Origin of the sequence: Methylobacterium tardum (assembly GCF_023546765.1) — a bacterium.
Classification (GTDB): Bacteria; Pseudomonadota; Alphaproteobacteria; order Rhizobiales; family Beijerinckiaceae; genus Methylobacterium; species Methylobacterium tardum.
In genome coordinates this window covers 5582240-5638274 of sequence record NZ_CP097484.1, presented here as the reverse complement: position 1 = coordinate 5638274, position 56035 = coordinate 5582240, and the positions used below count along the sequence as shown (strand labels likewise).

Genomic DNA, 56035 nt, shown 5'->3' with positions numbered 1-56035 from the left:
CCCGATGGTGAATTCGGTCCGGCGACGTCTGCCGCGCTTCACGCGCTCCAGAAGAAGCGCGCGCAGGGACGGTCGGACGGCATTTACACGCCCTCGCTCGATGTGGCGCTCGACTGGTCAATTCTCGGAGCTTAGAAATGGCGCAGGGTGTGACTGTGTCGCCCGATTCCACGGGTCTGATCTACCGCTCCGCAGACGATGGGCCGGGTCTGCATGCCCTACTCATTGGCATCAGCTCTTACAAGTTCCTCAAAGGAGGCGAAGAGGAGCAACAGAACAATTACGGTCTCGATCAGCTCGACTCGGCTGCTCGGACGGCAAGCGAAATTCAGCGGTGGCTACTTGAGCCGTCCGCCGAGCTCGCCTGGCCGGTGCGCACCATCCGCCTACTCGCGTCACCTAGCGAGGTCGAGGCCTACGAGCATCCGGTGCTTGCAAATTGTCTGCCGGCCACGTTGGCGAATTTGAAGCGGGCGGTCCGCGCCTGGCGCATCGACGCTTCGCAGGATCCAACCGGCGCGACGCTCTTCTACTATTCCGGTCACGGAATACAGCGGACGCGTGGGGACTCACTGCTTCTACTCGCAGATTTCCTCGACCCAAGTGAGTCACTTCTCGGCCGCGCTATTGACTTTATCGAGATCTACAACGGCATGGCCGAGCCGCCGTTCGAGTGCCGGGCGCGAACCCAATTCTATTTCGTCGATGCCTGTCGCACAGACGTCAGGGGTATCCAGGCGCTCGCCAACCCGGTGCCAGCGACGATTTGGGATATAAGCGAGGGAGGGCGAGACGATCGCGTCGCCCCGATCTTCTTCGGCGCCTCGGTCGGCCGACCCGCGTTCGGCTCGCTTCTCCCATGCGGTATTTCGGCTTTTGGAGCAGATGTGTTGGCGTGCTTGAGCGGGGGGGGAGCCGATCTCATCCGGGGGCCGAGCGGCGATCGATGGACGGTAACGATCGGCTCTATGGCAGAAGCCATGGCGCGGCTCGTTGACGAAGCCAATAACAAGCGCGGCCGCGACCTGCGCAGTCTTTCCTTCGATAAATGGACTAAGCTCGACATACCAATTGTCACGCTTAAAGAACCGCCAGAGGTCGACTGCCGGTTCACAATCAGCCCTTCCGACGCTGTGCCGCATACCTCGGTCGTGCTCGACGCGCTCCAAGACGCAGCCCCCTACACTTTCGGGCCGCCGTGTGAGACCGCACGAATGTACCGCGCGCGGGCCGGGGGATATGTGGTCAGCGCAAAGATTTTGCCGGAAGTTGCGGCGACTTATCGCGCATTCAGTAAGCAAATCATCACGATAAAGCCGCCATATTTCGATTTCGATCTCAGCTTCATTGCCGAACCTTCCGCATGAGGACCGAACGATTAAAAAACCGGCTGGGCGGCTTGCCTGCAGAAGTGCGAGACCAAAATTTCGCGCTACTCGCGCGCTCGACCGTTTCTGGACTCTCGCAGGCGATTACGGAAGCGGCCAAGACCGATCAGGTTGCCTACGTTTCGGTAGCGCTCCCGAACGGAACCACAGCTGCGACCGCGGTGGATATAACGGAAAAATCGGCAAGCTCAATGAAGGGCATTTACAAAAAGCTAGGTACGCTTCCCGCCGTCACCGCTTTTATCGACTCGGAGGTCACCTCGCGGGTAGCCGCGAGCGCCCATTTTCCCGCGGCGACGCGTGCTCAACTCATCCTAGGAAGCGGCAAGCGTCAGAACATCGCAAGCGCAGTCGAACTCGACACCGAGAGTTCTTCGATCCGAGTCTCCCGCGGTGCGAATGAGGGAGTCGCGACTGTCAGGTTGTGGCTTGAGAATGATTTGCTACTGTCGGTCGTAATCGCGTCGGGTGCAACTGTCGAGCTGACGCCAACGGCCACGACCATCTCTTGTACATTAGCGACCGGAGTTCCGATCGTGGACGACATGATGCGGTTCCGCGCAGCGGGTCAAGTACGTGAAGTTGCAGTCATTCTCGACAGTATGTCCGGAAAGGAGGTCCTCCGATATCTCGGCAATCATCCGGCCGCAAGTATGCTATTAGGTTATGGATTGCTGCGCAGTGGAGACATCGCGCAAATGTTTGGTCCGTTTGCGAGAGCGGCGAAGCTACGGCCAGATATCAGCGACGCCGCCGTATTGGCCGGGGAAGCCGCCGCGCGTCTTGGTCTGCACTCAGATGCCCTCGCCTTCTTCTCAGCGGCAGCAAAGGCAGGTCTGCCGGCGTTCAGTTTTGGCGTCAATTATTTGGTGGACCGGCTCCGCACCTATGGTCCTAGGCCAGGGGGCCCCTTCTCCGATGAAGCCGCGTTGAACTTGGCAAACAAAGCGCTTGCGCAGGTTCAGCCTTTTGCGCCGGCGATGTTGCATGGAGCCATCGCCACGACGTATAGAATGGAACGATGATCTGTCGTATATAATCTTCAGAAACGCATATACCGTCCTTGCGACTTTTTAATAGATGTGTAAGCGATTTATAGTTCCTGGGTTACGCATAAGACACAGCATTACCAGAATAACCTCACATTCCAACCTTCTTATAAGCCGCGGTTCTTGACGGCGCAGGGGTCGTTCCTTAGCGACCGGCTTTTCTTCCCAACTGACGCGCTCATGCGCCACGGCCCTGAGTTGGTGGCACTGGGGCCCGCTCATGGGTTCAGAGTTCTCGCCGGAGACGATCTTTATCTGTAACCGATCGGCTGGCACCACGCCCGGTCTGAGCGCGGCGTGCTAATCTGCTGGGATGGCGGTCGGCGAGGAACGCATCGGCGAGGCGGTGCTCGCCCTTTTGTGGCTGACGCTCCACGACGAGCGTCGGACCTGGAAAGGCTTCGACTGGGCTGCGCTGGGCCGTCTCCACGCCAAGGGGCTCATCGCCGACCCGGTCGGGCGCGCCAAGTCGGTGGTGCTGACCGACGAGGGCCTGCGCCAATCCGAGGCGCTGTTTCGGACCCTGTTCACACGATCCGTCTGACGCGCCAGGGTGGCGGCGTTCTCAGGCCACGGCTTGGAGCGTGGGTGTGCTCGGGTAGGCCCGGGGCAGAAGCTCGTCGAGGCGCCGCTGCGGATGCCCCTCGACGATGCGGGTCATGACGTCGGCCAGGTAGGTCTGCGGCTCGACGCCGTTGAGCTTGCAGGTCTCAATCAGCGAGGCGATCACCGCCCAATGCTCGCCCCCGCCGTCGGATCCGGCAAAGAGCGCATTCTTGCGATTGAGGGCCAGAGGTCGGATCGCCCGCTCGACGGTGTTGGAGTCGATCTCGACGCGCCCGTCGTCGAGGAACAGGCTCAGCCCCGCCCAGCGGCTCAGGGCGTAGCGGATCGCCTCGGCCAAGTTGCTCTTGCGGCTCAAGAGGCCGAGCTTCTCCCGCAACCATGCCTCCAGCGCCTCGACCACCGGCCGGCTTCGTTCCTGCCGGGCCGCCTGTCGTTCCTCGGCCGAGCGACCGCGGATCTCGGCCTCGATCCGGTAGAGCGCGGCGATGCGCGACAGCGTCTCCGTCGCGATCGGCGAGGCGGCGGCGAGATCATAGAATTGCCGGCGCACATGGCTCCAGCTTTAGGCCAGCCGCACTGCGCCGCCCTTGGCCAGGCTCTCGTAGGCCGCGTAGCCGTCGACCTGCAGCACGCCTGCAAACCCGCAGAGATGCGCGATCGGTCGTCCGGCTGTGCGATCGGGCGCGTACACGTAGGCGACGCCCGGCGGATCCGTCCCGCCCCAGGGCCGGTCGTCGCGCGCATACGCCCAAAGCTGGCCGGTCTTGGTGCGACCGCGGCCCGGATCGAGCACCGGTGCCGTGGTCTCGTCGGCAAACAGCTTGCCCGAGCGCTTGAGCGTCTCCAGCAGTCGCCCGTGCACGGGCCGAAGCAGGAAGGCGGCGCGCCCGACCCAGTCGGCCAGCGTCGAGCGGTCGAGGCTGACGCCCTGGCGGGCGAAGATCTGCGCCTGCCGGTAGAGCGGCAGTTGGTCGGCGTATTTGGAGACGAGGACCTGCGCGACCAGAGCGTCGGTGGGTAGACCGCCCTCGATCACCCGCGCCGGCGCGGGTGCCTGCACGACAGCGTCCCCGCAGGCCCGGCAGGCATAGCGTGGGCGGCGGATCACCAGCACTCGGAACTGCGCCGGCACCACATCGAGGCGCTCAGAGACGTCCTCGCCGATCCGGTGCAGGGCGCCCGAGCAGCATGGGCAGACGAGGTTGCCGATATCCACGACGGTTTCGACCCGCGGCAGATGGGCGGGCAGTGCACCACGGTTCGTGCGCCGCTTGACCCTCCGGGCCTCGTTCTTGGCGGGCTCCGTTTCCTCGGCGGCAAAGCGCGCAGCCTCGACCTGCTCGGCCTCCTCAAGCCCGAGCAGAAGCTGATCCTCGGGCAGGCTCTCGGCGCGACGTACGAAGCGGTGGCGCTGCATCGCCAGGATGATCTGGCGCAGCCGCTCGTTCTCGGCGCGCTCCTCGGCGAGCAGCGCCTTGAGCGTCTCGGGATCGTCGGACGAGGGCGAAGCAGGCGCGGCCACGAAGCGGATTAGAGCAGATCCGCCAGTGACTTACCACCGCGATGAAGCCCGTCCGCCAGTCTTTTTGCTCAGCCTGCAACCGCCGGCACGCTCACGGCACGCGCCGCATGGACGCGCTTCCAGTCCAAACCTTCGGCGAGCGCCGCGAGCTGCGCCGCGCTCAGCCGGACCACGCCGTCCTCGATCTTCGGCCAACAGAACTGGCCAGCCTCCAAACGCTTGACCGCGAGGATCAGTCCGCTTCCATCCCAAACCAGGAGGTTCACCCGGTCGGCGCGTTTTGACCGGAACACGTAGACCGTACCGGAGAACGGATCTCCACCCATCGCGTCCCGGACCAGAGCGGCCAGCCCGTCCATGCCCTTGCGGAAGTCCACCGGCCGGGTGGCCAGCATCACGCGCACCGCGCCGGAGGGCCCGATCATGGGCAAGCCTTCAGCGCCCGGATCACCGCGGTGATCTGCGCCTCGCTTGCGTCCGCGCCGATGCGCACCACGGCGCCGGCCATCTCCACCTCGATCCCGACAGCAGGCCTGCTCTGAGGACGGATGCCGGCCCGGGGCGACGATGCGGATGACGCAGAGGCAGGCTCATCGAGGAGAACCGGTACGAAGGCCGCTGCCCTTCCACTGACTGTCGGCGCCTTCCGCGCCTCGCGCAGCCAGGTAAACAGGTGCTGCGGGCTCATCCCGTTCCGGCGCGCGACCACCGACACGACGGCACCCGGTGCCATGACCTCAGCCAGGATCCGTCTGCGCTCGGACTGCGACCAGCGTCGCCGGCCGCTCGCGGTGGTGATCACCTCAAACCGCCGAACGGTTTGCGGCGGCTCGACCATATGCTCGACCATAGATACAAAACGATCCCATCCAGGGACCGTCAGCATCATCCTCTACGCCGGCCAGCGAAAGGTGGGCTCGAAACATCGCATACGATTCACCCGGCTCATGGCTAAGCTGTTTCACACGTGAGATGCCGATCAGGGCTGGCCACTGCCGCCCTTGCTGCACGAGTTCGTGCCGCTCGGGCAAATGGCGCACCTCGTGAGCGATGCGGTGCGGTAGGCGCTCGAGCGCTCGGCCATTTTCGCCACCTACACAGAGGAGCGCGGATACCCCGTGCTATCATCCCTACATGATGGTGGCCCTGCTGCTCTACGGCTATAGCTGCGGCCTGTACTCCCCGCGCCAACTCGCCCGTGCCTGCGAGGAGCGGGTCGACGTCATTGCCGTGACCGGCCCGAACCAATCGGATTTCCGCACCATTGCCGATTCAAGCGTGTCGCCCCTTCGCCGAACCCGGGTGGCCGGCCATCGGTGGCGCTGGAGGTACGAGAGGCACCGTGTGCCTACACGGCCGAGATGCTGGGCGTCTCGTGAACGTGGCGATGGATGATGGCGCCCCTGCGGCCGCCCATGTAGCAGCAGCAACCGCGGTGCTTGATCGCGGACACGGCAAGCCAACCGTAAGCGTTGATGCTAAAGTGGAGAAGGTCGATTCCTACCGCGCATTCCTTGAAGTCTTAATCGAGATCAATTCAGATTTATCAGTTATTAACGGCAACAGGGCACCCGCGAACGAAATGCAGCGCAGCTTATAGGCGGACAGTGTAGACCGCCGTAAGCGCCCACAGCTGTAGATCATATTTTGCTGTAATCGTGCTTCACCCTTCTCGTCATTCTGGTCATCACAACGGCCAGTTGACGACTCTGACAATCCGAGCGGAACGTGCATCAAGAGGCCTCCGCGCGTAATTTCACACTGGCCTCAAGTAAACATACTCAAGCTGAAAGATGCATTTGCGGCCTCAAAGAAACCTACCGGACAATTTGGAAGCCGGTAGATCGATTCAAATGGCTATTAAGATACTAAGCCTATTCGGTGGCTGCGGCGCCCGCCCGGACAGAGTCGACGGCGCGGCCGGGCACTACCTCAATACGGTAGACGGTATTGAGGAAAGCGATTACGAACAGGCAAGCGATCCCCAAAACTGTTATTCCAACTATAGAGCTCTGAATCTTAACACCTGAAGAGCTGAACTCCAAATTGGTCTTTGAATTTCTTAAATCTTCTGCTTCAGACTGCGCGAGGTCTCGAGCTGAACATCTCTGAGACCATAACAATTGATAAGCTGCAAGCGCAACGCCAGCACACGTCAGTAATACGACTAGCATCAGCACCACGTTGGACGCCATTATTTGCCATTGGAAGACCTTCACCCTGATTCCTGCCAGCTCGGCTTCCGCCTTGAATCTCGCTACGTTGTACGCGCGGCAACTCTCTGCGACGGCGGGCTCAAACGACTGGCAAATGCCCTGGGTCTGATCGGCGCGAGACTTCTGAGCAAGCGCCTCTATCCGTCGCCTTGCATCATCTTTTTCTGATGACTGCGCTGGGCATTCTGCCGGTAATGTTAGTGCCGTCAAGGTAAGTAAACAGGCGAGGCTTCGGGTTACCTCAATGGGCATGGACAGCTCTCTGGATAATCTCCGTATTTTCTGATGTATCTTACACATTCGTTGACCAATTGGTCCCGGGCCACCGCCGCCGACGCTTTCGGCAATGGTACATCTTCGGGGATTCCTATCCCCCCATCGCGCGTCAATAAGGCGATGACCTTGGTTCGGCACTGCTTTTCAAGCTTTGGAACTTGCGCCTCTCCACCGTTACTATAGCAGAGCAGCAGTCCAATAATGCTCAAACGTTTTAGATGCATACATCGCTCCTACTTGCTCGGATCGATGAACGTGATGGAGAGCACGACCTGATAGACCCCGCTCCTAGGCAATCTCCGCAAATGCAGTTCGATATCGTCATCGGTCTGTGAGTATGTATACCTCCGGGCGTTGTCGGACATATTCCCCTTCCTTGCATTTCCGGCCAGGCACACCTCCAAGCTCCGCGCCATCATCGAGAACACGGCCTTAGCATCCGGCGCCTCAGCAAACTCTTCTAGACATTCAAATTCCGCCTGCGCTTCGTCGCCTGAGATTTCGCAAGTAGATAGACGTCCCAGAGTTACCTTTGAGCCGTAGCTGTGCGTATTAAAGTCAAACCCAGACCTGATCGAGCTGAAGTGCGCCCCTGCTGACATAAGAGCTCGGTTCAGTCCAGAACAAAACTCGTCCGAGTGGGACGGTGTTGGCTCGACACACGCAAGCGCAAGCAATAATATTGGCCCCACAGCGAAACCACGGGGCACTACTGATAGGAAAATTGAATTTCCCATACCCGTGAGCCGTAGTCTATTTGTAATTTGAACTCGTGAGGTCCATCGGAAAAGGTGGCCCATCGATAGTCTCCGCTTTGATCAACGGAAGGAGAGTTGTCGCTGCAAGCCCTAAGATTTCTGAGAAAATCCTGGAAAAACGATGTCCCCTCATTAGCATTTTTGAAGTACCAGCTACATCGATATTCAGGCTCATCCTCGGAGAGTTCGTTGATGCGGCATTTGCCGCCTTCCATCGAGAACGACGTCGCCCGATATGAGCTTGACTCGAAGCGCTTCTTGCCGGAAATCTCCGCAAATCTATTCTTCGCATATGCTCTAATCGAGTTTATGGAGGAACAATCCGCTGACATGCACGGACAAAGGCAAGCTAAATATAGTGCACCACTGGCCACGACCTGGCGATGCAGTTTCGAGGTATTACAGCGTAGAAACATAGGAGTACCCGCGATTTGAGGCTGCGTTAACGTAAGATGAGGTGAATTGTGTGTTAAGCGACGCTCTGCTGTATCCGTCAGAGCGCCCGGCGAGCATTGCAGCGACGCGTTGTTCCGGGCTGCCGTACGGCCTCCCCCGGAATTGACCCGATTTCCCCCCACGTAGATATATGGCGTCACTAAAAACGTTTATATCCATGGCTAATCCATATCGTTGCTTGTGGCCCATGTACCATCCCGACATGTAGTCTGCGTGCAGTTCAAGCTTGTCGTCGAGACCTGCCCGATATTGATATGCATGAGCCCATTCGTGCGCCATGGCGCCGATCACGCTCGAAGGCCACGATTCGCCAACGCGCTTTTGCTCGGCGATCAAGAGAGAAAGTCCAATTAGTATGCGCGCGTGAGCTCCATCCACCCGTAGAGCTATGCCGCCGAATGGCGCAGCTCTGTCGTCGTAAATAAATACTTCTGGTGCATATCGACTATTCAAGAAAACAAAGAATGTGTTCAATGCGTTTATTTCCTCGGCGAGATGGTCATCAAATTGACTAAAGCCGGAACGAGGCAATACACGCCGCATGTCGTACTTGAAATTCTCGTCTTCGTAACCCGGCTCGATTCCACAAAGACGAGGATGTGATCTTATATAAGCTCCTGAAGGCACTTGCGCTCCAGCCGTCCTCGATAAGCAGCAGGAACAAGCCACAGCCAAAGGTGCCTGTAACAGCGAGCGCCGGGTTACCATATCTCGATTTCCCCCTGATCTAAGTAATGCCTACCATCCACCAAACGGCGCGCCAACGCAATGCTGTTTAAGATAGCTTAGGCTTCCGGCAGTTCCGGCAAGGTCAGGTTTTGCGAAATTTGACGGGACATGCGCCCGCGTCGAGAAGGGGGGACTCTCGCTTTGAGAAAGTATCCTCTCTATCTCAGGAGCCGACTTGGGCGCATAATGAGTTCAGGCGCGACTTCGTGGCGAATGCTCTCTTCGTTTTAATGTGCAGGTGTCTTTCGAGTGGCGTGATTAGTCGAGTATCTGGGGATTGGTTTCGTTTACATAGTAAGCTTGTTTCGCGAAAGCTTCGTGGGTGCGCCTCGAGGCAGCGACGCACAGCTCTGCGCTCACTTGGCTGACTTCGTCAGCGCCAGCTTCGCACGCCGTGTGAAGACCCTGCGCGGCCTCACGCCCTACGAAGCTATCTGCAAGGCATGGTCCGCTGTGCCCGTCCGCTTCAGGTTAAACCCGATCCACCAAATGCCGGGTCCAAACATCTAGAGCCGGTCCCGGGCCGCTTGCGACGGGTGAGCGGGTGGCGCGTTATTGGGTGAAGGAGCATGCCCATGCCTTCACCTTTGTCCGTCGACTTACGCGAGCGTGTCGTGGCTGCCGTGGCGGCAGGGGCCTCGTGCCACCGCGCCGCAGCTCGCTTCCGGGTCAGCGTGTCCAGCGCCAGCCGCTGGTCGCAGCGCGCCCACCAAGAGGGCCATGTCGCGCCAAAGCCGATGGGCGGCGATCACACCTCGAAGCGCATCGAGGCGCATGCCGCACTGATCCTGGCGACCTCCCAGCAGGAGCCGCGTCTCTTCCTGCGCGAACTGCGCGACCGACTGGCTGAGCAGGGCGTCCAGACCAGCACAAGCGGCCTGTCGCGCTTCTTCCAGCGACACGCGATCAGCTGGAAAAGGGGGCGACGTTCGCAGCTGAGCAGGAGCGTGACGACGTAAGAGCGGCGCGCGAGGCGTGGTTCGAGGCGCAGCCCGAGCTCGATCCGGACCGGCTGGTGTTCTTGGACGAGTTGGCGGCGGCCACCAACATGGCGCGGCGCTACGGCTGGGCCCCACGCGGCGAGCGCTGCCGGCTTACAGCCTGTCAAACGGCGTAGAACTTTGGGTTCTCCGTCATTTCGTGTGGTGGAATGGGATGATCGGGAGCTGTCGAGCGTAGCGTCGATTCGGATGGGATGAATGCGATCCCCGAGCCGCCCATGCCCAAGCGCCTGCTCCCCTTCGTCCCGTCCTCGTTGCGCGTCATCGCGGTCGCCTCCGAGCCCGGGCGTGTGACGGTGTTGGCCGTGCCGCGGTCGGCGGCATCGTGCTGTCCGGTCTGTCGAAGGCATTCGGATCGAAGCAACGGCTCCTACGAGCGCCGCCTCGCCGACCTGCCCTGGCAGGGGCGGTCCGTCAGCCTACGCGTGCGCCTGCGACGCCTGTGCTGCCGCAACCCCGTCTGCCCCCGCCGCACCTTCAGCCAGAGCCTGCCGGACGTCGCCGTCCCGCGCGCCAGGCGCTCCCGACGGCTTCAGGATGTGCAGCGGCATCTCGGCCTCGCCCTCGGCGGAGCGCCGGCCGCACGACTGGCCCACCGGCTGGCGCTCCCGGCCAGCCCATCCACCTTCCTCCGCATGGTGCGGGCCGGGCCGGCCCCGATACCACGGCTGCCACGCATCATCGCCATCGGCGAGTGGGCCTGGCGGCGCGGGCGCCGCTACGGAACGATCATCGCCGATCTGGAACGCGACGCCATCGCGGAGCTCTTGCCCGATCGCGACGCAGACACCGTTGCTGACTGGCTCCGGCGCCATCCCAGCGTCGAGATCGTCGCCCGCGACCGGGCCGAGGTCTACGGCGAGGGCGTCCGGCAGGGGGCGCCCGGGGCAGTGCATGTCCTCGACCGCTGGCATGTGCTGCGCAATCTGGGCGAGGCCCTGCAGGAGGCTGTCACCGGCCAGCACAGCGTGATCCGCTCGGTGGCACGGACATTTGGGGACGAACGGGCCGCCGCGCTTCGGGCCGAGCGGAACCGACTTCGCCCCCTTTACGTCGGCCGACCGACACAAGCAGGAAAGGCACGCTCCCCGTCAGGCGCGCCACACCGAACTCCGGCGCCTTCACGCGGCCGGTGCTTCCGTCGCCGGCCTAGCCCGCCATCTCGATCTCGACCGCAAGACCATAGGGCGATGGCTGTGTGATTAGGCGTGGAATAAGGACCCCGTTTTCGGGGTGATCGGCGTCCAAACGGGACCCCCAGGACAAGTCATCCACACTGCCTTCCGGCTCGAACGGGAGGCTTGCGCGGGATGTTGGTCGTGGAGACGGTCGCAAAGATCCGCCGCGCGTACTTCGTGCAGCAGAAGCCGATCAAGCAGATCTGCCGGGAGCTGAGGGTCTCGCGCAAGGTCGTGCGCAAGGTCATCCGCTCCGAGGCGACGGCGTTCCGGTACACCCGCGCCATCCAACCTGCTCGAAGCTCGGATCGTGGCGGGACGAGCTTGACCGAATGCTCCTGGCGAACGCCAGCAAGGCGCGGCGCGAGCGACTGACGCTGACGCGTGTCTACGAGGCCTTGCGCGATCTCGGCTACGAGGGCGGCTACGACACGGTGCGCCGCTACGCCAAGGGCTGGAAGCGCGAGCGCACCGCGGTCACAGCCCAGGCGTTCGTGCCACTCTCCTTCGCGCCGGGCGAGGCCTACCAGTTCGACTGGAGCCACGAGACGGTGCTGATCGGCGGCACGACCACAGAGATCAAGGTCGCCCACGTCCGGCTCTGCCACGCGCGCATGCCGTTCGTGCGGGCTTACCCGCGCGAGAGCCAGGAGATGGTGTTCGACGCCCACGACCGGGCGTTCGCCTTCTTCCGCGGCGCCTGCCAGCGCGGGATCTACGACAACATGAAGACCGCCGTGGACGCGATCTTCGTCGGACGTGAGCGCGCCTACAATCGCCGCTTCCTGCAGATGTGCTCGCACTACCTCGTCGAGCCGGTGGCCTGCACACCGGCCTCGGGCTGGGAGAAGGGGCAGGTCGAGAACCAGGTCGGACTGGTGCGCGAGCGTCTGTTCACGCCACGCATCCGGGTGAGGAGCTACGACGAGTTGAACGCCCTGCTGCTCGACGGGGTGATCGCCTACGCCAAGGCCCACACGCATCCCGAGCAGCCCGACCGGACCGTGTGGCAGGCCTTCGAGGCCGAGCGGGCAGCCCTAGTCCCCTACGCCGGCCGCTTCGACGGCTTCCATGCCGTGCCAGCGGCCGTGTCCTCGACCTGCTTGGTTCGCTTCGACAACAACCGGTACTCGGTCACAGCCTCTGCCCTCGGGCGGCCGGTCGAGGTGCGCGCCTATGCTGAGCGCGTGGAGATCCGTCAGGACGGGCGCATCGTCGGCGAGCATGCCCGCGGCTTCGGTCGCAACCAGACGGTGTTCGATCCCTGGCACTACGTCCCCGTGCTCGCCCGCAAGCCCGGTGCGCTCAGGAACGGCGCGCCATTCAAGGACTGGGTTCTGCCTGCCGCCCTCGACCGGATCCGACGCAAGCTCGCCGGCTCTGCCGATGGCGACCGGCAGATGGTCGAGATCCTCACTGCCGTGCTGCGCGACGGGCTGAGCGCGGTCGAGGCCGCCTGCGCCGAGGCGCTACGTGAGGGCGTGCACTCGGCCGACGTCGTGCTCAACATCCTCGCCCGTCAGCGCGAGCCCACTGCACCCGTCACCATCCTGACGCCCGAGAGCCTGCGGCTGCGCCATGAGCCGGTCGCCGATTGTGCCCGCTACGACAGCCTGAGGAGAGCCCCATGATGGAACGTCAGGACATCCTCGCCACCATGGGCGAGCTGAAGCTGTTCGGGATGAAGGCGGCCTACGACGAGATCATCAAGGTCGCGCTCAAGCGCACCCACGAGCCTCAACAGGTCGTCGGCGACCTGCTCCAGGCCGAGATCAGCGAGAAGCAGGCGCGCTCGATCCGCTACCAGATGACGATCGCCAAGCTGCCCCTGGCCAAGGACATCGCCGAGTTCGCCTTCGCCGACACGCCGATCAACGAGGGGCTGGTGCGCGACCTCGCTGGCGGCGAGTTCCTGGCCCATCAGCGCAACGTCGTGCTGGTCGGCGGCACCGGCACCGGCAAGACGCACCTGGCCATCGCCATCGTGCGAGCGTGTATCCGGGACGGGAAGCGCGGCCGGTTCTACAACGTGGTCGACCTCGTCAACCGGCTCGAAGCCGAGGTGCGTGCCGGCCGGCAGGGCCGCATCGCCGACCATCTCATGCGGCTCGACTTTGTGGTGCTGGACGAACTCGGCTACCTGCCGTTTGCGCAGTCAGGCGGCCAGTTGCTGTTCCATCTGATCAGCAAGCTCTACGAGACCACCTCGATCGTGGTGACCACCAATCTTGCCTTCGGCGAGTGGCCGAGCGTGTTCGCTGGCGACGCCAAAATGACCACGGCGCTGCTCGACCGGCTCACCCATCACTGTGAGATCGCCGAGACCGGCAATGAGAGCTGGCGCTTCAAGAACCGCGCCTGAGGCCAGCGCCTACGACGCCAAAGCTGGACGTCGGATCAGTTCAGCCGCGCCGTACCCAGCTTGCGAAGGGGTCCCAATTGCACGCCGATCCGGGGTCCCGTTCCAACGCTTTTTGACACGCACAGAATCCTGTTCGCCTCGCCGTCGGTGAAATCCCGGTCGCGAAGGAGGGGCTTATCCGGCACCGCGACGACGATGCCTGAAGCTGGATTCGTTTCGAGATGGCCGTTCGCCACCGCCCAGTTCATGAGGGCCTTCGTCGCGGCGATGTGGGCATCGCGGACGGTACGAGGTTCTCGGCCGGAGGCGAGCAGATCGCGCTTCCAGGCGATGAGGTCTCCACGAGTGACCAGAGCGAGATCGTCGGTGCCGATGGCTTCCTCAAGCGCGGTCAGGACGCCCGCCCAGCGCTTGATGGTGGACGGCGCGAGCTTCGCCTCGGCCGCGTAGGCCTCGAAGGTCGGACGCCAAGGAACGGATCCCGTCGGCGCCGACGGAACGGATGCGATGCTCGAGGGCGCGGACGCGACCCGACCGGAGTCGTTTCCGAAGGGACGGGTATCGGACCGATGCCGATCGGAAGGAACCTCCGTTCCGCCTCCGGGCGCACCTTCCGGCGGCGCGACGGCTGCCGCCAATCGCCTCAGAAGCTCCCACCGCTCGTCGATCTCGACGGCGGCTCGAAGGTACCGCGTCCTGGCGAGAGCCGGCTCCTTCGTTCCGAGCGTCCTACGCTCCTCGCACCTTCCGAGCAGAGGCTGCAGTTCCTTCGGCACCCGGCGTCGGAACCAGTACATGCCTGTCTTCGGATGGCGCCACGGGCGGGCGAATGGTAGCGGCATGGTGTGTACCACCTTTGTGTACCACCGCGACGGCCGCAAGCATCTGAGATGCCTTAACTTTCTTCCGGATCAAGGGCTTAGGGAAGGAGTGGCGGAGGGGGGGATTCGAACCCCCGATGCCCTTGCAGGCATGCCGCATTTCGAGTGCGGTGCATTCAACCGCTCTGCCACCTCTCCGCAAGGTGCCTCGATGAGACGGGCGGTGCCTAGCACGCGGGATCGGGCTTCACAAGCGATCTAAAGCGCGGCGGTGAGGGATCAGACCACCACGGTGATCGCCTGCGCCGCCCGGGTCAGGCCCGTGTAGAGCCAGCGCGCCCGGTGCTCGCGAAACGCGTAGGATTCGTCGAACAGCGTCACCCGATCCCACTGCGACCCCTGAGCCTTGTGCACCGTCAGCGCGTAGCCGTAGGTGAACTCGTCGGTCTCCCGGCGCAGGAACAGCGGGATCTCCTCGTCCGTGCCGGAGATCATCGCGCGCAGCACCTTGATGTCGGTGGGCTTCCGGCGGAGCGCCGGGTCGTCCTCTGGCACCACATCGAGGCGGATCAGGTCAGGCCGCGGCGGCGCGCGCAGGGCCTGCACGGTCCAGGTCGAGCCGTTGAGCAGACCCTTCACCCGATCGTTGCGCAGGCAGACCAGCTTCTCGCCGATGGCCGGCATCGGATCGGTGTGGCCGGCGAGCTCCCGGAGCCGGGCGTTGTAGAGGCGGCGCGTCTTGTTGAGTCCGACCAGCACCTGGTCGCATTCGAGCACCTCGGCCGGATCGAGGGCGCGGCGCGACACCACGCGGCTCTGCCCGTAGCTGCCGAGCTCCAGCCGCCCGCCCTCGCGGATGGTCATCGCCATGCGGACGATCGGGTCGTCCTTGGCCTGCCGGTGGACCTCGGTGAGCATCACGTCGGGCTCCGCCTCGGTGAAGAAGCCGCCGCCGCGCACCGGCGGCAGCTGCGCCGGGTCGCCCAGAACCAGAACCGGCCGCTCGAACGACAGCAGGTCGTTGCCGAGGTCGGAATCGACCATCGAGCACTCGTCGATGATGATCAGGTCCGCCTTGGCGGCCGGGCCCGAGCGGTTCAGCGTGAAGGTCGGCCCGCCCTCCTCCGCCTCCTTGGTGCGGTAGATCAGCGAGTGGATCGTGGCGGCGTCGTAGCAGCCCTTCTGGCGCATCACCGAGGCGGCCTTGCCGGTGAAGGCGCCGTAGACCACTGTGCCGTCGACATCCTCAGCGATGCGGCGGGCGAGCGTGGTCTTGCCGGTGCCGGCATAGCCGAACAGGCGGAACACCTGGGACCCGCCGTCCCGCCGCCACGCGGCGATCGCCTTCAGCGCCGCATCCTGCTGCGGGGCGTAGGCAGCCGGCAGGCCCGCGCTCACGGCCAGCGCACGGTCGGCGGCATCGAGGACAGGATCGACGCGACGTTGCCGCCGGTCTTCAGGCCGAAGATCGTGCCCCGGTCGTAGAGCAGGTTGAACTCGACGTAGCGACCGCGCCGCACCTGCTGCTCGTGACGGTCCGTCTCGGTCCAGGGCGTGCCGAGATTGTCGCGCACGATCCTCGGGTAGGCCTCCAGGAAGGCGCGGCCCACGTCGCGGGTATAGGCGAGGTCGGCCTGCGGATTCCCGCTCCAGAGATAATCGTAGAAGATTCCGCCGATGCCGCGCGGCTCGTTCCGATGCTTGAGGTGGAAATACTCGTCGCACCACGCCTTGTAGCGGGCGTGATCGATGCCGTGGGCCGCGCAGGCGCGCTCCAGGCAGGCGTGGAAGTGGCGGCTGTCCGGATCGTCCTGGTTGCGGCGCCGCTCCAGGACCGGGGTGAGATCGGCGCCGCCGCCGAACCACGCCCGCGTCGTCGCGACGAACCGGGTGTTCATGTGCACCGTCGGCACGTGCGGGTTCCACGGATGGGCGATCAGCGAGATGCCGGTGGCGAAGAAGCGCGGGTCCTCGGCCGCGCCGGGCATCTGCGCGCGGAATTCCGGCGCGAACTCGCCGTGCACCGTGGAGATGTGCACGCCCGCCTTCTCGAACACGCGGCCCCGCAGCATCGCCATGACGCCGCCGCCGCCCGGCCGTCCGGTATGGTCGGTCCGGTTCCACGGGGTCTTCTCGAAGACACCGGGGCTCTCCGGCGCGTCCGGATGGAACGGGCCCGCCGCCTCCGCCTCGAGGGCCTCGAAAGCCGCCAGGATCCGGTCGCGCAGGCTTTCGAACCACGCGGCGGCCTCGGATTTCATGGCCGTGACATCGGCCTCGGAGGGAGGCGCAGCCAGGGCTGCGCGCGCGTCGTCCGGCATCGTCATGGACGAGGCTTTCCCACTGCGCCGCGCCGGCGTCAATTCGCTTCCCGCCGGATGCCGGCGCGCAGGCCGCTAACGCGCCGTCGGCGGCTCGCCCACTGGCTTCAGCAGACCGGTGGCGCTGGCCACCAGCTCGCCGGCCGCATCGCGGATCTCGGCCTCGCAGAAGATCACGGAGCGGCCCGCCCGGGTGACGCGGCCTTCCGCGAGCAGGACGTCGCGGCCCGGGGCGAGGAAGCGGGTCTGCATATCGAGGGTGACCACGGGCCGGCCGGCCCGCAGACGGGCTGCGGTGCCGAGGGCGACGTCCAACAGGGTGCAGATCACGCCGCCATGGGCGATGCCGAGATTGTTGGCATGCTCCGGCCGGAGCGCCAGACGCAGCCGCGTCCGGCCGTCCCGCACATCGAGCGCCTCGATCCCGCAGAACCGCACGAAGGGGATGTGGGCGCCGAAGACGGTGTCGGGCTCCGATTGCTGGTTCACGCCGATGGCTCCGGATCTCTCCCTGGGGGACCCGTTATGGCCCAGGCCCGCACACTTGCCCACGCGTCGCCCGCGACATTGTCCGAGCCGTCTCCGCGAGACTTGGCGGCGGCCGCGCATGCAGAGGGACGCGTCCCGCAGGACATCGCCGGAGACTTCGCGCTTCTTGTCAGACGGGAAACGCTGTTTGCAGACGAAGGCACCTGCCGGGGTTCGATGCCAGCCAGAGGGGGAGGCGTCGAGAGGCGCCAGCGCGTGCAAGTGTGCCAGCTGGGGCCTGGATTTCTCAGGCTACGATTTCAGCTCCACCGTCGGCTTGAATAATATGCGTGTTCACGACCTGAGCCTTGTGCAGGGAAATGCTCGGCGACGACTTGATTTTGTTGCAAAGACGATAGAACCGTAGGACCACCGTCAGATAGAGGGAATCATCGATGGACGACAACGCCACTGAACAGCAGCAGACCTTTATCGAGCAGGCATCGGACATCGTATCGGCCTATGTCTCGAACAACTCCGTTCCGATCAGCGAGCTGCCGGTCTTCTCGCCGGTGTCCACGCGGCTCTGACGAAGCTGTCCGCCCCCGCGGCGACCGTCACCGAGACGGCCGACAAGCCGACGCCGGCCCAGATCCGCAAGTCGGTGACCCCGGATGCGCTGATCTCCTTCATCGACGGAAAGCCGTACAAGACGCTCAAGCGCCATCTGTCGCGCAACGGTCTGACGATCGAGCAGTATCGCGAGCGCTTCGGGCTGCCGCGGGACTACCCGTCGACGGCCGCCAGCTATTCCGCCCAGCGCTCGGAACTCGCGCGCAGCCTCGGCCTCGGCCAGCAGCGCCGCAAATCCGCCGCGCCGGCAGAGGAGCCCGTCGAGCCGGTTGCCGAGAAGCCGAAGCGCGCGAGCCGTCCGCGCAAGGCCAAGGAAACGGCCTGACGCCAAGCGCCGGCTCTCCATCGCGAGCCGGCTCTACGGATCTCGAACGGCACGCGGCCCGCGTGCCGTTCCCGTCAGGCGAAATCCGCGAGGTCGTCGGCCACGTCCCCGGCGGCGATCTCCGTCTCGGCCTTCTCGCGCTCGACCCCGTCGCGCTCGCTCCGGTCCTCGGACCGGCGATCCGGTTGTGCCGTCTCCGACGCCTGCGCGTCGCCCTGTCCGTCCGGAGATCGATCCGGTACCCGCCCCGCCATGCTGCGCTCCCCCCGACCCCGCGGCTGCAGAGCAATGCCCCACGCGCCCGGCGCGTTCCGGGCTGTGTCAGGAGCGGCGCGGTTTCGCGCGCCCGGAGAGAAAAACGCGAAACATCCCCATTGCCTGATGGGATGCCGCCGGGAACGCCGTCGGCAGCAGGGATGGAACGCACGATGACGGACACGCAAACCCGGGTGGAGACGAGCCGGCGCGACCTGCTCGCGGCCTCGCTCATCGGAACGTTACCCTTGCTCCTGGCCGCCGGCGCCGAGGCCAGCCCGCTCAATCCGGAGCAGACCATCATCCGCGCGCCCGACGACCTCCCGTGGGTGCCGTCGAAGGGCTATCCCGAGCGCAGCGTCGACCGCTGCACTCTCACGGGCGACATCAACGGCAGCGGTCTCTACTATACCTTGATCCGCTGGTGGCCGGGCTACATGAGCGCGCCGCACACTTACACCACGGCTCGGTTCTGCATGGTCCTGGCCGGCACGTGGTGGTGCAACAGCGGGGCGGATTTCGATCCGGCCGCCTGCGTGCCCGTGAAGGCGGGAAGCTTCGTCCGCCGGGTTGCGGGAACGCCGCATTATGACGGCGTCGTCCGCGACGGCACCGAGCCTGCGGTCATCGCCATCTGCGGCATGGCACCGGTCAATTACAGGCTGGTCGACCCGTCGCAGCCGGGCTGGCGCCGGGTCTGAGGGTGACCGATCATCCGGTCCCGCGTTGAACGGCCGGAGCTTTTCGATCGGGAGCGGGATTTGGGCAATCGCTACGGGCTGGAGATCCGCGCGGCGACGGGCCCCGACGCCGCGGGCCTCGCAGCCCTGCTGGGCGAGGCGGGCGTCGCGGTTGGGGCAGCCGATCTCGCGATCCGGCTCGACGACCTGCAACGCAACGGCGGCACCGCCCTCGTCGCCGTCGAGTGGGGGCCGCCGAGCGGCCTCGTGGCGCTCGCGCCGGTCCGCACGCTCGACGCGCCGCGGCCGTCCGGCCTCATCACCACCCTCGTGGTCGCCGCCGAGTCCCGGCGCAATGGCATCGGCCGGATCCTGCTGAAGGCGGCCGGGCGCGCGGCACGGCAGGCCGGCTGCGACCGGCTGCTGCTCACCGTCGGCCCGACCCAGGACGACCTGCGCGCCTTCTGCGCCGCCGCCGGCTTCACCGAGGAGGGTCGAACCCTCGCGCGTCCGTTGCTGAAGCGCGGATCCGGCGACGCCTGAGGCCCGCGACATCCTGACCGCAGCCGACGACGGTTCCGGGCGTTGACGGAGACACGCTGGAGCCCCGCCGATGACGCTGCGATCCGAGACCCCACCGCCACCCGCGAACCTGCCCGTCGATCCGCCGCCGGATTCGGACGCGCCGACCACTGCCCAGCTCAAGGGTGACATCGACAGCGGCCGCACGGCCGACAAGACCCCGCACATGGATGTCGGCGCCGCCCCGCTCGGGACCTGCGAGGAGGCCGGCGGCACACCCCCGACCTCGCAGGAGGTCCGGCTCGCACGGCGGAACGAGCGGGCGCCCTCCGAGAAGGCCGCCAAAGGCTACGTGCACCAGCGGCAGCCCTGGGTCCTTCCGGCCTATGCCGGCTTCATCGTGCTGGCCGCGGTGGCGCTCGGCGTCGGGCTCTGGCTGACGCATTGAGGCCGCGATCGCAGCACCGCAGCGCGACGCGCGCGGCGATCCTAATCGCTGGAACCGGCGTGGCGATCGTCGCCTTCACGGCCTGATCCTGTGGGCCCACACCGAGGCCCCGGCGGGCTATACGGCGCCGGCCCGGGTGACCAGCTCGCGCAGGGTCCGGCCCGAAACCTCGCCGGTGATCGGCAGCTTGGCGCTGCGCTCGAACTTCTCGATCGCGGCCCGCGTGCCCGGGCCCATCGCGCCGTCGGCCTTGATCGGATAGCCGAGCTTCGACAGCGCCTTCTGGGCCCGCAGGACCGGATCCGTCTCCTTCTCGGACTTGGCCGTCTTCGACGCCTCCTTCGGGGCTTCCTTGGACGCTGGCTTAGCGGCGGCGCGCGGCGGCGATCCTTTCGGGGTCACCGAGGCCGTGGTCTCGTCCGCATGGATCAGCTCGCCGATCGCGTCCCGGCTCGCTGGCTTGGCCGGAATCGCCGTGGCCGCCCGGTCGGGCTCGGGGCGGACCGGATCCCGCGCGACGTCCCGGACGGGCTCCTTCGCGGCCGGGGCCGCCTCACGCGGCGGCGCCTTCTGGGCCAGCTTGGGCAGGATCGGCGCGGGATGGCGCCCGGCCTGATAGCCGAGGGCGTTGACGCAGACGAAGGCCGCCGCGCCCACGGCCACGAGGCTGCCCAGCACGGTGCCGGGGCTGGTCCGGCAGGTCGTACCCGCCGCCTTCAGCGCCCCCATGAGAACGGCGCGCCAGTCGCCCTGGGCGGCGGCCCGGCGCGGGGCGGGGCGGCGGGCGCGGCCGACTTCACCCGGGATGGCGATCTCGCGGTAGCCTGACATCCTATCTCCTTCCGGGGGACCTTGGGCTCAAGCGGTGCGGCGCAGGGCCGGGCCGGCGGGCGCCGCGGCGGGACCGGGCTCCGCGTCGAACAGGCCGAGGGGCAGGCGCACCACGCGGCGGGACGGCGCAGCGCCCCGGACGGACGTGCGGACCGGGGCGGGGCCGGGTGCGGCCAGCGGTCGGCACACGAGGGGCAGCGTCACGGTCACGGCGGTGCCGACCTGCGGAGCGCTCTCGATGAGCAGCGCGCCGCCGTGCAGGCCGACCAGGCCCTGAACCACCGAGAGGCCGAGTCCGGTTCCCTCGTGCTGGCGCTTGTAGTCGCCGCCACCCGCCTGGAAGAACGGGGTGCCGAGCTTGGGCAGGTCGTCCGCGCCGATCCCGGCGCCGGTATCGGCCACGACGATCTCCAGGCTGTCCGCGCGGCGGCGCAGGGACAGCTCGACCCGGCCGCCCCGCGGGGTGAACTTCACGGCGTTCGACAGGAGATTGATCAGAATCTGTCGGCACGCGCCGGGATCGGCGGTGATCTCCACCGGCCCCGCCGCCGAGACCGCGAGCGTGACGCCGGCCGCTTCGGCCTTGAGGCGCATCAGGTCGCAGCAGCCCTGGAGCAGCGCTGCGATGTCGAAGCTCTCGGGCGCGTAATCGAAGTTGCCGCTCTGAATCCGGCTCATGTCGAGGAGCGTGTTGACGACGCCGAGCAGATGATGGCCCGAGGCGCCGATGATCCCGGCATATTCCCGCGCCTGGTCCGGGCTGAGGCTGACGGCGCCTTCGCCCGCCAGGACCTCGGAGAAGCCGATGATCGCGTTGAGCGGCGTGCGCAGCTCATGGGTGACGTTGGCGAGGAAGCGCCCCTTGATCGCGTCCGCCCGCTCGGCCTCGGCGCGGGCACGCTCCAGCTCCTCGGCGTGGCGATGATGCTCGGTCATGTCGCGGGTTACCGCCACCACCGCCATGGCGGTGTCGTGGGACCCGTTCTCGATCCGATGGGCGCGCATCTCGGCATGGATCAGGCGCGCGCCGTCGGGCCGGTCGGCCTGCGCCTCGACATGCAGCCGCAGCGGCAAGGTCGCGGGGCGCCCGGTGGCGGCGACATCGCTGACGGCCTTGAGGAAGGCCGGCCGGTCGGCCACGTGAACCCGCTCCAGCAATCCGTGGCCGCGCAGCCGCGCCGGCTCGCTGCCGAGGAGCCGCGTCGCCGAGACCGAGGCCTCCAGCACGCGGCCGTTGCGGTCGTGCCAGGTCACGAGATCGTCGATCGCCGAGAGCAGCAGCCGGTCGCGCGCCTCGTTGTCGCGCAGGCGGTCGCGCCACGCGCCCTCGTTGCGCATGTGCTCCAGGGCCTGGGCGGCGACGTGGCCGATCGCCGTGATGGCGAAGGCCGGCAGGGCGAGGCTCGCCGAGATGTCCATGACCGGCAGGGTATCGGTCCAGGCGCCGAGGCCCACCACTGCCAGAACGCCGAGGATCGCCATCACGGCCGCCGCGGCGGTCGCGCGCAGGGAGCCGGAGACCAGCGCCTCGAGGGGGATCGCCACGAGCCAGACCGAGGCCGGCGAAGCGACACCGCCGGTGACGCTCGCCAGGGCGACCACGATGCCGGTCAGGCCCGCCGAGGAGACGGCGTGCGCCAGCCAAAGGGATCCCGTGCGGGCGAGCAGCACGGCGGCCAGAACCGGCAGCAGCAGGCTCGCGATCGCCAGCACCTCGATGCCCGAGGGCACGCCGCGCCAGAGCAGGTAGGGCGGCAGCCCGGCCATCATCACGGCGCCGGTGGCGAGGCGCGACACCAGGAAACGCTGGTGGCGGGACTGGGCGGCCGCGTTGTCGGCCACGGATTCGTGGACGAGACCCGCGAGGCGGTCGCCGATCAAGGAAGTCAGGACTTTCTGAATGGGCAAGGCTGGCACGCGTCGCGTTGGATACGTTTTGCGCATCCGTCGCGCCTCCGGTTCGACTTCGAACGACTTCCGGACGGTCGCAGAGCCGGCTTAAACGAGTGTTGCGGGAGATATCCGAATGAACAGGATGCTTTCCGCAAGGTAACCAGCCGCTCTGCGGCAAGATTTGTTCACCATCGCGCGGGAAAGCCCGAGCCGGTTGAGGGCCGGTTCACGAAACCTGTCGAAATCTCGCGCTCGACACCGAGCGGAGGAGTCGACCCATGACCGTCCTGCTGCGCGCCGCGCTGGTGATCGGCGTGCTCTCGTACTTGGCGCTGCTGCGCAACGGCGCCGATCCGGCCGCCGAGGCCCGCAAGGCCGCGGGCGCCTTGCCGAGCGCCCAGGCCGTGCTTCCGGCAGCGCTCGACGCGGTGCCGTCCGAGACCCGCGAGCGCGCGGTCCGCGCCGTGCTAGCCCGCGGCCTGATGGCCGAGCTGAGCCGCCGCGCCGCGGAGCCGCCGGCTTCGACCGACACCCTGGAGGCGGCCGACCGGCAGCCGGCCTGGCGGGGTATCGAGCCCCGCTGAGGACGGCCCGTCAGCCCGTCTCGCCGCCGCTCGCCGAGCGCACGCGGATCGGCAGCGGCGTGCGCGGCGCGGCGGTGCGCTCGGCACCCTGGCGCAGCTTGGCTTCGGGACCGTGCAGCGGCTGGTGTGCCTCGCTCCGCCCGCGCTCGGTGAACGGCCGGTCGAGGATCGCCGCGACGAGGTCCCGGGACGCCGGTCGGCTGACGGTCCGGAACAGCCGGACGAGGGCGGCCACCCGTTCCGCCGAGCGCGCCACGCCCTGGTTCAGGGTGAGGAAGATGTAGACCGCCTCTTCCTCGTGTAGGCCGGCGGCGCGCAGGCCGAGGGTCAGGAGATCGTAGCGAGCCCCCGGATCGGCGACCACGGTGAGGAAGTCGCGGGGTAGGCCGAGCCCGTCCGCCAGGGCGGCCATGAAGGCGGGCACGTCCTGGGCGCCCGAGAGCCGGGTCAGGTCCTCGCCCAGGCCGCGGGGCGGCGGCGGGCAGGGACGCAGGGCCGCGGTCGCCTCGACCGTCCGGCCGATCACGTCGCGGCGGATCGGGTCGGCATGCAGGTAGAGGGGCACGAGGTCGGCAGCCGAGACGTCGGGGCGCACCAGGAGCAGCTTGGCCAGGTCGGGATCGCCGCGGCCGCGGCCCACGAGCCGGGCGAGCGTCGCCCCGCGCAGGGTGATGCCGAGATTGGCGGCCAGGGCCCGGTCGATCTCCGGGCGGCCCTCCCGGGAGAGCTCGTCCACGACCTCGCGGTTCAGGCCGGCCCGGGCCGCGATGCGAGCGGCGAGGTCCGACCCATCCGCGAGGGCCGCCTCGATCAGGCGATGGCTCAAGGTCGGGGCCAGTTCCACCACCGCGTCGCGGGCGCCGCCGCCCCGGAGCGCCAGGGCCTCCAGCACCGCCGGGGGCGTCTCGGGGCAAGGGGCGAGCTTGCCCGCGACCACACGGGCGGTCTCCTCATCCACCGTGGGGATCAGGCCGCAGGCCAGGGACTCGAAGATCTCGACCTCCGTCCGGTCCCGGCCCGGTGCCCGGACGAACAGGTCGGTCTGCACCCGGAGGATCACCGGCTTGAGATCGAGATTCTCGATGCGGGACAGTTCGAGGAGCCCGGACAGGTCCGGCGGAGCATCGACGGATGGGGGCATGGAGGATCGGTTTACGCAGGACTGCAGTAAGGCCACGCTAACCGCATCGACGTGAATCGACCTTTAAGCCGCTCCGCGCGGACCCGTGCCGTCCTGCATCAAAGCGGTGCAGCCTCGGCGGCGGGGGCGGGAGCGATCGGGGCTTGTAGGCTCCGGTCTTCGGTTCCGGCACGGCCTGTCTCGGCAGAGCGCTATCCTGGCCGGGAGAGACGGCCGCGCCGGTCCCGGACGCGGACCCCGTCACGGCCCGGTTGGCAGCGTCCGGGCCCGGTCACGGCCAGCACGGCGCGTCGACCGGCACCGTCGCGAACCATGTCGCGCGCCGCGACGACCGCCCCATCTCCCATCCCTCCCCTCGTCCTGAGGTGCGGGTGGGATGACCCGACCCCACGCCACGTCCCGTATCCGGCCGTCGTGCACCCCACCGTGATCGGGAACAGCGCGAGCCGTCATGGCGATGGATCGGGGCCGACGAGCCCCTCGCCGTCCGGGCTGACCGCGACTCCACCGTGCTGACGGTTGCGCGGCCTGTCGGGCTGGTAGGCGGCGTGCCCTCGTCGTGATCCGAATGGCCGGTACCCCCACAGGCCGATCGGATCCGCCCCAGCGATCAGGGGAGCGGGTCGAGCGGTCTGCAAAAATCCCGGGCGCACCGGGATTAAAGCACATTCCGATCCGTATGTCTTATTTTACCAGTGTCCAGACATGTTGTCGCAGGTCGAAGTGTGACTTTCCCGGAATTTACCCCCCCCACTCGATTGCAAACACCAGTTTTTGGATTCCGATGTGACTTTGCAGAGACATCGTGCCCGGACATTTATGGGTAGCTTGCTGCCGATCAGTATTCGGGGAGCCACTTGCAGATGAAGACGTCTCTGGCCGTGTTGGCCACGTTCGCCGCCATGACGGCCACCGCCTCAGCCGCCGACCTGCCGCGTCGCGCGGCCCCGCCGCCGGTCTTCACGCCCGTGCCGGTGTTCACGTGGAGCGGCGCCTATTTCGGCGTCAACGCCGGCTACGCCTACACCGAGTCGGACACGATCCGGACCGTCGGCATCGGCACCCTGCAGAACAACGTGAACAACCTGCTCCGCAGCCCGGCGGTCCGCCTGCCGCAGGACGGCTTCACCGCCGGTGGCAGGTGGGTTACAATTATCAATTCACGCCCGGATCCGGCATCGTCCTCGGCGTCGAGGCCGACGCCCAGTACATGGATCTCCAGCGCACCGGCGTGCAGTCGATCTTCCGTCCGGCATTCAATCCCAACGTCCTGACCAACACCTATCGGACGGATCTCAGCTTCCTCGGGACCGTGCGCGGGCGCGTCGGCTACGCCTTCGACCGCGTCTTCGTGTACGGCACCGGCGGCTTCGCCTACGGCGACGTGACCCAGCGCGTCGGATTCCAGACCGGCGCGCCGCTGACCTACTTCGGCAGCCGGTCGCGGCTGGACACCGGATACGCCTACGGCGGCGGCATCGAGTACGCGCTGCCGACCGACTCCGTCCTGAACTTCTTCCGCTCCAGCGCGGTGACTCTCAAGGCCGAATACCTGCGCTACGATCTCGGAAGCCACAATCTGCTCGTCGGCTCCGTCGGCGGCCCGGGTATCGGCTACATCTCCCGGTTCCGCACCGAAGGCGGCATCGCGCGCGCCGGCCTGAACTTCAAGTTCGGGTCGTACTAGCAAGACGCGCAGCTGAACCCGGCCTCCGTGCCAAGGTGCCCGCGGCCTCCGGGCGAGGAACTGATCCTCCTCGTCACGCTTCAGCCGCGGGGATTGTGGCAACTTGATTTGACCTTCGCGGCCCAAGCGGCACCACAGTGTCGGCGAGGTCGATGACACCCTGGACGCGCGAGCGACCAGGGTGCTTCTTTGCGTCTGGCTGTCTCATACCGATCGAGAACACATCCAACAGGCGGCTGGCCCGGTTGAATGGGCACAACGAAGATCGGGCCGCCGAGCCGGGACCTCACATCTTCATCCCTGACGCCGCCGATTGTGCCCGGGGTCGGACGCGGCGCCGGATCTCCGGTCGCTGCCCCGGTATCTTTCCAGTCACGAAAAGTGGGCTAAAGCAGCGTTGGGGAGGGCGCCCGACACAGGACGCCTCAAGGTTTTGCGGGGAGCCATCTTGGCCGACGACGCCACGCTGCGCCGGCTGCTTGCTGGGATCGGCCGAGGTGAGGCGGACCAGCTTGCCGAACTCTACGATCTCACGAGCCCGAAACTTTACGGGCTGATCCTGCGTATCCAGCGCGACCGGGCCCTGGCCGAGGACGTGCTCCAGGACGTCTACATGCGGATCTGGCAGGCGGCCGGCACCTACAGGCCGGACGCCGGCCCGCCGATGCCCTGGCTGATCGCGATCGCACGCAACCGCTCCATCGACAGCGTGCGCCGGAAAGTCGAGGTTCAGGGGCCGGAACTGGAGAGCGGCGAGGATTGGGTGGCACGGCTGATCGACCCGCATGACGAGGCGGTCGCGTTCCAGAACCGCGATGCCCTCGCAGCTTGCCTCGGCCGGCTTGATCCGCGCCACAGGGATTGCGTGGTGCTGGCGTATTGCGAGGGGCGCTCGCGTGAGGAACTGGCCCGCCGGTTCGACTGCCCCGTCAATACCATCAAGACCTGGCTGCATCGCGCGCTGGCCGCTTTGAAGACCTGCCTGGAGGTCGTGTCGTGACCGGACCGGGCGGACCAGACCCCGACGATCCCGACCTGCGCGCGGCGGAGTACGTGCTGGGAACGCTCGACGCCCAGGAACGCGAAGCCGTGGAGCGCGCAGCCGCCGGCGATCCGGCCGCACGGGCGCGGATCCGGGCCTGGGAACAGCGCCTCGGTCCCCTGGCCGAGGTGGTCCCCGCCGAGACGCCGCCGCCGCGTGTGCGCGCCGCGTTGTTGCGGGCGTTGCCGCGATCGGGCCACGCAGACGCCGGTCAGATCGCGGCTCTTCGCGCTCAGCTCCGGCGGTGGCGGATCGCCGCCGGCGGAGCCGGGTTGCTGGCCGCCGGGCTTGCCCTGTTCGTCGTGGTGGGGCCGTCGCTGACGCCGTCCGGCGGCCGCTACCTCGCCGTGGTGCAGGGCGGCGGCACGGTGCCGGCGCTGATCGTCCGTGTGGACCTCGGCACCGGCATCGCGCAGGTGAGACCCGTCAACGCCGAGGCACCCGCGGATCGCAGCCTGGAGCTCTGGTACGTCGGCGCGCAGGGGCCGAGGCCGCTCGGCCTCGTCGGTACCGGACAGAGCGGTGAGGCTGCCGACGGGGACCGCACCGGATGGGGTGCTCGCCGTCTCGGTAGAGCCGCCCGGCGGTTCGCCGACCGGCCAGCCCACCGGCCCTGTGGTCTATACCGGCAAGCTTCTCGCGGACTGACACGATGTCGGCGCGCCGCCGGCTCGTCCTGGGCGGGATCGGCGCCCGCAGCCTCGCCGGAGCTACGGGCACCGATCCGCTTGGGCCAATCAGGGCATCAGCACGGCGTTGACGACGTGGATGACGCCGTTCGACTGCATCACGTTCGGGATGGTCACGGTGGCGGTGTTGCCCTTCACGTCGGTCACGTAAACTTTCTTGCCCTGCACTTCGACGGCAAGCGGCTCGCCGGCGACAGTGGTGAGCGTCCCCTGTCCGCCGCCCTTCTTGGCGAGCGCCATCAGGTCCTGAGCCGTGTAGACGCCCGGGACGACGTGGTAGGTCAGGATCTTCGTCAGCGTCGCCTTGTTCTGCGGCTGCACGAGGCTCTCGACGGTCCCCGGCGGCAGCTTGGCGAAGGCGGCGTTGGTCGGTGCGAACACCGTGAACGGCCCCGGACCGTTCAGCGTGTCGACCAAGCCGGCAGCTTTCACGGCGGCAACCAGGGTGGTGTGATCCTTCGAATTGACCGCGTTCTCGACAATGGTCTTCTGGGCGTACATGGGCGCGCCGCCGACCATCGGGTTCTTGGCATAGGCTGCGCCGCTCGCCCCGAGGCCGAGCGCGAGGGTCAGAGCGAGCGCCTTGGCGGTGCGGCGGCGCGTGTTCCTGGCAAGCATCGTGTTTCCTTCCGTCCGACCCCTCTGAGCGGGGCAGCGCGCGCCCTTACGGAGCCGTCGGAAAGAAAGTTTCGCCGCGTTGAGGCAAACGGATGGGACGGCAACCCCGGCGGCCTATTCGTCCGCCTCGATCGCGGCCAGCGGGGCGGTCAGCGCGCACACCACGCCCTCGGGTTTGTAGCTGAGGTTCGCCTCGCCGCCGAACGCCCCGGCGAGGCCGCGCTCGATCAGGCGGCTGCCGAACCCCCGGCTGGTGGGCGGCGTCACGGGCGGACCGTCGTGCTCGCTCCAGCACAGGCGCACGATCGGCTCCGGTCCTGTCGAGTCGATCGTCCACCCGACGCGGACGCGGCCTCCGGCAACCGACAGCGCCCCGTACTTGGCCGCATTGATCGCCAGTTCGTGGACGATCAGCGCCAGCGACAGCGCGGCCCGGGCGCCGACCTGCACCGGAGGTCCGTCCAGCCGCAGGCGATTGGCCTGTGCGTCGTCGTGGATCGCCAGCGTCCCCCGCAGGATGGCGCCGATGCTGGCGCTTTCGCGCGTGCCGCTCAGCAACAGGTCGTGAGCCTTGCCCAGGGCGATCAGCCGGGCCGCGAGAGCGCTGCGGGCCGCATCAAGATCCACAGCGTTGCGCATGGTCTGCGTGGCGATGGCCTGCACCATCGCCAGCGTGTTCTTCATGCGGTGGCTGATCTCGTGGTTGAGGGTCGCCTGCTGCTCCTCGGCCCGCAGGCGGGCGATGCCGACCTGCACCCGGTCGGCCACGTTGCGGGCGAACGCGACTTCCTCCGGCCGCCATTCCCGCACCGTGGGACTGTGCACGAAGAACACGCCGACCGTGCGTCCCCGCTCGCGCACCGGCACGTTGAGCATGGCGAAAACGTTGATGGCCGTGAACGGCTTGGCGTGGCCCGCGGTGCGGGTGTCGGTCTCGACATTCGTGACCACGAGGGTGTCGCCGCGCTCGATCCCGGGTCCGACCGTGCCGTAATCGGCGAAGCGATGACGGCCGATCAGACTAACCTCGCCGGGTAAGGCCCAATCGTCCGGAATGGTGATGACCTGGCCGGTGCCATCCAGCTCACCATAGCCGGCGCGGCTGGCGTTCAGGGTCCGACCGACGATCTCGGCCGCCTTGGCGGTCATCGCGTCGATCGTGGAGAGGTCGCGCAGCTGATCGCCCAATTCGATCAGCGCGAGACGCCGGGTCGTGGCGGCACGGGCCAGCACCTCCGAGGCCCGCATCTTGGCGAGCTGGCGGCGCTCGCGCAGCAGGATCATCACCTGCCGCGCCAGTCGCCGCAGCGCGTCCTGCTGCGCCTCCGTCAGCCCGTCCGGCCGGGGCTGGTGATCGATGACGCACAGGCTGCCGAGCACACGGCCGCTGGGTGTGCGCAGCGGTGCTCCGGCATAGAAGCGGATATGGGGCTCGCCCGTCACCAGCGGATTGTTGCGGGTGCGCGGATCTGCGGTGAGGTCGGGGATGATCAGCAGATCCGGTTCGCTCAGCGCGTAGACGCAAACGGACCGGTCGAGATCGGTCTCGCAGGGCGGAAAGCCGACCCGCGCCTTGAACCACTGGCGCTTGGCCGCGACCAGGCTGACGAGGGCCACCGGGGTCTGACAGATCAGCCGGGCAATCTGCACCGCATCGCCGAAACCCTCCTCGGGCGCCGTGTCGAGCACGGCGAACGCGTCCAGCTCGGCGAGGCGTTCAGGCTCGGATGTGTCCGGCCTGATGGAGCTTTCGGGGGGTGGATCATGGACAGGGGACGGGGCTCGGCTTGGTCAGTCCTAGCGGCTTCCGGAGGCCGTGTCATCGAATCGCCGCCGGATGGCCGACCGGCGTGGGGAGCACGAAGCCGCAGGCTCCGGTGCGCAGCGGCTCTGGGCTCCGCCCGTCGGGCAGGATCTCACCGAGATGCGTTCGGACCGTCTCGGCCCAGAAAGGCTCCGGGTTTCGGGATCGGAAGCGGAACCCCCGCTTCCGATCCCCAGGGTCAAGGTTAGGGCCATCCTCTGCAGACATCGCGGGCGGAAGTCCCAGCATCAGATGCGGGCCGTTACGGCGCCCTTCGCCAAAGTGGGCATCGGTTCAACGTGAGAGCGTGCGGCTCTAGTATTGTGTGCCGGTAAATCGGCAGATCGTCTTGCAGCGCGGGCCGCCATTGGCCTGCCAGGACTTCGCGTGGCCGATCGAACCGGTCATGTCCTGCGTGGGATTCCCGCCCGGCCGATGCACGACGATGTTGCAGGCATCCTGCGGCGTCCGCTGGTAGCGCGGGCAGGACGCAGAGTCGCGGTTACCGAGCAGATCCATGAGCGTCTCCGAACGGGCGTGAGCCGAGGGCGCAACACCGCACAGGCCGGCGACGATCAGCGTCGCGAGCGAAATCGTTCTCCACATCGGAGTGCTCCTTCTTTCATCGTAAAATGCGAATTCAGGCGCCCTTTGCTCAGATAATCATCAAACAATACTATAGATGTGCGCATTCACACATCGTTCAATTCTTTTTTAATCCTGAAAAATACAAAAATATGCGCTGGAATATTCCAGGCGCCGAACCGTTACAGCCCGGTCGGGCCGCGTCGCGCGGCCGAGGTTGCTCGAGCCGGCGCTTTCACGCATGGCGAAGGCAGCACTCCCCTGGATCCGCAGGGTTCAGGATCCGACCGCCGCATCGGGCTGCCCATCCTGCGGCGAGCCGATTTTCACAGGGCTACAGACGCATGCGCCTGCGCTCCGATTTCTGGGTTTCGGCCCATCTGCGGCGGCTCGACGTCGCGGGCATCCCGGCCGTTCTGCGCCGGCGCGGTGCCGCGGAAGCCGGCGCGATCTTCGTGAAGGTCGATCGCCTCGACGGCAGCGCCGACCTCTACGGACCGGCGCCGCAGGCCCTGTTCGAGGCCGAGGAGAGCGGCGACCGGCGCTTCGCCGCAATGGTCGTCGGCGGCAGCCCGCTCGACGTGGAGGAGCGCCTGACCAAGGAGATTCGGTTCGATTCCGATCTCTGGATCATCGAGATCGGCGACCGCCAGGGGCGGCATTTCCTGGATCTGGCGGAATGACGGATCGCAGATCCGTCCTTGCGAGTGGCGCGACGCAATCCAGAAGTGCCGCGCCGATCGATGGCGCGCGGCTCCGGGTCACTTCGCGACGCTTGTGAGGACGGCGAAAGTGGCGCGACGCCGCGCGGCGTCGCGCCCAGCGCGCCCGTCAGCCCTCGATGATGCGCTCGCCGAGCTTGCGATCGACGGTCTCGACCGTGCGGTCGATCTCGGCATTCGGCTCGCCGAGCTGGTGCGCGATCAGCTTCACCAGCAGGTCGACGCGCTCGATGTAGGGCGCACCGTTCGCCACGGCCCGCGCGGCCGAGGACGGCTTCAGCAGGCTCTCGGCTGCCTTGGCGTACTTCTCGAACGGCACCTGGTCGGCCGGATCGGCGCCGAGCTTCCGGGCGATCCCGTCGACATGCTCGTAGATCGCCCGCGAGCGCGCCAGATCGCCGTGGACAGCGTCGTGGATCGATTGCGGCTCGCCGGGCGTGATGCAGCGGTAGTTGCCGGTCAGCAGCATCGACCACTTGGCCAGCGGAACGAACAGCGAGTCGAACACCTTGAGCTTCACCGGGACGTCCTGCCCGTCGAGGCGCACGGCGTCGATATCGGCCTCCAGTTCCCGGAGCAGGCGGTTATGCGCCTCATCGGCGAAGGTTGCGGCCTTGAAGTTGGTCGGCAGCCCGACATGGAGGACGTTCGCCTCCTCTTCGGGCGGACGGAAGGCCTGCGGATCCGGCGAGCACAGCGACACCAGCCCCGGCTCGAACCGGTCCCAGACGCCGGCATTGGTGTAGGCGTCCTCAAGATCCATGGCGGCGAGCCCCGGGATCCGCTTGAGGTAGGGCAGCGGCGGCATGTTCATGATCGACAGGCACGGCAGCTTCGCCGCCGCGATCTTGATCATGAGGACGCGGATCGTGTGGTTGTTGTACTGCGGCTCCTGCATGGCGAGGCCAACGAGATCGTAGCGCGACACGTCGACCTCTTCCGGCGGCATGGCGTCGACCTTGCCGGGCAGGTCGCGCGAGTGGATCGCGCGGTGCTCCTTCTCGTCGCGGAGCTTGATGCGGACCTCGGTCCCCTCGCGGTTGATCAGGTCGGCGGTCTTCCGGCGGCACACCAGGGTCACGTTGTGACCGGCCATCAGGAGCTTGGTCCCCAGGAGCGAGCCGTAGGAGGCCCCCAGGATCAGGATGTTTCTGGCCACGTCGTTCCTCCCCAGCATTGAAGACTGCTGTTGTGTTGTCTGGCTGCTGGGAACAGCGCGTCCGCGCCACGCCCCCATCGCACCGCCGATGGATGGCAGCCGGGCGGGCGGAACGCAAGCCTTCTGGTATACCTAATCCCAAACCCGTTGTGATGCCCCGCCGGTGACAGGTGGGGCGATCCCTATCCTCTTCGGCTGGCCTCTCCACAGGGTGAGGTCGTCGCGCCCTGTCTTTCAGAGCCGCGCAGCGGAACCCGCAATCCAGCCGCGCTGGCGTGCCAGGATCTTGCACCGTGGGTGGCTCTGGATTCCGGGCTCGTCTTCGGCGCCCCGGAATGACGATGCGGCACGTGGGACGACGAGATCCGCGCTGCGGGTGGCGATACGCGCCCGTCGTACACGCTATCCCCACAGCTCCGGCGTGGGCGGGTACATCAGGCTGCCGTCGTAGTGCAGCGGCGGGTCGCGGTCGCGGGCCAGCAGCAGCGGCCCATCGAGATCGGCGAAATCCGCGTCGTTCGCCAGCAACGCCGCCGGCGCCATGCCAAGCGACGTGCCCAGCATGCAGCCGACCATGATCGAGAGCCCCCGCGCCTTCGCCTCCCGGGCGAGCAGCACCGCCTCGGTCAGGCCGCCGGTCTTGTCGAGCTTGATGTTGATCGCGTCGTAGCGCCCGGCGAGCGCATCGAGGCCGGCGCGGTCGTGCAGGCTCTCGTCGGCGCAGACCGGCACCGGATGGGCGATCTCGGCGAGCAGGACATCGGCGTCGGCCGGCAGCGGCTGCTCGATCAGCGCGACGCCCGCCTTCAGGCAGGCCTCGAGGTTGGCCTCCACGTTCTCGGGCCGCCACGCCTCGTTGGCGTCGACGATCAGCCGGGACTCCGGCGCGCCGGCCCGCACGGCGGCGATGCGCTCCGGATCCCCGTCCCCACCGAGCTTGACCTTCAGCAGCGGCCGGTGGGCGGCCTTGCGGGCGGCCTCCGCCATGCCCTCCGGCGTGCCGAGGCTCAGCGTGTAGGCGGTGATCGCGGGCCGGGGCTCGGGGAGCCCGGCGATGGACCAGGCGGGACGACCCTGGCGCTTGGCCTCGAGGTCGAACAGCGCGCAGTCGAGGGCGTTGCGCGCGGCGCCGGCCTTCATCCGCGCCATCAGCTCCTCCCGGCCGATCCCGGCCGCGATCGCCTCCGCCTGCCCCGCGATCAGGGCGCTGACGCTCTCGACGCTCTCGCCGTAGCGCGGATAGGGCACGCATTCGCCGCGCCCGACCGTATCGCCGTCCGTAATGGTGGCTACTACCACGGCGATCTCCGTGCGGCTGCCGCGGGAGATCGTGAACGCGCCCGCGATGGGAAAGCGCTCGACGGCGAGAGTCAGGCGACGGGCCATGTCAGGCCTCCGGGAAGTCGGCGACGATCCGGTCGACCAGCCCGTCGACACCGAAGCGCACCGGGTCGGTGGCGGGCAAGCTGTGCTCGGCCCCGAGCTTGTCCAGGAGCGCCCGAGCCTCGCCCTCGGCAAGCGCCTGCGTGTTCACCGCAATGCCCACCGGCTTGATCGCCGGGTTGGTCAAGCTGCCGAGCTGCACGGTGAGGTCGATGACCTGCTGGATCGTCGGCAGCGGATGCTTGACGCCGCGCATATTGGTGCGGGTCGGCTCGTGGCAGACGACGAAGGCGTCGGCCTGGGCGCCGTGCAGCAGGCCGAGGCTCACACCGGCGAAGGACGGGTGGTAGAGCGAGCCCTGGCCCTCGATCAGGTCCCAGTGGTTCGGGGCGGCGTCGGGCGAGATCGTCTCGACGGCGCCGGAGATGAAGTCCGCCACCACGGCGTCGATGGCGACGCCACGGCCGGAGATGAACACGCCGGTCTGGCCGGTGGCGCAGAAATCGGCATCGAGGCCGCGCGCGCGCATGCCGCGCTCCAGGGCCAGCACGGTGTACTTCTTGCCGACCGAGCAATCGGTGCCGACGGTGAGCAGGCGCCGCCCCGCCCGCTTAGTGCCCTTGCCGGTGGGGAAGCGCTCGTCGGTGTGGCGCACGTCGTGGAGCTGGCGCCCGCGCCGCGCGGCGGCCTCGGCGATGGCGGGGACCGCGCCGAGCTTGACGTGCAGGCCGCTCGCCACGTCGAGGCCGGCCTCGATCGCCGCCACGATCTCCTTGACCCAGTGGTCCGGCAGCACGCCGCCGGCATTGACGACGCCGATCACCAGAGTGCGACAGCCCTTCGCCAGGGCCTCGGGCAGGGTCATGTCGGGGATGCCGAGATCGGCGGCGCAGCCCGGCAGGCGCATCTGGCCGACGCACCATTCGGGGCGCCAATCCTTGATCCCGTAGGCGGTCTTGGCCGCCAGCGTGTCGGGCACGTCGCCCAGGAACATCAGGTAGGGCGTGGCGATCTGCATCGGTCGAGCAACCTTCTCCGGAGGCCGGCGGACCGTTCTATGCGGGATCGCGGGCGCCCGGCGCAATGCATGAGAGCGGCCAGGACGGTGGACGCGGCCGCAGCCCCGACATGCCAGGCTTGCACTCCATCATCGCGCACAGCGAAGCGACCCAGGGATTCGCTACGGTAAGGGATCACGCGCTGCCCTGGGTTGCTTCGCTGCGCTCGCAAAGACGAGCCGCCGCCTCAACCCGGCGACCCGTGATACCCCCGCTCAGGCCGCGCGTCGTCGCGCGACCTGGGCCTCGTTCGCCACGGCCTCGACCGGTGCGAGCACGCCGGTCGCCCGGACCAGCCCCGCGGCGCCCGCCAGGGCACCCGCGCGCAGCTCAAGCCCGAGGAAGCGCTCCCGCTCGAACGGCCCCGGCAGGGTCAGGCCCTCCGCGAGCACCCGATCGAAGCCGAAGCGGGCGTAATAGGGCGCGTCGCCGACCAGCAGCACGGCGCCGTGGCCGAGCGATTCGGCCCGGCCGAGGGCGGCCTGCATCATCACCGAGCCCAGCCCCTGGCCCTGGATCGCCGGATCGACCGCCAGAGGACCGAGCAGCAGCGCCGGGCGGGCGAGGCCGGCCTCGACGTGCCACAGCCGCAGGGTGCCGACCAGCCGCCCGGCGCGGGTCGCCGCGAAGGCGAGGCCGCGCGCCGGCAGGCGTCCCTCGCGCAGGCGCTCCGAAGTCTTGCCGCGTCGGTTGCCGGGGAAGCACGCGTCGAGCAGGCGCTCGCGCGCCGGGACGTCGTGAAGGTGCTCCGCGCGGATCTCGATCATGACAATGCCCTCCCCGGGGCCGGCATGCGGGAGAAGCGATGGATCGTCTCGGCGAGCGATCAGGGCTGGCCGACGCTTCCGGAGAAACGACAGCGGCCCTTAACGCCGCGTGACCGCAGGGTGGTTCCAGACGAACGGGATCCGTGCGTCCGCCTCCTGCCGCGTGTCACCCGCCGGGAACGGTCTCGGAAGAAGGCCGCCCGGAATGTCCCGGGCGGCACGCGCGATCAGATCACGATCTGCTGAAGGGGCGGGAAGCCGTTGAAGGCCACCGCCGCGTAGGTGGTGGTGTAGGCGCCCGCACCCTCGATCAGCACCTTGTCGCCGATCGAGAGCGAGACCGGCAGCGGGTAGAGCTGCCGCTCGTAGAGCACGTCCACCGAGTCGCAGGTCGGGCCGGCGATGACGCAGGGCTCGGTCGCGTCCCCGTCCCGCGCGGTGCGGATCGGGTAGCGGATCGCCTCGTCCATGGTCTCGGCCAGCCCGCCGAACTTGCCGATGTCGAGGTAGACCCATCGGACCTCGTCGGCCTCGGCGGACTTCTTCGACACGAGCACGACCTCGGCCTCGATCAGGCCGGCATTGCCGACCATGCCGCGGCCCGGCTCGATGATCGTCTCGGGGATCTGGTTGCCGAAATGCTTGGTCAGGCCCCGGAAGATCGCCTCGCCATAGCTCTCCACGCCTGGCACCGCCTTGAGGTACTTGGTCGGGAAGCCGCCGCCGAGATTGACCATCGACAGGCCGATGCCGCGCTCCGCGCACTCGCGGAAGATCCCGGCCGCGGAGCCGAGCGCCCCGTCCCAGGCCTCGGTGTTGCCCTGCTGCGAGCCGACATGGAACGAGATGCCGTAGGCCTCAAGCCCCTGGCGATGGGCGTGCTCCAGCACGTCCGCGGCCATCTCGGGCACGCAGCCGAACTTGCGGGACAGCGGCCAGTCGGCGCCCGCGCCGTCGCACAGGATGCGGCAGAACACCCGGATCTCACCGGCCGGCACGGCCATGGCCTCGGCGGCCCGGGCGATCTTCTCGACCTCGGCCTGGCAATCGACCGCGAACAGGCGGATGCCGAGCTTCAGGGCGCGGCCGATGCAGCGCTCCTTCTTGATGGTGTTGCCGAAGGAGATCCGGTCGGCGGTGGCGCCGGCGGCCAGCACCATTTCCATCTCCGCCACCGAGGCGGTGTCGAAGCAGGAGCCCATCTCGGCGAGCAGGCGCAGCACCTCGGGGGCCGGGTTCGCTTTCACGGCGTAGAACACCCGGGTGTCCGGCAGGGAGCGCGCGAAGGCGGTGTAGTTGTCGCGCACGACGTCGAGATCGAGGACCATCACGGGGCCCTCGTCCTGACCGAGGTCGCGGCGCACGCGCAGGAAGTCACGGATGCGGTCGGTCATGGTCGTCTCCCGGCACGGGTTCGCGTGCGCCCTTCGCGGGGCGCGCTGTCGAAGATGACGGCCCGAACGGGCCGCCGGCGTCAGGGGGCGATGCGTCGCGCAGACTCACGCGCTTTGGAGACGCGTGCGTCAGTGCGGGCGCAGAGCACCCGGAAGCTGCCGTGGATTGGAAGGGATGACCCCCACCGCACGCCGGGCAAAGAGAAACAAGCCTCTTCGGTGCCGGCCTTTGGAGGGCCGACGAGACCAAAAAAGCCCGTTCGTCGTTGCTTTAAGCTGCGTCCCCCGTGGAGAGCGGGGTTCGCCGGTTTCGCCTCCGGCTGCCGGTTGTTGTCGGGGTCCGGTGTTGCCACCTGGATGCCGGCCGTAGGGATCCACCCTTGCGACCATCGATCCTTTAAGACCCCTGGCGGCTGTCCGGCAGTTGACCGGATGCCCACCAACCGACACGCGGCCACAGGCACGTGCGAAATTGGGCAGGGCGCATATACGGAGGCGGGCCCGGCGCGACAAGAGGAAACCGCCCCGGGACGCCCGCTTTTTCGCCCGGAATCCACACCCCGCACGGTCCGTTGCAAAAACGCCGCATCCCGACGGGGCGCAGCGGGCCATGCGGGCTTCCCAAGCGGGGCGGAAGCGGGCATCTGACCGGCGGGGCAGAGGATTCAGGCGAGCGAGCGATGGCCGGGCCGATCAGATCCACCGCGACGGCGAAGGCGTGAGCGCCCCCCTGCGCAACCCGGTCGGCGCCGGGCTCCCCGAGCCGACGATCCGCACCGCCACGCTTGCCGATCTCGACGCCCTGGTCGCCCTGGAGCACGCCGCCTTCGCCACCGACCGAGCCGAGCGCCGGGCGATCCGCCACGCGATCCAGTCACCCACGATGGACGTGCTGGCGGCGCTGATCGACGCGCCGGACGCGGATCCGACCCCGGTCCTCGTCGGCGCCGCGGTGCTGGAGCGGCGGCGCAGCAGCCGGATCGCCCGGCTGGCCTCGATCGCGGTGGCGCCGAACCGTGGCGGCCTCGGCCTCGGCGGCAGGCTGCTCGACGCCGCGGAGGCTCACGCCCGCGCCCGAGGCTGCGACAGGCTCCGGCTGGAGGTGCGCGCCGATAACGGCGCCGGCATCCGCCTCTACGAGCGCCGGGGCTATGTCCGCTTCGCGGTGCGACCCGACTATTACGAGGACGGCATGGAGGCCTGGCGCTACGAGCGCGGGCTCTAGGGGCCTCGCGGGCCCGGCTCGGGCCCGATCGATCGCGTCAATCTACGCAGCCCGCTCCGCCATCACGGGCGATGCGGCGTGACCAGGGCCGAAGAAAGCCGGCCAGGGCCGCGCTGCCCGGGATCGCTTCGCCGCGCTCCGAGGATTGGGGGCGCCCGGACACAGAAGCGGGCCGGATCCGCAGTGCACGCTCGCGAGGGATGAACGGGCCGGACTCACCGTCTCGCCGGATAGAATTTCGACTCCGCGACGCGACGTATAATATGAGCCGGCAGAGCGGTAATTTAAAAGCAGCAAGATACATCGCGATGAGCGACTTTTAAGGCATCTCTAGGCGTAAAATTCGGTCCTATCAAAAAGGCAAAAGGGTTTGTTGCCTGCATAGATCTGACGTCATAAGACGGAACATTGCGAACTTTGGGATCCAGACCCATGACCCACTGGCTGGGACGCTTCTCGATCCGGGCGTTGCTGTGCTTGGTCATCGTGATCATGGCCTGCATGGCCCTGGGCGGCGCGGTTCGGACTCTCGCCGACGCGCGGGCGCAGGTGACGGCTGCGGTCAGGGCCGTGACGCTTACCCAGGCGAGCCAGGGGCTTCTCAAGACGATTCTGCCCCTGCGGGTCGAGCGCGGATCGACGCTCGCGCTCGGGGGTGAGGCGCCCGCGGACGAGAAGACCCTGTCGGCCATCGCGGCCAGCCGACAGGCGATGATCGAGAATGACCGCCGCGCTCAGCGCAGCCTGAACGATCTGGCCGAGCCGGCGGTCGGCGCGACGCTCCCTCGCCTGAACGCCGCCCGGGACGCGATGGCGGCCCTCCGGCCCCGCATCGACGAGGCCCTGGGGCTGCCGAAAGCCCGGCGTGACCCGGCGCTGCGGGGCGCCGTGCTGGACGCGTTCCAAGAGCTGTTGGAGGGCCTGACGGCGACGCTGAAGGCGGTCGACGCGGCCATCCCCCGGTCCGATCCCGTCCTGCAGCGCTATCTCACCCTCAAGCAGGTGGCCTGGGACACGCGCGTCGCCAGCGGCAACGTCGCGGTGCGGGTGCAGGCGTCCCTGGTCGCCGGGACGTCGTGGTCCCTGCCCGAGACGGTCGCAGCGGCGGAAGAGCGAGCCGAACTGCTGAACGCGTGGCGGCGCACGTCTGAGGCCGCGACCGACGTCACGGAGACGGTACGGGCCGCGTTCGAGAAGGCCAAGGCCAGCAACTTCGAGGGGGAAACCAAGGCCATCGCGCAAGCGGTCTTCGACGCGCTGAGCATGCACACCCCCGTGCGCCACACGTTCGACGAGCTGCGCCAGCGCAACACCGAGAACCAGCGCTTCATCGTCGCCCTCTGCGACGCGGCCCTCGACGCGATGGTGGGGCGCGCCGAGACCCTCGCCGACGCGGCCCGGAGCGGCGTTGCGCGCAGCGTGACGGCGTTGCTGGCATTGATCCTCCTGGTCGCCCTGGGCCTGTGGGCCCTGTTTGCCGGCGTGCTGCACCCACTCCGGGCGCTGACGGCGGCGATGCAGGCGCTGGCGGACGGGGACGCGTCCGCCACGGTCCCGGCGCGCGCCTACCGGAACGAGATCGGCGCGATGGCGCGGGCCGTCCAGGTGTTCAAGGACAACCTGATCCACGGCCGCCGGATCGAAGCCGAGGCGGCCGAGGCGCGGGTGGCGGCGGAGGCCCAGCGCAGATCCGACCTGCAGGCGATGGCTCAGCGCTTCGAGCGCACGGTCGGCGGCATCATCGGTCAGGTCTCGGACTCGGCCGGCGCCCTGCAGGTCACCGCCCAGACCATGACGGCCACCGCGACCCAGACCGCCAGCCAGTCCAGCACCGTAGCGGCCGCCGCCGAGGAGGCCGCCGCGAACGTCAACACCGTGGCGGCGGCCGCCGAGGAACTCGGGGCCTCCGTGGAGGAGATCGGCCGGCAGGTCGCGGGATCGACCAAGCTCGCCGGGGGAGCGGTGTCGGAAGCCGACCAGACGGGTGCCCTGGTCCGGGAGCTCAGCGGCGCAGTCGCGCGGATCGGCGCCGTGGTGACGCTGATCCGCGATGTCGCCGAGCAGACGAACCTCCTGGCGCTCAACGCCACGATCGAGGCGGCGCGCGCCGGCGAGGCGGGGCGCGGCTTCGCGGTGGTCGCCGCGGAGGTGAAGGCCCTGGCCGCGCAGACCGCCAAGGCCACCGAGGAGATCGCCGGCCAGATCGCGGGCATTCAGGGGGCGACCGGCGAGGCCGTCTCGGCGATCGACGCGATCACCGGGCGGATCCAGGAGATCAGCGGCGTGGCGAACTCGATCGCGGCGGCGGTGGAGGAGCAGGGTGCGGCCACACGGGAGATCGTCCGGAATGTCGGGCAGGCGGCGACCGGCACCGGCGCGGTGACCAGCACGATCATCGGCGTCGCCGGAGCCGCCGAGGCAACCGGCCAAGCGGCAGGCCAGGTGCTCGAAGCGGCCTCCGCGCTGTCGCGGCAATCCGAGCATCTCGCGGCCGAAGTCGCGCGCTTCCTGGACACCGTCCGCGCAGCCTGAGGGCCCACGGCAGCCGCATGGCGGCTTGGTCCGCCCCGATCCCGCCCGGTTAGGGGAGTTTTACGGGTCCCGCGCTACATCCTGCGGATTGCCCGAGAGAAACACCGCCGCTCATGAGACGCCGTCCATGGCCGTGATCGCCGCCTTCATCATCAATGCAGGGCTGAACTTCGTCCTCGGGCTGCTGATCGCCAAGCTTCTGGGGCCGGCCGATTTCGGCCGGTTCGCGCTGGCGACCACCGGCGCCATCGTGCTGAACACGGTCCTGTTCGAGTGGCTGCGCCTCTCGGCGACGCGATTCTACTCGGGGCGCGTGCGGCTGGACGAACCCTGGATCCGCCACGGGCTCGACCGAGCCTATCTGCGCCTCGGCCTGCTGCTGCTCGCCGCCGCCGCCCTGTGCGGCGCCTTCGGCTTCGCCGGCGGCGCGGACGGGCGCGAGGCGGTCCTGTGCGGCACCGGGATGGCGGCCCTCGGCATCGGCGTGTTCGACTATCACGCGGCGCTCGCCCGGGCGCGGTTCGACGGGCGGCTCTATCTCGGCCTCGTCGCGGTGAAGAACGTCCTGTCCTTCGCCATGATGGCGGCGGCCGCGTGGTGGCTCGTCCAGCCGGCCTGGGTGCTGGCGGCGGCGGGCCTGAGCCAGCTCGCGGCGGTGTTCGTCCTGCGCCATCCCCTACGGGACCCGCGCACCCCGTTCGAGCGGCCGCGCCTGTCCGACACCTGGCGGGTCTTCGCCCGCTACGGCCTGCCGCTCATCGCGGCCAACACCGCCTACCAGTGCCTCGCCTTCGTGAACCGCGGCGCCATCGCGGGCCATGCCGGCTTCGCGGAGGCCGGCTATTTCGCCCTCGCGGCCGACGTGACGTCCCGCTCGCTGACGACGCTCGGCACCGCCCTCGATTTGCTGCTGTTCCAGCTCGCCGTCCAGGCCGAGGAGGAGCGCGGACGCGCGGCCGCGGAGGCGCAGGTGGCGGAGAATGCCGGCACCGTCTTCGCGCTGCTGGCGCCCTGCGCGGTCGGGTTCTGGGCGGTGCTGCCGGCGCTCCAGGGGCTGGTGGTGCCGGACGCCTATCGCGGGCCGTTCGAGACCTACAGCGTCGCGCTGTTGCCCGGCCTGTTCTGCCTGTCGATGATGTTCTACGCCCTCAACCCGGTCTTCCAGATCCGCCGCCGGACGCTCCCGGTGATCGCCGCCGCGCTGGTCGGGCTGGCGGTCAACGGCGCCGGCCTGCTGATCCTGCCCGATCGGATGGGCGGGATCGGGGTTGCGCTGGCGCAGACCGCGGGCCTCGCCGCCGCCGGGCTGTGGCTCGGTTGGCGCGCGCTCACGGGTCTGGAGCGCATCGTCCTGCCGTGGGGGGAGATCGGGGTCGCGACGCTCGCCTGCGCGGCGATGGGGCTCGCCCTCGCCCCGTTCCGCCATCTCCCGCCCGCCACCGCACTGGCGGTCCTAGTCCCGGCCGGGGTCGCCGCCTACAGCGCCCTGGTCTGGATCTTCGACATCGCGGGCCTGCGGCGGCAAGTCCTCGCCCGCTTCCGCCCGGCGCGGACGGTCGCCGCGGAGTAGGAGCGGACCGCCATGGCGTTCCGCTCCTGTTCTCGCTAAACCGGGCGCATGTCCGAGACCGGCCTGATCGATCACCCCGACGGCTGCCCCCGCTGCTGGTGGGCTGGCCTCGATCCGCTCTATGTCGGCTATCACGACACCGAGTGGGGCGTGCCCGAGCGCGACGGCCGGGCCCTCTACGAGAAGCTGATCCTCGACGGCTTCCAGGCCGGCCTGTCCTGGATCACCATCCTGCGCCGCCGCGAGGGGTTTCGCGACGCCTTCGCGGACTTCGATCCGGAGCGGATCGCCCGCTTCACGGACGACGACGTGGCGCGGCTGATGGGCGACACCCGCATCATCCGCAACCGCGCCAAGATCCAGGGCACCATCGCGGGCGCCAGGGCTTGGCTGAGCATCGAGGAGCGCGGCCCCGGCTTCGCGCGCTTCCTGTGGGATTTCGTGGACGGGCAGCCGGTCCAGGGTACGGCCCGGAGCCGCGCCGAGATCGCCACCGAGACCCCGGTCTCCCGGGCGATCGGCAAGGCCCTCAAGGCCGAGGGCTTCTCGTTCTGCGGGCCGACCATCGTGCACGCCTTCATGCAGGCGGTCGGCATGGTCAACGATCACCTCGTCGGCTGCCACCGGCACGGGCCCTGCGCCCGCCTGGGGCAGGCGCGATGAGCGGATCTGCGCCCGACCCGGCCCCGCGCGCGTGGCAGCGGATGCTCTCCGGCCGGCGCCTCGACCTCCTCGATCCCGCGTCCCGCGACATCGAGATCGCCGACATCGCCCACGGCCTCGCCCGGGTCGCCCGCTGGAACGGCCAGACCCGAGGGCCGCATGTCTTCTCGGTGGCCCAGCACAGCCTGCTGGTCGAGGCGGTGGGCCGGCACGTCGCCCCGGCCTGCACCGACCCGGACGGCCTGGAGCTGCTGCTGCACGACGCGCCGGAATACGTGGTCGGGGACATCATCTCGCCGTTGAAGGCCGCGATCGGCGATGCCTATCGCGGCGTCGAGCTGCGGCTGCTGGACGCCATCCGCGGCCGTTTCGGCCTCCCGGCCCCGGCGCCGGCGCTCGCCCGCCTGGTGAAGCAGGCCGACCGGATCGCCGCCCATCTCGAGGCGATCCGTCTTGCCGGCTTCGCGCCGGAGGAGGCCCAGCGCTATTTCGGCCCTGCCGCGGATCTGCCGGACCGGGTGCTGGCGCTCGCCGAGCCCTGGCCGACCGCCGAAGCCGAGACACGATTCCGCGCGCGCTTCGACGCGCTCCGCTCAAGCTGACACGCGGCCGCCCTCGATCCGTCACGATCGCACGCCACTGGCGCGATCACCATGCCGAGCCTCCACGTCTGCCCTCTCTCACGCCTGCCCGAGACCGTCGCGGCGACCGGCGCCAGTCACGTGCTCACGCTGATCAATGTCGGCACGCCGCTGGAGCGTCCTGCCGTGATCGACGCCGAGAACCACGCCGTCATCGGCGTCAGCGACATCGCGGCGGCGCGCGACGGACACGTTCTGCCGGCAGAAGAGCACGTGGCGCGGGTTCTCGACTTCGTCCGGGCCTGGCCGCGGGAGAAGCCGCTGGTGATCCACTGCTATGCCGGGATCAGCCGCTCCACCGCCGCGGCCTTCATCGCGGCCTGCGCCCTGGCGCCCGAGCGCGACGAGGCGGCGATCGCCGACGCCCTGCGGGCAGCCTCCCCGTCGGCGACGCCCAATCCGCTGTTCGTCGCCATCGCCGACCGGATGCTCGGCCGCGACGGGCGCATGGTCGCGGCCATCGCGCGGATCGGCCGCGGCGCCGACGCGTTCGAGGGCACGCCGTTCTGTCTGACGCTCGCGTGACCGCTCTCCCGAACGGGTTTCGTCACGGCCGCCGCGGCGTGTCCGCGGTCGTACGGCGGCGGTCTCACGCCCGTCCCGAGTGTGGCGCAAACGCCGCCGCACGCTTCCAAAACGGTGCGGAGCCGGCCGCCAAACCTGTGCCCTGGGTTGTGGCGACGGGGGCTGGCGCCGTAGAAACCCTCCAAAGGAAGTATCTGGGATGAGTGCGAGCAGACCCGAGGTGGCCCCCGCTGCCGGCGACCTGCCCTTCGAGAAGGCGCTGGAACAGCTCGAGGAAATCGTGCGCCGGCTCGAGCGCGGCGACGTCCCGCTCGACGAGTCGGTGGCGATCTACGAGCGCGGCGAGGTGCTGAAGAAGCATTGCGAAGCGCTGCTGAAGCGGGCCGAGGCGCGGATCCAGCGGATCACCCTCGGCGCCGACGGGCGGCCCGAGGGCGTCGCCCCGCTCGATATGTCCTGAGGCTCGGCGATCAAACCGATCCCATCCGTTAGAGGTTGATGCCGTGGCAATTTCCCCCGAGCAGAGCGCGCTTCTCGACCGAATCCCGAATCCTGCGGCGTTGCGCGGGCTTCCGGAATCGGAGCTGCAGGCTGTGGCGGACGCGGTGCGCGCCGAGATGATCGACGCGGTGTCGATCACCGGCGGCCATCTCGGCTCGGGGCTGGGCGTCGCCGAACTCACCGTCGCCCTGCACCACGTGTTCGACACCCCCGACGACCGCATCGTCTGGGACGTCGGCCACCAGTGCTACCCGCACAAGATCCTCACCGAGCGCCGCGACCGCATCCGCACGCTGCGCCAGGGCGGCGGCCTGTCGGGCTTCACCAAGCGGAGCGAGAGCGTCTACGACCCCTTCGGCGCCGCCCACTCCTCGACCTCCATCTCGGCCGCGCTGGGCATGGCGGTCGCCCGCGACCTCGACAACGCCACCGCCAAGCAGACGGGCGGCGCGCAGAAGCGCCGCAACGCCATCGCGGTGATCGGCGACGGATCCATGTCGGCCGGCATGGCCTACGAGGCGCTCAACAACGCCGGCGCCCTCCACTCGCGCCTGATCGTCATCCTCAACGACAACGACATGTCGATCGCGCCGCCCGTCGGCGCCATGTCGGCCTACCTCGCCGGCTGGCGTCCGGCGGCGCCTACCAGTCCCTGCGCGAGACCGCCAAGCAGCTCGGCAAGCTCCTGCCGAAGGCCCTCTACCAGCGCGCCGCCGCGGCCGAGGAATACGCCCGCTCGCTGGTGGTGGGCGGCGGCACCATGTTCGAGGAGATGGGCTTCCACTATGTCGGCCCCGTCGACGGGCACAACCTCGACCACCTGCTGCCGGTGCTCAAGAACGTCCGCGACGCCGAGCACGGCCCGATCCTGCTCCACGTGGTCACCCGCAAGGGCAAGGGCTACGCGCCGGCGGAAGCGTCCGCCGACCGCTACCACGGCGTGGTCAAGTTCGACGTGGTCTCGGGCGTGCAGGCCAAGGCCAAGCCGAACGCGCCGGCCTACACGCGGGTGTTCGGCGAGAGCCTGATCAAGGCGGCGGACGCCGACGACAAGGTGGTGGCGATCACCGCCGCGATGCCGGGCGGCACCGGCATCGACCTGTTCGGCAAGGCGCATCCGGACAAGACCTTCGACGTCGGCATCGCCGAGCAGCACGCGGTGACGTTCGCGGGCGGTCTGGCGACCGAGGGCTACCGGCCGTTCGTGGCGATCTACTCGACCTTCCTGCAGCGGGCCTACGACCAGGTGGTGCACGACGTGGCGCTGCAGAACCTGCCGGTGCGGTTCTGCCTGGACCGGGCGGGCCTGGTCGGCGCGGACGGGGCGACGCATGCCGGCGCGTTCGACCTGGCGTATCTGTGCTGCCTGCCGAACATGACCGTGATGGCGGCGGCCGACGAGGCCGAGCTGGTGCACATGGTGGCCACCGCCCACGCCCATGACTCGGGCCCGATCGCCCTGCGCTACCCGCGCGGCGAGGGTGTCGGTGTCGAGCTTCCGGAGCGGGGCGAGGTCCTGGCGATCGGCAAGGGCCGGGTGGTGCGCCGGGACGCGGAGGCGCGTGTGGCGCTCCTGAGCCTGGGCACGCGTCTGTCGGAGGCGCTGAAGGCGGCCGACGCGCTGTCCGAGCAGGGCGTGGCGGTGACAGTGGCGGATGCGCGCTTTGCCAAGCCGCTGGACGAGGCGCTGATCCTGGAGCTTGCGCGGGAGCACGAGGTTCTGATCACGATCGAGGAGGGCTCGCGGGGCGGGTTCGGCGCGATGGTGCTGCATCTCCTGGCGGAGCGGGGGGCTCTGGATGCGGGGCGGGTCCGGGTGCGGACGATGACGCTGCCGGACAGCTACCAGGACCACGACAGCCCGGAGAAGATGTACGCCGAGGCCGGCCTGGACGCCGCCACCATCGTCAAGACCGCCCTCGACACCCTGCCGGAGGCCGCCGGCAAGGCGGAGCCGGCCAGCAACGTGGTGAGCGTGCGCCGTCGGCCGCGCTGAGCCCGATTTCCTGTTCCGCGGCGACCGACCCATCCGGCGCTGTGGCCAAACGAGAAGGGCCAGCCTGACGGCTGGCCCTTTTGCTTGGTCGGGGCGCGGCCTTACTCGGCCGCCGTCATCTCGGGGGTGTAGTGGCCGCACCAATCCTGTGCGGCGACCACCGGCCAGAGCCCCTTGGACTCGGGTGCGGGCTGGCTGACGGGCGGATTGAAGCGGCACAGGCCGGCATCGTTCTGCGCGACGGCGCCGTTGCCCTTGTGCTCGCCGAAGAACCGGCAGGTCTCGCACTTCGCGTTCATGGTCAGGCTCCTATGGGATCGGCGGCGCAGGGCCGCTGCGACCTCAAACAAACGGGCATGGAACTTAGAAATGATCCAATCTACGCCATCAACGGCGGGGCGCCCGGCCGGTTCCCCGGGCTAGCCGGTCTGATCGGCACGGATCAGCGCGCGAAGAACGCCGCCACCATGGCATCGTGGGTCGGGAAGGCCGTCCGGACAGGCGCGTCGACAACCAGAACCTCGAGAACCTCGCCGTCGGGCTCGCCCCGATCCGCGAACCGGGCCGGCTGGCTCTCGCAGAACAGCAGGTTCTGCCGCCGGTCCGGCGTGGTCACCACCGAGAGGAGGCGTAGCGGCTCGGCCGCGATCTGCAGTCCGGTCTCCTCCAGCACTTCCCGTGCGCCCGCCTCCTGCCAGCTCTCGCCGCGCATCTGGTAGCCGCCGGGCAGGGCGAGTTGGCCGTAACCGTCGGCCAAGCCGCGGCGGATCATGAGCAGGCCGCTCTCCACCGGGACGAGAACCACCACGACGGTGGGCATGTCGTCGTAGGCGCTCACGCGCGGCGGTCGTGCGGCGCCGCGAAGCCCGCCAGCAGCCGCTGGAGCTCGTCCTCCTCGACAAGGCGCGCCGCTTCCTCAGGCGCGAACCATTGCAACGTCCGCTGATCCCGCTCCGGCCAGCGCTCGTGCTGCACCTCGACCCGCAGGGGATACACGCGCACCTTGCAGGGAAGTGCGAGGCCGTCCTCGAGGCGCTTCTCGTAGCGATACCACCCAACCGGACTGGCCGCGATCTGGCCCTTCAGGCCGGCCTCCTCGAACGCCTCCCGCTCGGCCGCCCGATGCGCCTTGCGGCCCAGCATCGGCCAGCCCTTCGGGATGATCCACCGCCCCGTGTCGCGCGAGGTGATCAGGAGAACCTCGATCCGGCCGTCCGCACCCACGCGGAACGGCAGGGCCGCGACCTGCTTGAGCGGCTTGGCATGCGCCTTCCGCAGCAGCTTCTTCAGGCTGGGACGCTTGGATACCGTCTTCAGTGCTGACCTCGGCGACGAGAGGGAATGGTTCTTCTGCGCGCGATCCTGCAATCGAAAGTCTCCTCCCGCTTTTACATAGTTGAAGATGTCGGGTTTGCATCCTGGCTAAAGTGTCGGCGAGCCATGCCTGTAACGCCGTGCCGCGAGCCTACCGGCGCGCTTGCGTTGCGCCGCCTTGTTGGCGAAAGCTTTCGGCGTCGAACACCAGCGAGTCGCGGCATGTCGGTCGAGATTGAGCGCAAGTTCATTGCGAGCCCGTCGGTTCTGACCTTGTGTCAATCGGGGACGCCCCTCGTTCAGGGCTATCTCGTCGCCGACGACACCGACACGATCCGCATCCGCCAAGCCGGCGCGCACATGCTGGTGACCTGGAAAAGCCCCCGGCATGGGATCAGCCGCGACGAGATCGAGTTTCCGATCGCGCCGGAGGACGGCGCGGAGCTTCTGGCACGCCTGCCGGCCGGTCGGCGGCTGGAAAAGACGCGCTACCGGGTCGAGCATGCCGGCGCCGTCTGGGATGTCGACGTGTTCGGCGGCGACCTCGCCGGTCTGATCCTGGCCGAGATCGAACTCGATCGGGAGGACCAGCCCGTGGTGCTGCCCCCGTGGGTCGAGCGCGAGGTCACGGCGGACGCGCGCTACCGCAATTCCCGGCTGGCCGCGGGCGCCCTTCCCGAGCAGCTGGCGGCGTGAGAGCGCGGCGCGTGAACGCACGGGTCGCGGCGCCGTTCTAACGGAATGGGCGACAACCCGACCAACGGACCCACCAAGAGCCTGATCACCTGGACGCAGGATGTGACGGCCGGCGTGCCGCTCCCACGCTTCGTCGGACGGGTCGGCGCGGTGCAGGTCGGAATCTGCGAGTACGACGGATCGAGCCGGTTCTGGACGTGGTGGAGCCCGCTCGCCGAGGACATCTGGGGCCATGGCCAGGATGCCGAGGGCGCCCAGCGCGGCTGCGAGGCATGGCTGCGCGGCTGGATCGAGAACTTCAGACCGTTCTTCGCCTGACCGCGCCGAGGTCGGTCAGGCGACGGATCAGCGACAATATTGCGGCAGGCGGCGCTTCCAGCGCTCGCCGAGCCGCAGCTCGGTCCCCCGGCGCCAGGAGGGAACGGGTCGCGGCGACGGAGCCTGACCGGGCTGGGCCGGGATCGCGCGGGCGGAGGCTTCGACCACCTCGGGGGCGGCAGCGGTCTCGGGCCGAGGGGCGGCCCGGCGAGGCTTGGCCGCCGGCTCCGCCGCGAGGGTCTGCTCAACGCGGGCCCGCGGACGGCGCACCCGCGGCGTCGCGACCGGTTCGGACTCGACTGCGGGGGCAACCTCCGGCTCGGCCGAGATCTCGAACATCGGGACCAGGCTCGGAAGAACGCGCCGGGCCGGTGCCTGTGCAGGGCGCTCCTCCTGCCGGGCGGCCGGTGCAGCCGGAAGGTCCGGCTGGGTCGGCTTCGTCTCGGCCTCGGCCAGTTCTGGCCACAGGTTCTTGGCCGAGCGCGTGGCTGGATGAGACGAGGTCAGCGATGTGCGTCCGGTACGGGTGTGCTTGACTTCGACCATAAATGGTCGCGCGCTGCGGCGCTTCATGTAGAACGATCCTCGGAAGCATCCGGCCGATACATCAACGGCACGAACACCCACAGGCTAAGCCTGATCTCCGGAGATGTCCAGAAAGACGAACCCCGACGCGATAGATTTCTTCGGTATTGAGACCGGGTCTCGCGGCATCCGAGCGCCGGAACGTTGGAACAGCGCCGGATTTCGGCCTGATCAGGCGGCCTGCGCCTGGGTCGTCGTGCCCCTTACCGGCGCAGCGCGGTTGGGCTCGAACAGCGACCGGTACAGAGCCGCCGGCGTCCGGGCCCGGCCACTGCCGTCCGTGATCGTCACGTCGGCCATGCCGGCCGCGATCAGGCTCATGCCCTGATCCAGGGCGGTCAGGACCGAGGCGTGCTGGTAGGCGAACCGGCGCGCGGACAGGCGTGCGGAGACGGTGAAGTTCATGACGACGATCCTGGAAAGCCCCGCCCGCCCTCGGACTTGGAGGACGGCAACACCGCGCGAGGACCGGAATCCGGTCGCTCGGCGCGGCGACCGCGGTCTGATGACCTGCAATAAAGTCCTTATATTGACGAAAGCTTGTTATCTTCGATCTTTTTAAACGGTTAAGAGGCTCAAGCCAGTCCTGCGCCACGGGCGGCCGGTTCGATGCCGGCCGGCGGGTCGGCGCGCGGCATCGAACCGGCCGCAACCCGCGCTCGAAAAAACGCGCGCGTTAACGGACGTTAGCGGCCCGCCGCACGACATCGCCTATGGTCGCGCTTGCCGATCGAGGGCCGGGGCGTGTCGATAGGTGTCCACGATGTCGGGGCGGCGTCCGGAATCCACCGCCGAAACTGCGTATCTGCGGCGCTGCCTCGAAGAGGCCGGCGAGCGGGCCGAGCGGGCCTTCGCGCTGATGGCGGACATCGACGCCGCGCGGGTCCAGGAGGTGGCGGAGAGCCGCGCGCAGGCGGATGCCAGCCGGGAGCGAAGCCTGGAGCGGGAGGTTCAGGTCCTGCGGGCGCGTCTCCAGGCCTCCGAGCAGGCAGCGGCCCGCCTGCGGATGCGCTGCGAGCATCAGACCTCCATGATGCGCGAGCTCTCGCATCGCCTGAAGAACTCCTTGACGCTGGTGCAGGCCATGATCAGCCAGACGCTGCGGAATCCGCCGAGTCTCGCCGACGGCCGTGCCGCCCTGCTGGCGCGGGTCGTGGCGCTGGGACAGGCCCATCGGGTTCTCGCCGAGGAGCGTTGGCTCGGCACGTCGGTCCGGCGCACCGTCGAGACGGCCCTGGCCACCCATGCCGGGACCGATGCCGCCGAGCGGTTCGCCGTGACGGGACCGGCCGTTCGCCTGGGCCCGCGCCAGACGGTGGCCCTGTCGATGGCCCTGCACGAGCTGGCGACCAACGCCACGAAGTATGGCGCCCTCTCCTGCGAGACGGGGCGCGTGCGGATCGTGTGGCACACGGCCCGGGGCGAGGCGGGGCGAACGCTTCACCTGTGCTGGAGCGAGCATGGCGGCCCGCCGGTGACGCCCCCCGAACGACGCGGCTTCGGATCCCGGCTGATCGAGCGAACCCTGACCGACACGCTCGGGGGCGACGTGGTTCTCCGCTTCGCGCCGGACGGCGTCACTTGCAGGATGAAAGCCGTGATCCAGCGCCTGCGGGAGACGTGAGGCGGGCTTAACTGAGCCTGGACACAACCCTGGCGTTCCTTGGCCCGGTGCGTGCTACCATCCGGCGGGACAAACCGGACGGACGGGCGGGCATGCTGAACAGACGATCTTTCGTGGCCCTCACGGGCGCCGCGCTCGCGGCCCCGGCGCTGGCGCAGGGCACGGCCTCCCGGACGCTCAAGTTCATCCCGCAGGCCGACCTGACGGTGCTCGATCCGATCTGGACGACCGCCTACGTGACCCGCAATCACGGGCTCGCGGTGTTCGACACCCTCTACGGCACCGATGCGAGCTACGCCGCACAGCCGCAGATGGTCGCCGGCCACACGGTGGAAAATGACGGCACGCTGTGGCGCCTCACCCTGCGGCCCGGGCTGACCTTCCATGACGGCAGCCCCGTGCTGGCCCGCGACTGCGTGGCGAGCATCGCCCGCTGGGGCAAGCGCGACGCGATGGGCCAGACGCTCATGGCCTACACGGACGAACTCTCGGCCCCCGACGACCGGACGATCCAGTTCCGCCTGAAGAAGCCCTTCGCGCTCCTGCCGGACGCCCTCGGCAAGGTCGGCTCGCCGATCTGCGCGATCATGCCGGAGCGCCTCGCCAAGACCGACCCGTTCACCCAGGTGACCGAGATGGTCGGCAGCGGCCCGTTCCGCTTCAAGGCGGACGAGCGCGTGGTCGGCGCCCGCGTCGTCTACGAGCGCTTTGCGGGCTATGTCCCTCGCGAGGGCGGCGAGCCGCAATGGACGTCGGGCCCGAAGCGGGCCTTCGCCGACCGGGTCGAGTGGACCATCATCCCCGATCAGGCGACCGCCGCCTCGGCCATGCAGACGGGCGAGATGGATTGGTGGGAGCAGCCCCCGGCCGACCTCGTGCCGACGCTCGGCAACCTGACGACGCGGATCACCGATCCGACCGGCCTGATCGGCTGCCTGCGGATGAACCAGCTCCAGCCGCCCTTCGACAATCCGGCGATCCGGCAGGTGCTGCTGAAGGTCGCCGACCAGACCGACTTCATGCAGGCCGTGACCGGCACCGACCCCAAGCTGATCCACGTGCCGACCGGCTTCTTCTGCCCCGGCCTGCCGATGGCGAGCGATGTCGGCCTCGGGGCGCTCACGGGCAAGCGCGACTACGAGGCGGCCAAGAAGGCGCTCGCGGCGGCGGGCTACAAGGGCGAGAAGGTGGTGCTGATGGGCGCCTCAGACTTCCCGAGCCTGAAGGCGCTTGCCGACGTGGCGGCCGACATGCTGACCCGCGCGGGCTTCAACGTCGACTACCAAGTCATGGATTGGGGCTCGGTGGTGCAGCGGCGCGCCAAGAAGGATCCTGTCGCCCAGGGCGGGTGGAGCGCGTTCTGCACCTTCTGGGCGGGGCTCGATCAGGCCAACCCGGCGGTCAGCGCCTTCCTGCGGGGAACGGGACAGAGCGCCGCGATCGGCTGGCCGACCAGCCCGGCGATCGAGGCGCTGCGGGATCGATGGCTCGACGCCCCCGACACCGCCGCGCGCAAGACGCTCGCGGGCGAGCTCCAGCAGCAGGCCTTCACCGACCTGCCCTACCTGCCGCTCGGGCAGTACTTCAACCAGACCTCGTACAAGCCGTCCCTGACGGGGGTGCTCGACGGCGTGCCGGTGTTCTGGAACGTCAAGAAGGGCTGAGGCGGAGGGGCCGCTCCCTTTCAAGGCGCCGAGCCGAGGGCGCGGGATCAGCGGCTCCGGCGCGGGCGCGCGGCCTTTTCCCGGATACTCGGAACGCGGAAAGGGCCGCGTTCCCGCGACAGGGATCGCGCGGAACCGGCGGCCGGCCCCCTGCAGAACACCTGCAGCCCTCCTGCCAGAGCCTGCTGTGTCGCCGGTTCGGCGGTCTTCACGGGTATCCTGCCATACGAAGACGCCGTCACGATCAACAGATCCGCTCCGTTGAAGCCCCGGGAGCGCTTCCCAGCCGTGTCGCGAACGGGTTAAGCAGGGTCGGCACAGGTCACCGCCAGAGATGACCGGCCCGCGAGGAAGCCCGAGACGTCCGTCTCACCGCCGTCGCGGCGGTGCATCGACGCCCTCGACGCCGCGCGGATTCCACGACGCGACGAGGACACGCCCGATGACAGGCTTGGTGACAGGCTCCCCGGACGACACCGCGCTGGAACGCTCGGCGATGCGCAGGATCGGCTGGCGCCTCGTGCCGTTCCTAATCCTCGCCTACTTCGTGTCCTTCCTCGACCGGGTGAACGTCGGCTTCGCGGCGATCCAGATGAACCACGATGTCGGCCTGTCGGCCACCGTGTTCGGCTGGGGCGCCGGGATCTTCTTCCTCGGCTACTTCCTGATGGAGATCCCCAGCAACCTGATGCTGGAGCGCTTCGGTGCGCGGCTCTGGATCGCCCGGATCATGGCGACCTGGGGATTGATCTCCGCCGCCATGGCCCTCGTGCAGGGGCCCTGGTCGTTCATCGGCCTGCGCTTCCTGCTGGGGCTCGCCGAGGCCGGCTTCTTCCCCGGCGTGATCCTCTACCTGACCTACTGGTTCCCCTCCGCCTACCGGGCGCGGATCATCGGGGTCTTCATGATCTCGATCCCGATCTCGTCGTTCCTCGGCTCGCCGATCTCCGGTGCGCTGCTCAACGTGACGGGGCTCGGGCTCGCGGGCTGGCAGTGGCTGTTCATCCTCGAGGGCCTGCCGGCGGTGCTCTTGGCCGTCGCGGTCCTGTGGCTGCTGCCGGACGGACCGCGGGACGCGGCGTGGCTGCCGGCGGATGAGCGCGACTGGCTGCAGCGGCAGCTCCAGGCCGAGGCGGCGCGCAACACCCGGCGCGGCCAGTCGGCGAAGCCGCCGCTGCGGGAGATCCTGAGCGACCGGCGGCTCTTGCTGTTCGCCGCGATCTATTTCGGCTCGACGGCGAGCAGCTACGGCCTCTCGTTCTGGACGCCGCAGATCGTGAAGAGCTTCGGCCTCGGCAATTTCGAGACCGGCCTGCTGAACAGCATTCCGTACGGCTTCGCCTCGGTCGCCATGATCCTGTGGGGCCGGCACAGCGACCGGACGGCCGAGCGGCGCTGGCACCTCGCCTTGTCCTTCCTGGTCCTCGCGCTGGGCCTGGCGGGCGGCACGGTGCTGACGGGGCTCGGCCCGGTCGTCGCGGCGCTGACGGTGGCGGCGGTGGGTGTCTACATGCTCAAAGGTCCGTTCTGGGCGCTGGCGACCGAGCAGATGCCGCCCGCGACGGCGGCCGCGAGCATCGCGGCGATCAACGCGGTCGGAAACCTCGGCGGCTTTCTCGGCCCCTACCTGATCGGCGCGATCAAGGACGGGACCGGCAGCTTCACCCTGAGCCTCATCCCCCTGGTGGTGTTCGCCCTGCTCTCGGCCGCCCTGTCGCTCGTGCCCGGTCGCGCCCCGCAGGCGGACCCGAACGCGCGCCGGCCGTCGACCGCCTGACGGATTCGGGGCCGGGATCGCCGGCCGGATCGAGACTCCGGCCTTTCTGCGCCCGTCGAGAACCGCTTCCAGGCGTGGCCGGTTAGCTCTGGTGCAGCGACCGGACACACGCGGAGGCCCAGCCATTGGCCAGCACAGACGCCGATTCAGACCGCTTCAGGCGCCCTCCGGGCGCGGGCTCGCCCGGCGGCGTTCTGACCCGCGGCCTGCTGGCCGGAGCGGCCGGCGTAGCGGCCATGACGCTGGCCGAGAAGATCGAGCAAAGCCTCACGGGACGGTCCGACTCGTACGTTCCGGCCCATACCCTGCAGCGGCTGCTCGGGCGCCGGCACGCGACGGTGCGTGACAGTCTGGGGTTCAATTGGGCCATGCACTGGGGCCAGGGCCTGGCGCTCGGGCCGCTCCGGGTTCTCATGGCCGAGCGGGGCATGCGCGGGGCCGTCGCGTCGTTCCTGTTCCTCAACGCGCGGCTTCTGACCGACCAGTCCCTGGAGAACGCCACCGGCGTCGGCGCTCCGCCCTGGACTTGGCCGCGGGACGAGCAGCGCACCGATCTCCTGCACAAGGCGATCTACGCCTTCACGGCCGGCTACGTGGCCGATCGCCTCGCGGCCGGCCCGGACCGAACCCGGCGGTCGGATCGCGCCTATTACGCCGAAGCCCGGAGTACGAACGGATCGAGGCGCTGATGCAGTTCGACGGCAAAGTGGTGATCGTGACGGGCGCCGGATCCGGGATCGGGGCCGCCACGGCGAAGCGGTTCGGGGGCGCGGGCGCGCAGGTCGTCCTGAACGACCGCACGCGGGAACCGCTCGAGGCCGTCGCGGCCGGCCTCGATCCCGGCCGGGTCGTGCTTCAGACGGGCGACGTCTCGGAGCAGGCGGATGCCGAGACGCTCATCGCCGCGGCGATCGACCGGTTCGGCCGTCTCGATGTGCTCGTCAACAATGCCGGCGTCGTGCCCACCGGCCCGATCCTCGAAGCCTCCGTGCAGGATTGGCGCAAGGTCATGGCGGTCGATGTCGACGGCGTGTTCTTCTGTACCCGCGCCGCGCTTCCGCATCTGGTTCAG

General features: G+C 68.5%; 52 protein-coding genes, 1 tRNA gene and 8 pseudogenes (2 of these 61 cut by a window edge). 35 read left to right on the top strand and 26 right to left on the bottom strand.

Annotation, left to right across the window (positions count from 1 at the left end):
* From M6G65_RS26990 to M6G65_RS26975, 4 genes are all read left to right on the top strand, one after another.
* A protein-coding gene (locus M6G65_RS26990) for a peptidoglycan-binding protein (protein WP_250103104.1) crosses the window boundary here: on the top strand, positions 1-135 show its 3' end. It extends 1737 nt beyond the left edge of the window; the window shows 135 of its 1872 coding nt (coding positions 1738-1872); its start codon lies off the left edge, out of view; the stop codon is at positions 133-135.
* 2 nt (positions 136-137) lie between these two features.
* Positions 138-1367: a caspase family protein gene (locus M6G65_RS26985; protein ID WP_238199123.1), complete on the top strand. Its 1230-nt coding sequence runs from the start codon at positions 138-140 to the stop codon at positions 1365-1367.
* On the top strand, positions 1364-2413 hold the full coding sequence (locus M6G65_RS26980) for a hypothetical protein (protein WP_238199124.1): 1050 nt from the start codon (positions 1364-1366) through the stop codon (positions 2411-2413). The genes M6G65_RS26985 and M6G65_RS26980 overlap by 4 nt, the downstream gene beginning before the upstream one ends.
* A gap of 337 nt (positions 2414-2750) precedes the next feature.
* Positions 2751-2981, top strand: coding sequence for a DUF6429 family protein (locus M6G65_RS26975; RefSeq protein ID WP_250103103.1), 231 nt, complete (start codon positions 2751-2753; stop codon positions 2979-2981).
* A gap of 21 nt (positions 2982-3002) precedes the next feature.
* Here M6G65_RS26975 and tnpC read toward each other — a convergent pair.
* The 3 genes and pseudogenes from tnpC to tnpA form a co-directional block, all read right to left on the bottom strand.
* A pseudogene (gene tnpC, locus M6G65_RS26970) lies at positions 3003-4526 on the bottom strand (IS66 family transposase).
* A gap of 68 nt (positions 4527-4594) precedes the next feature.
* A complete protein-coding gene (gene tnpB, locus M6G65_RS26965; RefSeq protein ID WP_250103102.1) occupies positions 4595-4951 on the bottom strand; it encodes an IS66 family insertion sequence element accessory protein TnpB in 357 nt (118 codons plus the stop codon).
* On the bottom strand, positions 4948-5415 hold the full coding sequence (gene tnpA, locus M6G65_RS26960; RefSeq protein ID WP_238199127.1) for an IS66-like element accessory protein TnpA: 468 nt from the start codon (positions 5413-5415) through the stop codon (positions 4948-4950). The genes tnpB and tnpA overlap by 4 nt, the downstream gene beginning before the upstream one ends.
* Before the next feature lie 103 nt (positions 5416-5518).
* On the opposite strand from tnpA, the pseudogene M6G65_RS26955 reads away from it, so the two are divergent.
* Positions 5519-5798 (top strand): annotated as a pseudogene (locus M6G65_RS26955) (transposase); the annotation flags it as partial.
* A gap of 103 nt (positions 5799-5901) precedes the next feature.
* A complete protein-coding gene (locus M6G65_RS26950) occupies positions 5902-6126 on the top strand; it encodes a hypothetical protein (RefSeq protein ID WP_238199129.1) in 225 nt (74 codons plus the stop codon).
* A 274-nt stretch (positions 6127-6400) separates the two neighbouring features.
* Here the strand turns inward: M6G65_RS26950 and M6G65_RS26945 are convergent, their stop codons facing one another.
* Positions 6401-6994: a hypothetical protein gene (locus M6G65_RS26945; RefSeq protein ID WP_238199130.1), complete on the bottom strand. Its 594-nt coding sequence runs from the start codon at positions 6992-6994 to the stop codon at positions 6401-6403.
* Positions 6995-9306: 2312 nt separating this feature from the next.
* On the opposite strand from M6G65_RS26945, the pseudogene M6G65_RS26940 reads away from it, so the two are divergent.
* From M6G65_RS26940 to istB, 5 genes and pseudogenes are all read left to right on the top strand, one after another.
* Positions 9307-9471: pseudogene (locus M6G65_RS26940) on the top strand (IS481 family transposase); the annotation flags it as partial.
* A 65-nt stretch (positions 9472-9536) separates the two neighbouring features.
* A pseudogene (locus tag M6G65_RS26935) lies at positions 9537-10063 on the top strand (IS630 family transposase); the annotation flags it as partial.
* Between the two features lie 93 nt (positions 10064-10156).
* On the top strand, positions 10157-11164 hold the full coding sequence (locus M6G65_RS34110; RefSeq protein ID WP_430929515.1) for an ISL3 family transposase: 1008 nt from the start codon (positions 10157-10159) through the stop codon (positions 11162-11164).
* A 108-nt stretch (positions 11165-11272) separates the two neighbouring features.
* Positions 11273-12765: pseudogene (gene istA, locus M6G65_RS26925) on the top strand (IS21 family transposase); the annotation flags it as partial.
* Between the two features lie 5 nt (positions 12766-12770).
* Positions 12771-13502: an IS21-like element helper ATPase IstB gene (istB, locus tag M6G65_RS26920; protein WP_250104292.1), complete on the top strand. Its 732-nt coding sequence runs from the start codon at positions 12771-12773 to the stop codon at positions 13500-13502.
* A gap of 35 nt (positions 13503-13537) precedes the next feature.
* On the opposite strand, the gene M6G65_RS26915 is transcribed toward istB, so the two are convergent.
* The 5 genes from M6G65_RS26915 to M6G65_RS26895 form a co-directional block, all read right to left on the bottom strand.
* On the bottom strand, positions 13538-14299 hold the full coding sequence (locus M6G65_RS26915) for a DUF6538 domain-containing protein (RefSeq protein WP_250103100.1): 762 nt from the start codon (positions 14297-14299) through the stop codon (positions 13538-13540).
* Positions 14300-14433: 134 nt separating this feature from the next.
* Positions 14434-14521: transfer RNA gene (locus M6G65_RS26910), tRNA-Ser, on the bottom strand.
* An 81-nt stretch (positions 14522-14602) separates the two neighbouring features.
* Positions 14603-15721, bottom strand: coding sequence for an ATP-dependent DNA helicase (locus tag M6G65_RS26905; protein WP_192711334.1), 1119 nt, complete (start codon positions 15719-15721; stop codon positions 14603-14605).
* Positions 15718-16650, bottom strand: coding sequence for an oxygen-dependent coproporphyrinogen oxidase (gene hemF, locus M6G65_RS26900; protein WP_238199791.1), 933 nt, complete (start codon positions 16648-16650; stop codon positions 15718-15720). Before hemF ends, M6G65_RS26905 begins: the two co-directional genes overlap by 4 nt.
* 69 nt (positions 16651-16719) lie before the next feature.
* Positions 16720-17133: a PaaI family thioesterase gene (locus M6G65_RS26895; protein ID WP_238199790.1), complete on the bottom strand. Its 414-nt coding sequence runs from the start codon at positions 17131-17133 to the stop codon at positions 16720-16722.
* Between the two features lie 434 nt (positions 17134-17567).
* Between M6G65_RS26895 and M6G65_RS26890 the strand changes: the two are divergent.
* A pseudogene (locus M6G65_RS26890) lies at positions 17568-18070 on the top strand (Ros/MucR family transcriptional regulator).
* A gap of 74 nt (positions 18071-18144) precedes the next feature.
* Here M6G65_RS26890 and M6G65_RS26885 read toward each other — a convergent pair.
* A complete protein-coding gene (locus tag M6G65_RS26885; protein WP_238199788.1) occupies positions 18145-18324 on the bottom strand; it encodes a hypothetical protein in 180 nt (59 codons plus the stop codon).
* Between the two features lie 174 nt (positions 18325-18498).
* On the opposite strand from M6G65_RS26885, the gene M6G65_RS26880 reads away from it, so the two are divergent.
* The 3 genes from M6G65_RS26880 (at position 18499) to M6G65_RS26870 (ending at position 19975) form a co-directional block, all read left to right on the top strand.
* Positions 18499-19026 carry a cupin domain-containing protein gene (locus M6G65_RS26880; RefSeq protein ID WP_238199787.1) on the top strand — a complete coding sequence of 176 codons (528 nt, stop codon included), beginning with the start codon at positions 18499-18501 and terminating at the stop codon, positions 19024-19026.
* A 60-nt stretch (positions 19027-19086) separates the two neighbouring features.
* The gene (locus M6G65_RS26875) at positions 19087-19548 is read left to right on the top strand and encodes a GNAT family N-acetyltransferase (protein WP_238199785.1); all 462 of its coding nucleotides are present in this window, start codon (positions 19087-19089) and stop codon (positions 19546-19548) included.
* A gap of 70 nt (positions 19549-19618) precedes the next feature.
* Positions 19619-19975 carry a hypothetical protein gene (locus tag M6G65_RS26870; RefSeq protein ID WP_238199783.1) on the top strand — a complete coding sequence of 119 codons (357 nt, stop codon included), beginning with the start codon at positions 19619-19621 and terminating at the stop codon, positions 19973-19975.
* Positions 19976-20092: 117 nt separating this feature from the next.
* On the opposite strand, the gene M6G65_RS26865 is transcribed toward M6G65_RS26870, so the two are convergent.
* Together M6G65_RS26865 and M6G65_RS26860 are read right to left on the bottom strand one after the other, a co-directional pair.
* Positions 20093-20806 carry a peptidoglycan-binding domain-containing protein gene (locus tag M6G65_RS26865; RefSeq protein WP_238199781.1) on the bottom strand — a complete coding sequence of 238 codons (714 nt, stop codon included), beginning with the start codon at positions 20804-20806 and terminating at the stop codon, positions 20093-20095.
* Positions 20807-20833: 27 nt separating this feature from the next.
* The gene (locus M6G65_RS26860) at positions 20834-22723 is read right to left on the bottom strand and encodes a sensor histidine kinase (protein WP_430929514.1); all 1890 of its coding nucleotides are present in this window, start codon (positions 22721-22723) and stop codon (positions 20834-20836) included.
* Between the two features lie 254 nt (positions 22724-22977).
* Between M6G65_RS26860 and M6G65_RS26855 the strand changes: the two genes are divergently transcribed.
* A complete protein-coding gene (locus M6G65_RS26855; RefSeq protein ID WP_192711344.1) occupies positions 22978-23283 on the top strand; it encodes a hypothetical protein in 306 nt (101 codons plus the stop codon).
* Between the two features lie 10 nt (positions 23284-23293).
* On the opposite strand, the gene M6G65_RS26850 is transcribed toward M6G65_RS26855, so the two are convergent.
* On the bottom strand, positions 23294-24424 hold the full coding sequence (locus M6G65_RS26850) for a DUF2336 domain-containing protein (RefSeq protein ID WP_238199779.1): 1131 nt from the start codon (positions 24422-24424) through the stop codon (positions 23294-23296).
* A gap of 863 nt (positions 24425-25287) precedes the next feature.
* On the opposite strand from M6G65_RS26850, the pseudogene M6G65_RS26845 reads away from it, so the two are divergent.
* The 3 genes and pseudogenes from M6G65_RS26845 to M6G65_RS33805 all read left to right on the top strand — a co-directional run bounded on the left by M6G65_RS26845 (position 25288) and on the right by M6G65_RS33805 (position 27801).
* Positions 25288-26111: pseudogene (locus tag M6G65_RS26845) on the top strand (outer membrane protein).
* A 448-nt stretch (positions 26112-26559) separates the two neighbouring features.
* Positions 26560-27111 carry a sigma-70 family RNA polymerase sigma factor gene (locus tag M6G65_RS26840; protein WP_238199777.1) on the top strand — a complete coding sequence of 184 codons (552 nt, stop codon included), beginning with the start codon at positions 26560-26562 and terminating at the stop codon, positions 27109-27111.
* Between the two features lie 564 nt (positions 27112-27675).
* Positions 27676-27801 (top strand): hypothetical protein, encoded by a 126-nt coding sequence (locus tag M6G65_RS33805; protein WP_347710463.1) that lies wholly within the window; start codon positions 27676-27678, stop codon positions 27799-27801.
* 89 nt (positions 27802-27890) lie between these two features.
* Here the strand turns inward: M6G65_RS33805 and M6G65_RS26830 are convergent, their stop codons facing one another.
* From M6G65_RS26830 to M6G65_RS26820, 3 genes are all read right to left on the bottom strand, one after another.
* Positions 27891-28460, bottom strand: coding sequence for a fasciclin domain-containing protein (locus tag M6G65_RS26830; RefSeq protein ID WP_238199775.1), 570 nt, complete (start codon positions 28458-28460; stop codon positions 27891-27893).
* Between the two features lie 114 nt (positions 28461-28574).
* Positions 28575-30149, bottom strand: coding sequence for a sensor histidine kinase (locus tag M6G65_RS26825; RefSeq protein WP_250103098.1), 1575 nt, complete (start codon positions 30147-30149; stop codon positions 28575-28577).
* A gap of 430 nt (positions 30150-30579) precedes the next feature.
* A complete protein-coding gene (locus M6G65_RS26820) occupies positions 30580-30870 on the bottom strand; it encodes a hypothetical protein (RefSeq protein WP_238199772.1) in 291 nt (96 codons plus the stop codon).
* Positions 30871-31193: 323 nt separating this feature from the next.
* Here M6G65_RS26820 and M6G65_RS26815 point away from each other — a divergent pair, with 323 nt between their 5' ends.
* On the top strand, positions 31194-31532 hold the full coding sequence (locus tag M6G65_RS26815) for a DUF1491 family protein (RefSeq protein WP_250103097.1): 339 nt from the start codon (positions 31194-31196) through the stop codon (positions 31530-31532).
* A gap of 148 nt (positions 31533-31680) precedes the next feature.
* Here the strand turns inward: M6G65_RS26815 and M6G65_RS26810 are convergent, their stop codons facing one another.
* The 5 genes from M6G65_RS26810 to M6G65_RS26790 all read right to left on the bottom strand — a co-directional run bounded on the left by M6G65_RS26810 (position 31681) and on the right by M6G65_RS26790 (position 37332).
* On the bottom strand, positions 31681-32730 hold the full coding sequence (locus tag M6G65_RS26810; RefSeq protein ID WP_250103096.1) for a ketopantoate reductase family protein: 1050 nt from the start codon (positions 32728-32730) through the stop codon (positions 31681-31683).
* Positions 32731-33132: 402 nt separating this feature from the next.
* Positions 33133-34116, bottom strand: a complete 984-nt coding sequence (dgcA, locus tag M6G65_RS26805) for an N-acetyl-D-Glu racemase DgcA (RefSeq protein ID WP_250103095.1) — start codon at positions 34114-34116, stop codon at positions 33133-33135.
* Position 34117: 1 nt separating this feature from the next.
* Positions 34118-35131: an N-acetyltransferase DgcN gene (dgcN, locus tag M6G65_RS26800; RefSeq protein WP_238199766.1), complete on the bottom strand. Its 1014-nt coding sequence runs from the start codon at positions 35129-35131 to the stop codon at positions 34118-34120.
* Between the two features lie 255 nt (positions 35132-35386).
* Positions 35387-35938, bottom strand: coding sequence for a GNAT family N-acetyltransferase (locus M6G65_RS26795; protein WP_238199765.1), 552 nt, complete (start codon positions 35936-35938; stop codon positions 35387-35389).
* 227 nt (positions 35939-36165) lie between these two features.
* Positions 36166-37332, bottom strand: a complete 1167-nt coding sequence (locus M6G65_RS26790; RefSeq protein ID WP_238199763.1) for a type III PLP-dependent enzyme — start codon at positions 37330-37332, stop codon at positions 36166-36168.
* Positions 37333-38050: 718 nt separating this feature from the next.
* On the opposite strand from M6G65_RS26790, the gene M6G65_RS26785 reads away from it, so the two are divergent.
* From M6G65_RS26785 to dxs, 8 genes and pseudogenes are all read left to right on the top strand, one after another.
* Positions 38051-38557 (top strand): GNAT family N-acetyltransferase, encoded by a 507-nt coding sequence (locus M6G65_RS26785; protein WP_238199762.1) that lies wholly within the window; start codon positions 38051-38053, stop codon positions 38555-38557.
* A 432-nt stretch (positions 38558-38989) separates the two neighbouring features.
* Entirely contained in the window at positions 38990-41089 is a 2100-nt protein-coding gene (locus M6G65_RS26780; protein WP_250103094.1) for a methyl-accepting chemotaxis protein, read from the top strand.
* A gap of 127 nt (positions 41090-41216) precedes the next feature.
* Positions 41217-42659: a polysaccharide biosynthesis C-terminal domain-containing protein gene (locus M6G65_RS26775; RefSeq protein WP_238199760.1), complete on the top strand. Its 1443-nt coding sequence runs from the start codon at positions 41217-41219 to the stop codon at positions 42657-42659.
* A gap of 48 nt (positions 42660-42707) precedes the next feature.
* Positions 42708-43322 carry a DNA-3-methyladenine glycosylase I gene (locus tag M6G65_RS26770; RefSeq protein WP_238199759.1) on the top strand — a complete coding sequence of 205 codons (615 nt, stop codon included), beginning with the start codon at positions 42708-42710 and terminating at the stop codon, positions 43320-43322.
* A 41-nt stretch (positions 43323-43363) separates the two neighbouring features.
* Positions 43364-43924 carry an HD domain-containing protein gene (locus tag M6G65_RS26765; RefSeq protein ID WP_373323925.1) on the top strand — a complete coding sequence of 187 codons (561 nt, stop codon included), beginning with the start codon at positions 43364-43366 and terminating at the stop codon, positions 43922-43924.
* Between the two features lie 51 nt (positions 43925-43975).
* Entirely contained in the window at positions 43976-44488 is a 513-nt protein-coding gene (locus tag M6G65_RS26760; protein WP_238199757.1) for a tyrosine phosphatase family protein, read from the top strand.
* Positions 44489-44687: 199 nt separating this feature from the next.
* A complete protein-coding gene (locus M6G65_RS26755; RefSeq protein ID WP_192711363.1) occupies positions 44688-44948 on the top strand; it encodes an exodeoxyribonuclease VII small subunit in 261 nt (86 codons plus the stop codon).
* Between the two features lie 43 nt (positions 44949-44991).
* Positions 44992-46985, top strand: a pseudogene (gene dxs, locus M6G65_RS26750) (1-deoxy-D-xylulose-5-phosphate synthase).
* A 101-nt stretch (positions 46986-47086) separates the two neighbouring features.
* Here dxs and M6G65_RS26745 read toward each other — a convergent pair.
* The 3 genes from M6G65_RS26745 to M6G65_RS26735 form a co-directional block, all read right to left on the bottom strand.
* On the bottom strand, positions 47087-47284 hold the full coding sequence (locus M6G65_RS26745) for a hypothetical protein (protein ID WP_250103093.1): 198 nt from the start codon (positions 47282-47284) through the stop codon (positions 47087-47089).
* Between the two features lie 143 nt (positions 47285-47427).
* A complete protein-coding gene (locus tag M6G65_RS26740) occupies positions 47428-47823 on the bottom strand; it encodes an NUDIX domain-containing protein (RefSeq protein ID WP_238200121.1) in 396 nt (131 codons plus the stop codon).
* Complete coding sequence (locus M6G65_RS26735) at positions 47820-48275, bottom strand: NUDIX hydrolase (RefSeq protein WP_238200132.1); 456 nt, start codon at positions 48273-48275, stop codon at positions 47820-47822. The genes M6G65_RS26740 and M6G65_RS26735 overlap by 4 nt, the downstream gene beginning before the upstream one ends.
* A gap of 246 nt (positions 48276-48521) precedes the next feature.
* Here M6G65_RS26735 and M6G65_RS26730 point away from each other — a divergent pair, with 246 nt between their 5' ends.
* Both M6G65_RS26730 and M6G65_RS26725 read left to right on the top strand, forming a co-directional pair.
* Positions 48522-48995 (top strand): CYTH domain-containing protein, encoded by a 474-nt coding sequence (locus M6G65_RS26730; protein ID WP_238200122.1) that lies wholly within the window; start codon positions 48522-48524, stop codon positions 48993-48995.
* Positions 48996-49040: 45 nt separating this feature from the next.
* Positions 49041-49313 carry a hypothetical protein gene (locus tag M6G65_RS26725; protein ID WP_238200123.1) on the top strand — a complete coding sequence of 91 codons (273 nt, stop codon included), beginning with the start codon at positions 49041-49043 and terminating at the stop codon, positions 49311-49313.
* A gap of 27 nt (positions 49314-49340) precedes the next feature.
* Here M6G65_RS26725 and M6G65_RS26720 read toward each other — a convergent pair whose 3' ends face one another.
* A complete protein-coding gene (locus M6G65_RS26720; protein WP_238200124.1) occupies positions 49341-49886 on the bottom strand; it encodes a hypothetical protein in 546 nt (181 codons plus the stop codon).
* Between the two features lie 183 nt (positions 49887-50069).
* Complete coding sequence (locus M6G65_RS26715; protein WP_238200125.1) at positions 50070-50303, bottom strand: hypothetical protein; 234 nt, start codon at positions 50301-50303, stop codon at positions 50070-50072.
* 358 nt (positions 50304-50661) lie between these two features.
* On the opposite strand from M6G65_RS26715, the gene M6G65_RS26710 reads away from it, so the two are divergent.
* The 5 genes from M6G65_RS26710 to budC all read left to right on the top strand — a co-directional run.
* Positions 50662-51522, top strand: coding sequence for a sensor histidine kinase (locus M6G65_RS26710; RefSeq protein ID WP_250103092.1), 861 nt, complete (start codon positions 50662-50664; stop codon positions 51520-51522).
* Between the two features lie 92 nt (positions 51523-51614).
* Positions 51615-53186, top strand: coding sequence for an ABC transporter substrate-binding protein (locus M6G65_RS26705; protein ID WP_250103091.1), 1572 nt, complete (start codon positions 51615-51617; stop codon positions 53184-53186).
* Between the two features lie 442 nt (positions 53187-53628).
* Positions 53629-54963, top strand: coding sequence for an MFS transporter (locus M6G65_RS26700; RefSeq protein WP_238200128.1), 1335 nt, complete (start codon positions 53629-53631; stop codon positions 54961-54963).
* A 125-nt stretch (positions 54964-55088) separates the two neighbouring features.
* The gene (locus tag M6G65_RS26695) at positions 55089-55652 is read left to right on the top strand and encodes a hypothetical protein (protein ID WP_238200129.1); all 564 of its coding nucleotides are present in this window, start codon (positions 55089-55091) and stop codon (positions 55650-55652) included.
* Positions 55649-56035 carry the 5' portion of a meso-2,3-butanediol dehydrogenase gene (gene budC, locus M6G65_RS26690; RefSeq protein ID WP_238200133.1) on the top strand. The gene runs 378 nt beyond the window's last position, so the window shows 387 of its 765 coding nt (coding positions 1-387); the start codon lies at positions 55649-55651; its stop codon lies off the right edge, out of view. The genes M6G65_RS26695 and budC overlap by 4 nt, the downstream gene beginning before the upstream one ends.

Bases quoted from the DNA above. Each gene is read 5' to 3' on its own strand.
- M6G65_RS26985 (WP_238199123.1), top strand. From the start codon at position 138: ATGGCGCAGGGTGTGACTGTGTCGCCCGATTCCACGGGTCTGATCTAC.
- M6G65_RS26980 (WP_238199124.1), top strand. From the start codon at position 1,364: ATGAGGACCGAACGATTAAAAAACCGGCTGGGCGGCTTGCCTGCAGAA.
- M6G65_RS26975 (WP_250103103.1), top strand. From the start codon at position 2,751: ATGGCGGTCGGCGAGGAACGCATCGGCGAGGCGGTGCTCGCCCTTTTG.
- tnpB (WP_250103102.1), bottom strand. From the start codon at position 4,951: ATGATCGGGCCCTCCGGCGCGGTGCGCGTGATGCTGGCCACCCGGCCG.
- tnpA (WP_238199127.1), bottom strand. From the start codon at position 5,415: ATGATGCTGACGGTCCCTGGATGGGATCGTTTTGTATCTATGGTCGAG.
- M6G65_RS26945 (WP_238199130.1), bottom strand. From the start codon at position 6,994: ATGCCCATTGAGGTAACCCGAAGCCTCGCCTGTTTACTTACCTTGACG.
- M6G65_RS34110 (WP_430929515.1), top strand. From the start codon at position 10,157: ATGAATGCGATCCCCGAGCCGCCCATGCCCAAGCGCCTGCTCCCCTTC.
- istB (WP_250104292.1), top strand. From the start codon at position 12,771: ATGGAACGTCAGGACATCCTCGCCACCATGGGCGAGCTGAAGCTGTTC.
- M6G65_RS26915 (WP_250103100.1), bottom strand. From the start codon at position 14,299: ATGTACTGGTTCCGACGCCGGGTGCCGAAGGAACTGCAGCCTCTGCTC.
- hemF (WP_238199791.1), bottom strand. From the start codon at position 16,650: ATGACGATGCCGGACGACGCGCGCGCAGCCCTGGCTGCGCCTCCCTCC.
- M6G65_RS26885 (WP_238199788.1), bottom strand. From the start codon at position 18,324: ATGGCGGGGCGGGTACCGGATCGATCTCCGGACGGACAGGGCGACGCG.
- M6G65_RS26880 (WP_238199787.1), top strand. From the start codon at position 18,499: ATGACGGACACGCAAACCCGGGTGGAGACGAGCCGGCGCGACCTGCTC.
- M6G65_RS26870 (WP_238199783.1), top strand. From the start codon at position 19,619: ATGACGCTGCGATCCGAGACCCCACCGCCACCCGCGAACCTGCCCGTC.
- M6G65_RS26865 (WP_238199781.1), bottom strand. From the start codon at position 20,806: ATGTCAGGCTACCGCGAGATCGCCATCCCGGGTGAAGTCGGCCGCGCC.
- M6G65_RS26855 (WP_192711344.1), top strand. From the start codon at position 22,978: ATGACCGTCCTGCTGCGCGCCGCGCTGGTGATCGGCGTGCTCTCGTAC.
- M6G65_RS26850 (WP_238199779.1), bottom strand. From the start codon at position 24,424: ATGCCCCCATCCGTCGATGCTCCGCCGGACCTGTCCGGGCTCCTCGAA.
- M6G65_RS26830 (WP_238199775.1), bottom strand. From the start codon at position 28,460: ATGCTTGCCAGGAACACGCGCCGCCGCACCGCCAAGGCGCTCGCTCTG.
- M6G65_RS26820 (WP_238199772.1), bottom strand. From the start codon at position 30,870: ATGTGGAGAACGATTTCGCTCGCGACGCTGATCGTCGCCGGCCTGTGC.
- M6G65_RS26815 (WP_250103097.1), top strand. From the start codon at position 31,194: ATGCGCCTGCGCTCCGATTTCTGGGTTTCGGCCCATCTGCGGCGGCTC.
- dgcA (WP_250103095.1), bottom strand. From the start codon at position 34,116: ATGGCCCGTCGCCTGACTCTCGCCGTCGAGCGCTTTCCCATCGCGGGC.
- dgcN (WP_238199766.1), bottom strand. From the start codon at position 35,131: ATGCAGATCGCCACGCCCTACCTGATGTTCCTGGGCGACGTGCCCGAC.
- M6G65_RS26795 (WP_238199765.1), bottom strand. From the start codon at position 35,938: ATGATCGAGATCCGCGCGGAGCACCTTCACGACGTCCCGGCGCGCGAG.
- M6G65_RS26790 (WP_238199763.1), bottom strand. From the start codon at position 37,332: ATGACCGACCGCATCCGTGACTTCCTGCGCGTGCGCCGCGACCTCGGT.
- M6G65_RS26780 (WP_250103094.1), top strand. From the start codon at position 38,990: ATGACCCACTGGCTGGGACGCTTCTCGATCCGGGCGTTGCTGTGCTTG.
- M6G65_RS26775 (WP_238199760.1), top strand. From the start codon at position 41,217: ATGGCCGTGATCGCCGCCTTCATCATCAATGCAGGGCTGAACTTCGTC.
- M6G65_RS26770 (WP_238199759.1), top strand. From the start codon at position 42,708: ATGTCCGAGACCGGCCTGATCGATCACCCCGACGGCTGCCCCCGCTGC.
- M6G65_RS26765 (WP_373323925.1), top strand. From the start codon at position 43,364: ATGCTCTCCGGCCGGCGCCTCGACCTCCTCGATCCCGCGTCCCGCGAC.
- M6G65_RS26760 (WP_238199757.1), top strand. From the start codon at position 43,976: ATGCCGAGCCTCCACGTCTGCCCTCTCTCACGCCTGCCCGAGACCGTC.
- M6G65_RS26755 (WP_192711363.1), top strand. From the start codon at position 44,688: ATGAGTGCGAGCAGACCCGAGGTGGCCCCCGCTGCCGGCGACCTGCCC.
- M6G65_RS26745 (WP_250103093.1), bottom strand. From the start codon at position 47,284: ATGAACGCGAAGTGCGAGACCTGCCGGTTCTTCGGCGAGCACAAGGGC.
- M6G65_RS26730 (WP_238200122.1), top strand. From the start codon at position 48,522: ATGTCGGTCGAGATTGAGCGCAAGTTCATTGCGAGCCCGTCGGTTCTG.
- M6G65_RS26725 (WP_238200123.1), top strand. From the start codon at position 49,041: ATGGGCGACAACCCGACCAACGGACCCACCAAGAGCCTGATCACCTGG.
- M6G65_RS26720 (WP_238200124.1), bottom strand. From the start codon at position 49,886: ATGAAGCGCCGCAGCGCGCGACCATTTATGGTCGAAGTCAAGCACACC.
- M6G65_RS26715 (WP_238200125.1), bottom strand. From the start codon at position 50,303: ATGAACTTCACCGTCTCCGCACGCCTGTCCGCGCGCCGGTTCGCCTAC.
- M6G65_RS26710 (WP_250103092.1), top strand. From the start codon at position 50,662: ATGTCGGGGCGGCGTCCGGAATCCACCGCCGAAACTGCGTATCTGCGG.
- M6G65_RS26705 (WP_250103091.1), top strand. From the start codon at position 51,615: ATGCTGAACAGACGATCTTTCGTGGCCCTCACGGGCGCCGCGCTCGCG.
- M6G65_RS26700 (WP_238200128.1), top strand. From the start codon at position 53,629: ATGACAGGCTTGGTGACAGGCTCCCCGGACGACACCGCGCTGGAACGC.